Here is a 56,635-nt window from a genome sequence, read left to right as displayed (position 1 = left end):
TCGACGCGGCGCTTGACGAGCTTGGCCAACGTCAGGACCGCCTGGTCCTTGTGACCGCCATGGACGATGGTCGCGCCGATCGGGGACTGACACGCGCACTGGCCGACGCCCTGGTTGCGGAAGGTCTATCCGTTGCCATCATCGATGCGGGTGGTATGGACGCTGCCGATCGCCGCCTGGGACTGAGCGACCTGGCAGCCGATACCGTCGAGTTTGGCGATATCGTGCACAACGACGCGGGTTTTGAACTCGCGGAAATCCCGTGGGGTCGTACACCGCGCCTTAACGCCGATTCACCGCGCATTCCGATGCTGGTTGACGCTCTGGGCGAACTCTACGATGTGAGTATTGTCATGTGCGGACCGGTTGGAACGGCACACGGTCTCGGCCTGTTTGCCCGTTCCGGGGCAGCGCTGGTTCTGACCGGGCGCAACGAAATCGCCCGCGACGAGTTTGACGGGGTGAAGGCAGATGCACGCGCCAGCGGACTTGGCAACGTGCTGTTTGTCAGCCGCAAGCCGGGACAGGATCTTGACCGCGACACGCGGGAAAACGAGGGGAGGCGGGCGCTTTAGCGCGGCCCGCCCGGGCGACGCGCCGGAGCGAACGGAGTAGTAGGTTTTGCGGTATCTGGTCTATCGGGCGGCGTTCGAACTGCTTTCGCTCACCGGACTGTCGGCCCTGATCCGCGCGATTTCCCCCTCCAAGGGCGTCATCTTCACGCTGCACCGGGTCATGCCGCAAAATCCGCGCGCCTTTTCACCCAATGCCATCTTGCAGGTGAAGCCGGCCTTCCTCGAACACATGATCGTCAAGGCGAGGAAGCTCGGCTACGACATCGTCGACCTTGATGAGGCGGTCAGGCGCATCAACACTGCCGGCAAGACCCGCAAATTCGTGGTCTTCACCTTCGACGACGCCTATCGCGACAATCTCGTCAACGCCTTGCCGATCCTGAAAAAGCACGACTGTCCTTTCACCATCTTTGTCCCCACGGCTTTCGTCGATGGTTTGGGGGAAGTCTGGTGGCAAGCGCTCGAAGACGTGATCTCGGCTCAGAAGGCGATTGCAGTCGATCTTGGCGAGGGCCTCGAATATCTCGACTGTGCGAGCCTCGCGCAGAAGAATGAGGTCTACTACCGGCTCTATTGGCATATGCGCGACGTGTCCGAGCCCGACCGGGTCGCTTTCATCAAGGACCTGGCGGCGAAGTACGGCCTCGACCTCAAGGCGCACTGCAAGTCGCTGGTGATGAACTGGCAGGAACTGCAGGAAATCGCGGCCGAGCCGCTTTGCACCATCGGTGCGCATACGGTAAATCACTACGAACTGTCCAAACTGCCGCCCGACCAGATGCGCGAGGAGATCGCCCAGTCGGTCTCGGTGCTGGAGGCGCAGTTCGGCGAGCGCCCGCGTCATTTTTCCTATCCGATCGGAGCATCGCGTTCCGCAGCGGCGCGAGAGTTCGCCACGGTCAAAAGCCTTGGCCTGACTTCTGCGGTGACGACGCGGCCGGGAGGGCTCTACCACGATCACACCGATCATCTCGAAGCGCTGCCACGCGTTTCGCTGAACGGCAATTTCCAGGCGAAGCGTTTTGCAGGCACCTATCTGACGGGTGCGCTGTTCACGATCATCGCTGGCGGGGAACGGGTTTCCGCAAAGTAATCAGGAGCTTGGGTGGGGCGCCGGATTCATTTTGTGGGGAACTCACTCCGGATCGGGCCGGGACATCCACCAGATCGCTGCTGCTGCCGGAAAAAACCAGAACGTGCCGGCAATGGCGAAATAGATCACGATCACCCAGTTTGGCAGCCCGTCGATCAACACCTCGTAGATCATGCTGGCGCCAAGCGACCAACAGATAATGATCAGCAGCATCAAGGGGATGCCGAGCAGCTTGCGGGTTCGTTGGGTCATCTTGGTGTCGTGAAGCCTTGTTGAACGGGCAGGGGGCTGCGGCAAGCTGTGCCTTGCAGCCGCTGCGCGCCCGCTTTACCAGTTTTGCCCATGAACGCAAATGGCGCCTCACTCTCCTCCACCCCGTCCGCTACTTCCAGCTCCGCCGCCGCGGATCGGCTGAAGCCGGTGCGCATATGGCTCTATGTCATTGCGGCGCTGGTTCTGCTGATGGTTCTTGTCGGCGGTGCGACCCGGCTCACGGAATCGGGCCTTTCGATCACCACGTGGAAGCCGGTGACCGGCATGATCCCACCCCTGAGCCAGGCCGATTGGCTCGCGGAGTTCGAGGCCTACAAGCTGATCCCTGAGTATCAGGAAATCAATTTCGGCATGAGCCTGGCGGCCTTCAAGACCATCTTCTGGTGGGAATGGGGACACCGGTTCCTCGGCCGGGTGATCGGTATCGCCTTTTTTGTGCCCTTCGTCGTCTTTCTGTTTCAGCGCCGCCTGACCTGGCGCCTTGCGCCGGGCCTTTTCGTGCTGTTCCTGCTGGGCGGCCTACAGGGCGCCATTGGCTGGTGGATGGTGTCCTCCGGCCTCGTCGAGCGCACCGACGTTTCGCAATACCGGCTGGCGACCCATCTGGGCGCTGCGTGCTTGCTGTTTGTCGCGCTGATTGTCTTCGCACGCCGACTGATGCCGCGCATTGCGGGAGGGGCGTCCGCGCGCACCCCGCTATGGCCGGTAATCGGTGCCGCCACGCTGGTCTATCTGCAGATCATCGCTGGTGCGTTCGTCGCCGGCATCGATGCGGGACTGGCTTACAACACCTGGCCGCTGATGGATGGTGGCCTCGTGCCCAACGGTCTCTGGGTCATGGACCCGTGGTGGATCAACTTCTTCGAGAACCACGCGCTCGTTCAGTTCACACACCGCAACCTTGGCTATCTGGCAGCGTTGGGCGTGATTGCACTCGCTTTTTGGGCCTGGCGCCGCGGCGAATTCAAGGGCGTCCACGGCTGGGCGCCCCTGATTGCCCTCATCGTGCTTTTACAGGTGGGGCTCGGGGTTGCGACGCTGTTATCCATGGTGCCCATCTCGCTCGCGCTCATGCATCAGGGGACCGCCTTCGTGCTGATCGGCTGCCTGGCGGCCTATGCCGCTGATTTGTCGAGAGAAAGTGCGCGGTAACATAATACCGTTCAGTTAAGTTATTGAAATAGAAGACTAATAAAATAGTGATTGACGCGAACCTGCTTCGCGACTATCACGCACGCCAATTCGCTGTTGGATGGCGGTTCGTTTCGATCTGCCTTCCCGTTCAATACAGGATGAACCCGATGAAAACCTACTCGGCAAAACCGGGCGAGATCGAGAAGAAGTGGGTGCTGATTGACGCCGACGGTCTCGTTGTCGGCCGCCTCGCCGCGCTCATTGCGACCCGCCTGCGCGGCAAGCACAAGCCCGGCTTCACCCCGCATGTCGATTGCGGCGATAATGTCGTCGTCATCAATGCAGACAAGGTCCGCTACACCGGCAAGAAGCTCGACGACAAGCGCTTCTACTGGCACACCGGCTATCCCGGCGGCATCAAGGACCGGACCATGCGTCAGATCCTCGGCGGTGCACACCCCGAGCGCGTTCTGGAAAAGGCCGTGCAGCGCATGATGCCCGGCGGCCCGCTGACCCGCGCGCAGCTCAAGAACCTGCGTGTCTATGGCGGAACCGAGCATCCCCATGCCGCCCAGCAGCCCGAGGCGCTGGACGTTGCATCCCTTAACCCCAAGAACAAGCGGGTGAAGTAACATGGCCGAAACCGAAACCGTGAATTCCCTCGAGGAACTCGGCGCCGCCGCCAATGTGGCCGTGGAAGACGAGGCCCCCGTTTACGAACAGAAGCTCGACGAGTACGGCCGCGCCTATGCCACCGGCAAGCGCAAGGACGCCGTCGCCCGCGTCTGGATCAAGCCCGGCTCCGGCCGCATCACCGTCAACGGCAAGGAATACGAGGCCTATTTCGCTCGTCCCGTGCTGCAGATGATCCTCAAGCAGCCGATCGTGGCTGCTGAGCGCGCCAACCAGTACGACATCATGGCCACCGTCTCCGGCGGCGGCCTGTCTGGCCAGGCCGGTGCCGTTCGTCACGGCATCTCCAAGGCACTCACCCATTATGAGCCGGCCCTGCGCTCGGTTCTCAAAAAGGGTGGCTTCCTGACCCGCGACAGCCGCGTGGTGGAACGCAAGAAGTACGGCAAGGCCAAGGCCCGCCGGTCCTTCCAGTTCTCCAAGCGCTAAGTCAGTCGCAACACAGATCTTTCGAAAGGGCCGGCATTGCCGGCCCTTTTGCTATTCGGACGCGGCCAGTGCGGCCAATGCGTCGGCGAGGGCTGCTGCCCGCTCCGGACCGATACGGTCAGACATCCGGTCATCGATGGCCTGCTTCTCGGCCTTGATCGCTTCGAGCAGCTCACGTCCTTTCGCGCTCAACACAACCTTGAGCGCCCGCCGGTCGGCCGGATCGGTTTCGGTCTCCACAAATCCCAGTTCGCTTAGCTTGGCGACCTCGCGTGCGCAGAACTGCTTGGTGACGCCCAACCGTTCCGCCAGCGTTTTCACCGGGTGAGGGCCGTCGTGACAGGCATGGCACAACCGGATGTCAGGCATGGTGAGGCCGTCATAGCCGCGCGCCGCCATGCCCGCGAGCAACTCGCTCTGCGCTGCCTTGGCATGGTGTTGCAGGATCTCGAAAAACGTCATGTCGCCAAAGCTTGACAATGGACACCTCAGTTGTCTAATTAGACACCAAAGTTGACTAAAACGGAAACTCAGGTGTCAAATTGGAGAGAAGGTGCCATGACCGCTAGCAGTGAACAAGCCGAACGTCAGTCAATTCCACCATGGGCCTGGGCCGTTGCCGTTCTCGGCATAGCAGGCCTCGTCAATGGCATTCCCCACACCATCGCTGGATATCTGGTTCTCAGATTTCCAACACCCTTTTCCGGGGGTCCGGGGACCCTTTCCGGTCCGGTGGTCAATATGGCCTGGGGCCTATTCAATCTGGGGGCAGGGCTGGCCTTGTTGGGGCTGGTCCGGCAGCGCCTGAGCGACGGCCGCTTCCGCCTCGTCCTCATCGTGCTGGCATTCGTTCTTGCCTTCGTGACCGCCTGGGCATTGGGCTCGCAACCCCTGCCAGACCGCTTCGCCTGATCATCAAAACGACCGAAATCCGGGCCGGCTTCGCGCCAAACTGCAAATTAGTCTATTGACTAATTAGATTATTCGCAAATATACGAATGATCGAGTTTGGAATGGAACCGGCCCGATGAGTGTGAACACCGTCTTTGAAGCCCTCGCGCACCCTGCGCGCCGCAAGATTCTGCGGCTCCTGCGCAAGGGGCCGTTGTCTGCGGGCGAACTCGCAGGCCATTTCGATCTCGCCAAACCGACCCTGTCTGTTCACTTCGCCAAGCTGCGTAATGCCGGGCTGGTGAGTGTCGAGCGGCAGGGGACGAGCCTCATTTATCACCTCAACGCCAGCGTTCTTGAAGAGGCCATGGCCGACATGTTTGACCTGATTGGAAAAGAGCAATGATTTCGCGTTTGTTTGCCGGTCCCGTCCACCTGGCCCTGTCGGTCATGCTGCTGGCGCTCACCATCGTCGCCTATCTCGGCGTGCCGCTGGCCATGCCACTGCCGATCCACTGGACCATTACAGGGGAGGTGGATGGCTATCTCCCTGCGCTCTGGGCTTTCCTGCCAGCCCTGTTATTGGGCATCGCGTCAATGGCGCTGTGGGCGCTGGGACCGGGCCTTGGCGGCGGAGAGCATTTCGAACGCGGGAAGTCATTGATTGCGGTTGCGGCTTGCATCGTGACCGGCGCAGCGCTGGTTCTGCAAAGCGCTTTGCTGGCCATCGGCTTCGGCGTTGCCGTCGACATGGTGCGCATCGCCACTATCGGCATAGCCATCGCAGCGATCGTTCTCGGCAACTATCTGCCCAAGACGCAGCCCAATGCCCTTGCGGGACTGAGGCTGCCGCCGACCCTCTCGGACGCCCAGAACTGGACGCGGACCCATAGGCTGACCGGACGCCTGATGATGCTGGGCGGAACGGTCTCGCTGATCCTGGCGGTTGGCCTGGCCAACCAGCCTTATATTCTCATCATCGTGCTGGCCGTTGCTCTGCTGCTGCCCACCATCGCCGGCACCATCTACAGCTATCGCATCCGCAAATCGGCCTGATCATGACCCATTTCCAGCCTGTCGACCCGATGGCGCGCGCCACCGGCTTCTCCCGTCCTGCACTTTTGACCTTCGCCGGTTTGATTGCGCTTCTCGCCCTTCTCAGCGCCACGAATGTCTTTCTGCCCGCTGCGATCCCGGTGGCGCAGCCCGCCGAGTTGCCGTTCCCGCTCCCGGTGATGGCGCTGATCGCGGGCATTTCGGTCGTCGTCATCTATGGCGGGCTTGGCGCACTCGGTCTCTTCCTCGCCTACCGCAACCAGTTGCCCGGTGTTTGGGTCGGCCAGTTGCAGACGGGAAAGGATCTGGTTCAACCGCTCCTGATCGGTATCGGGATCGGTATCGCCTTCATCGCCGTCGACCTTGCCTTTGCGCCGTTTAACGGTATCGGCCGCGCGCCGCACCCCCCGTTTGCCACGGCAATAGTCGCTTCAGTGGCCGCTGGCATCGGTGAGGAAACCATCTTTCGGCTCCTGCTCATTCCGCTGGTTTTCGGGGCGCTGTGGCTGATCCTGCGTGACAGGGTCTCCGAAACCCACCGGTTTTGGATCGCTGCTGCCATTGCCGCCTTGGTGTTCGCGCTCGGCCATCTGCCCGCCGTCATGTTGCAGTTCGGCTGGGCCTCGCCGGCGGAAGTGCCACCCCTCCTGATCGTTGAGATAATCCTTCTCGATGGCACGCTGTCTCTTGTGGCGGCATGGCTCTACCGGCGATACGGCATCCTCGCTGCCATGGGCGTGCATTTGTGGACGGACATCGTCTGGCACGTCATCTGGGGCAGCATTCCCCTGGCTGCGTAACCCGGGCCGCGCTTCCCGGTTGCAGCCCACCGCCGGCCTCCATAGACTTGGCTTGCGGTGGGCCGAACGGGAGTGTGGGAATGCGCTTGAGATTTCTGAAGATCGCCGCCGCTTTGGTGTGCACCCTGGTTCTGGCCGCCTGTGCGGCGGATGAACTCCAGATCGATATCAGCCAGACACAGATCGAGGACGCCATCGCGCTCGAACGCCCGATGCTCGACTTCGTCGCCGAGTTTTCCGGCTCTGGCGAGCTGTCGGAGAGCGAACGAGCCGACTTCAAGAAGATCGAAGCCGTGCTGCGCGAGTATATGACGATCACCGATTTCGTGCTCGATATCGGGGTCGAGGACTACACCCTCACGGTCGAGGGCAGAATGCCGCTGACGTCACAGGCCGAAGATAAGAGCCCCTGGTTCGTCTCGGTGCGCCCTTATCCGAACTTCGAAGGGGCCTATCTCGTCCAACTCGAGACATCGGAGATGTTTGGCGAGCTTGAAGACGATATCCAGGACATCAGCTTCTCGCTCTCGCCGGATCGTATCCACCCCACCAAATTCCGCCTGAGCGGAGAGGGGATGCGCGTGGTGGCGCCAGCTGCTGCGGTGGGTGGAGATTATGCCTTGTTCCAGGACAGGATCGTCACTGACAGGCTCAATCTGCAGTTCACCGGCGGGGCCTATTCGAGCATCGGCGCAGGTTTCCTCGTCTTCCTGCCCTAAAAGGCGTTTGAGGCGTCAAGGGCTGTCAGCACGCGGATTGCCAGACCTTGGGATTATCAGGCGGAGCCGCTAGGCTTCGCCCGACTTTGTTCGGGCTTGCTGTATGAACGTATCGCCACCATTTGCGAGTGCTGATGTGGAAGCCGCCTTTGCCGCCATGCCTGTTGAGGTGAAGGAAGGGCTGCTGGCGCTACGGCGCCTGATCTTCGAGACTGCCGCGCAAACGCCCGGCGTCGGTGCGCTCAAGGAAACGCTCAAATGGGGGCAACCGGCCTATCTGACGCCAGAGACAAGATCAGGGTCAACCATCCGCCTCGGCGTACCGAAACAGGGCGGTTTTGCGCTTTACGCCCACTGCCAGACAACGATCATCTCGGATTTCCGAACCACCTTCCCCGATGATTTCGAGTTTGAAGGCAATCGGGCGGTGCACTTCACCCCAGGCAAGGCGCTGCCGCTTGACCAACTCGGTTTGCTGGTCACCAATGCACTGACCTATCACATGAAAGCCGATAAACATGCCCGGCGCGCCTAGAAGCGGGCGTGCCCGAGGCTGAAGCCGCCCGTATTGCGCCGCCGCTCCGCAGCCTGCGCCTTGTGCTCTTTCATCACGTCTTCGATGACTTCGATGGCGCGCGCCGTGCCATCCTCGGCGTTGAGCTTGTCGGCAACGATCTTGGCATTGCGGGCGAACTCGGGATTGGTGTCGAGCTCGTTGAGGGCCTCAGCCAGAAGGTCCGGCGTGAGCTTGCGAAGCCTGACGGGGCGGGGGCCGCAGCCGAGTTGGTGCACGCGCTTGCCCCAATAGGGCTGGTCGACCGTTTGAGGCACCACGAATGTCGGCCGGCCCGCATGCAAGCCCGCCGAAGTGGTGCCCGCACCGCCATGATGCACGACCGCCTTCATCAAGGGGAACAGCTTGTCATGCGGCGCGCGCCTAATGGCGTAGATATTGTCGGGCAGATCCTCGGGATCGATACCGCCCCAGCCACGGGCCACAACCACGCGGCCACCCCATTTCCCCACCGCTTCCTTGAGAATTTCGGTGTTGCGCTTGGCGCCGAAGGGCATGGAGCCGAAACCGACATAGATCGGTGTGTCGCCGCTGGCGAGGAACTCCTTGAACCGGTCGCTGGGTTCCCAGCTCCGGTTGTCCTCAAGCTGCCAATACCCGGTCACAATAGACTTTTTCGGCCAGTCCTTGGGGCGCGGGGAGACGAGGTCGGAATAGGCGTAGAGCGTTGTCAGGCGGTTCCCGTCATTGTCGCGGAAGAGGCCGCCGATGCGGCGCGTTTTCAGCCCCATCACTTCCCGGCGCAGGCGATTGCGCGGCAGGTTGTAGTAAATCTGGCTCACACCCATCGCGGTGTAACTGAGCTTGTTGAACGCCTTGCCGAAGCTCGGCCCGTAATAGGCGCAGAAGGGAAACTCGCTCGTCGAGTTGAGCGGCTGCAGCGCGGCCATGATCGGGGGAATGTCGAGCGCTTCGGCAATATCGATACCGAAGCTCGTATTCATGTTGAGAATGATCGCATCCGCACCCTGGCTCATTTGCCAGGCCTGACGCGCTGCGCGGTCGACGATCCTCTGACCCTGCCGCAAAAGCGCCGGCGCGTTTACCAGCATGTTTTGCGACATCGCGTTTTCGAACCGCGACTCTTTCAGGAATTCCTGGATGTTGGAGCCCAGCGGGCAAAATTCGAGACCGTAATTCGCCGCCATCTCGGCGAAGTCGTCGGGCGCGCCGAGGACCACCTCGTAACCCTTTTTGATGAGGGCTACGCCAAGCGATACATAAGGCTGAACATCGCCCTGCGTACCGATGGTGGCGATCGCTATGCGTTTCGGCATCCGCACCTCTCATATCCCCGATTGTCGCGCGCCTCGCGGGGTCTCCGCGAGTGCCATTTACTTTGTCTGGACGCGCAAGTAGAACGGCTCCGCGCAATCAAATTTCATCGCACAATCAACCATAGAGGGCAAGCGAGATGGCCGCTACGCACAGGGCCGCACTGCTGGGTGCATCAGGATACACAGGCGCGGATCTGCTTCGTTTGGGCGTCCCTCATCCTTCCCTCGACTTTGTTGCGCTCACGGCCAACAGTCAGGCCGGTCAGCCTCTGGGTGCCGTCTATCCGCACCTTGCAAGTGCGGGACTGCCGGACCTTGTGACCGCCGAATCCGTCGACTGGACCGGGCTTGACGTGGTTTTTTGCGGTCTTCCGCATGCCACCAGCCAAGCCATTATCGCTGAGATTGTGTCTGCGAACCCCAAGGTCAAGGTCATCGACATGTCGGCGGACTATCGGCTGCGCGATCCCGAGACCTACAAGCTATGGTATGGGCACGATCATGTCGCGGTCGATTTGCAGAAAGAAGCGGCTTACGGCCTGACCGAACACAATCGGGAAGCGATTCGGAATGCGCGCATCATTGCGTGCCCGGGCTGCTACCCCACCGCCATTCTGTTGGCGCTGCTGCCTTTGATGAAGGCCGGCGCAATCAGTGCAGATGATCTGATCATCGATGCCAAATCCGGCGTTTCGGGGGCGGGCAGGGGCCTCAAGCAGAATACCCTGTTCTGCGAGGCCGGTGAAAGCCTCACACCCTATGCAATCGGTTCGCACCGCCACTCGCCCGAAATCGAGCAGGAGCTTTCGCTCGTGGCGGGCAATCCGGTGACGGTCAACTTCACCCCGCACCTCATCCCGATGAGCCGGGGCGAACTGATCACCGCCCATGTGCGCCTCGATAAAGCCAGCAATGCCAATGATTTGCGGGCAGAGCTTGAATCCGCCTATGCGGATGAGCCCTTCATCCGGGTCAACGCGCCGGGCGAGATCCCCTCGACGGGCCATGTGCGCGGCTCGAACAATGCCGTCATCAACGTCTTTGAAGACCGCATTCCGGGTCGCGCCATCGTCATTGCCGCCATCGACAATCTCGTAAAAGGCAGTGCCGGCCAGGCGATCCAGAACTACAACCTGGCGTTTGGGTTGCCCGAAACGACCGGGCTCGGCCAGCTCGCCATGTTCCCCTGATGGGGCCTGTGCAAAAGGCGGATTAAGCCTTTGCCAACCATGTCGGCGCACACTGCGCCTTGCGACAAATTTGCATTTTGCCCGAATTGCGCGCCAATTCGGGCGCACAACCGGCTCGCAAATGAGCCGAATGCAGCACCGGGTCTCTCTGACACAGTCAAATCCCGGTCCTGCGGCCACTGGTCTTCATGAGGAAAAAATGACCGACGAGTTCCATCGCATCCGCCGCCTTCCGCCCTATGTGTTCGAGCACATCAATCCGATCAAGGCGAAGGCGCGAGCGGCGGGCGTCGACATCATCGACCTTGGCATGGGCAATCCTGACCTCGCCACCCCGCAGCATATCGTCGACAAGCTCAAGGAAACCGTCGAGAATCCGCGCACCCATCGCTATTCGGCCTCCAAGGGCATCAAGGGCCTGCGCAAGGCCCAGGCCTCCTATTATGGCCGTCGCTTCGGCGTGAAGCTCGATCCGGAAACACAGGTCGTGGCGACGCTGGGTTCGAAAGAAGGCTTTGCCAACATGGCCCAGGCGATCACCGCGCCGGGCGATGTGGTTCTGGTGCCCAACCCGACCTATCCGATCCATTCCTTCGGCTTCATCATGTCGGGCGGCACGGTCCGCTCGATGCCGGCCGAGCCCGGCGAGGAATTCATGCGCGTGCTTGACCGTGCGGTGCGCCATTCGATCCCCAAGCCGATCGCGCTGATCCTGAATTACCCCTCGAACCCGACGGCCTATGTCGCCGATCTCGATTTCTACCGCGAGGTCGTCAAATATTGCCGCGAGAACGAGATCTTCATCCTTTCCGATCTCGCCTATGCCGAGATCTATTTCGACGGCAACCCGCCCCCCTCGATCCTCGAGATCCCCGAGGCAATGGACGTGGCGGTCGAGTTCACCTCGCTGTCCAAGACCTATTCCATGCCCGGCTGGCGCATGGGCTTCGCCGTGGGCAATGAGAAGCTGATTTCGGCGTTGGCACGGGTCAAGTCATATCTCGACTATGGCGCCTTCACCCCGATCCAGGTGGCCGCCGCCGCGGCGCTCAACGGGGCGGACGACTGCATTGCTGATGTGCGCGAGATCTATCGCAGCCGTCGCGATGTGCTGGTCGAAAGCTTCACAAGGGCAGGGTGGGACGTCCCGTCGCCCCCCGCGACCATGTTTGCCTGGGCGCCGATCCCCGAACCCTTCGCCCATCTCGGTTCGCTCGAATTCGCCAAATTGCTGGTCGCCGAGGCCGGTGTTGCCGTCGCCCCGGGTGTGGGCTTTGGCGAGTATGGCGACAATTATGTCCGCCTCGCGCTGGTCGAAAACGAACAGCGCATCCGCCAGGCCGCGCGGGCGGTGAAAAAGTTCTTCGCCACCCACGCCAAGGACAGCAATGTGGTGCCACTCAACGGCAATACGCGCTAGACGCCAAACACCGCAGTATTCGAAAGGCCCGCCGGTTATGCCGGCGGGCTTTCTTCTTCGCGTTCTTCGATCCCGAAAAATCCGCCCGACTGCCGCGCCCAGAGGCGGGCATAGAGCCCGTTGGCAGCGAGGAGCTCGCCATGGCTGCCCTGTTCGACGATCCGGCCCTGATCGAGCACCACGATCCGGTCCATGCGGGCAATGGTTGAAAGCCGGTGCGCAATGGCGATCACCGTCTTGCCTTCCATCAGCGTGGCCAGTGCGGCCTGAACCGCCGCCTCGGATTCGGAATCAAGGGCTGAGGTCGCTTCATCGAGAATGAGGATCGGCGCATCCTTGAGAACGGCCCGGGCGAGGGCAATGCGCTGTCGCTGGCCGCCGGACAGCTTGACCCCGCGTTCCCCGACATGGGCCGAATAGCCAGTCCGCCCCTCCCGGTCCGCAAGGTCGGGGATGAAATCGGCCGCTTGTGCCTTGGCTGCCGCAGCCTCGATTTCGGCGAGACTGGCATCCCGATTGCCGAAGGCGATATTGGCCCGCACCGAGCGGTGCAGCAGCGCAGCGTCCTGGGTAACCATGGCAATCTGGCGGCGCAGGCTGTCCTGCGTGACCTCGCGGATATTCTGCCCGTCGATCTCGATGGTTCCGTTCTCTGCCTCGTAGAAGCGCAGGATCAGGTTCACCAGGGTCGATTTGCCAGCGCCGGAAGGGCCCACCAGGCCGATCTTCTCGCCCGCGGCAATGTCGAGATCGATGCCGTCGAGCGCGGCGATCGACTTGCCATAGCCATGGGACAGCCTGCGGATGGTCACTGCACCGCCGGCAACGGTGAGTGGTTTGGCGTCCGGTGTATCGGCGATCTCATGGGGTTGTCCGACGGAGCTCAGCGCATCCTTGAGCGCACCCATGGAAACGAACAGGCCTGTGACGGCATCGAGTAGCCATTCGGCCATCGGCGTGAACCGGAAGCTCAGTGCCAGGGCGGTGGCAATGAGGCCGAGCGGGGCTTCGCCTGCCTCCCAGAGATAGATCGCGGTACCCACCAGCCCCACGATCAAGAGGCTCGACAGTACGATCATCGAGGCATTGATCGTCACCTCGAGGCGTTGATGCAGGAACATGCCACGGCGGAAACGGTCGAGGGCCCGGCGCGTGGCCCGCTCTTCTTGCCGTGAGTTGGCATAGAGCTTGATGCTGTCGATATTGCCATAAGTATCGTTGAGCACGCCGATCAACCCGGCATGGGCCGCCTGGAAGCGCTCGGAGCGCTTCTCTGCGCGGGGCACGGCATAGACCATTAGCGCCCCATAGACCACGATCCACACCAGCAATGGGACCGTGAGCCGGGCATCGTAGGACGAGAGCAGCCACAGTGAGCCGATGGTGTAAAAGCCAACCGAGATCACGGTGTGCACCAGCATATAGGCGATATGGACCGAGATCAGTCCCGCCTGCATCACCCGCTGCACGATGCGGCCGGTCATGTCCTCGCGGAACCAGCCGACCGACTGACCCACCACATGGCGATGGGTCAGCCACCGTGCGCTGGTCACGGCATTGGGCAGAAAGCCGATATCGTCGAGCGCTTCTTTCAAGAAGCCGGGCAGGGGACGGATCACGAGCACCAGCACGGCTGCGGCGATGAGCTGCCAGCCATGGGTTTGCCAGACCGCTTCCGGCGATGTTTCCGCCAGCATGGAGACCAGCCGCCCGCCGAAATCGATGAGCCACAATTCAATCGCTGTGCTGATCGCCGTCAGGACCGCACTTGCCAGCAGAATCGGCCAGAAGGGCCTGAGCGCCTGCCAGACGAAACGGGTTCGGTTCTGCGTCGGGGTAAAGGGCCGTTCGTCGTCGAACGGCTTGATGAGGTTTTCGAAAAAACGGAACACGGGACCTCCGAAGGGGTGTCCAGAATCAATTCAATTGATGGAGCCGTCCTGCCGGCCGGCAGAACGAAGGCAAGGTGCCTAGGCGGGCATGCTCTTGGTCGTCATGCGAAAACCCTCTGTGTTCCGTTCGTCATGCATAGCCGGGTCGGCGTGGCCTGTCATCGGTGCTGTCCGCAAAACTGAGGCAGTTCGGGCACACTCCTGCCATTTCGCTGGCCCGTAATTGACTTGGTGCCCGAACGGGAGCACTTGACCGGCGCGCACTGAATTTTAAGCGCAACTTCTATTTTCAACGCTTTTATCCAAGGCCTTTACATGTCTTCTCCCGAACATACCGCAGCCGCCGGTTTGGCGGATGCTGCGGCGACTCCCGACCATACCGCCCGAAACCGCATCGTGATCGCGTTGCTGCTGGTCTCCACATTCGTGGTAATCCTGAACGAAACCATCATGAGCGTGGCCCTGCCGCGTCTGATGGCGGCGCTTGATGCGTCAGCAGGCGCGGCGCAATGGCTGACAACCGCATTCCTTTTGACCATGGCCGTGGTGATCCCGGTCACCGGCTTCCTGATCCAGCGCATCAACACCCGCCCGATCTTCTTTCTAGCCATGAGTCTGTTCAGCACCGGCACGCTGATCTCGGCGTTGGCGCCGGGACTTGAGGTGCTGGTGTTCGGCCGCGTTATCCAGGCCGTCGGCACTGCCATCATGCTGCCGCTGCTGATGACCACCGTGATGATGCTTGTGCCCGAAAATGCCCGCGGCAAGACCATGGGCAACATCTCGATCGTGATCTCGGTCGCCCCGGCACTCGGACCAACGATCTCCGGCTTCATCCTGACCTATCTCGAATGGCGCTGGATGTTCATCCTCGTGCTGCCCATCGCCTTGGCGTCGCTCGCCATCGGCTGGCGGTTCATCCAGAACGTCTCAGAACCGCGCTACGCGCCGCTCGACTATCTGTCGGTCGTGCTGTCGGCGGTCGGTTTTGGCGGTCTCGTCTATGGGCTTTCGAGCCTGGGCGAGATGAGCAATGGTGCAGCCGAAGGTCCGCTGCCGGGCTGGCTGCCCGTGGTTGTGGGCGCCGTCGTCATGGTAATTTTCATCTGGCGGCAGGTCATCCTGCAACGTGAAGACAAGGCGCTTCTCGATCTGCACACCTTCCAGTCGCGCATCTTCGCGGTCTGCGTCTTCATGATGGCAATCGCGATGATGGCGCTATTCGGCACCATGATCCTTTTGCCCATCTATACCCAGAACGTCCTGGGTCTCGACGCGCTGCAGACCGGCCTGATGCTGATGCCCGGTGGCCTCATCATGGGGTTGATGGCGCCTTTTGTCGGTCGTCTCTACGACAAGCACGGTGCCCGAAAGCTCGTGATCCCCGGCACCGCCATTGTCTCCGCCGTATTGTGGGCGCTGACCATGGTCGACCAGAACACCAGCTTCTATGCCGTTCTCGTCGGACACATGGTGATGAGTGTCGGTCTCGCGCTGGTCTTCACCCCGCTGTTCACCTCGGCGCTGAGTGCCGTGCCGGCGATGCTCTATTCACATGGCAGCGCAGTGCTGGGCAGCACCCAGCAGGTGGCAGGCGCAGCGGGGGTTGCCCTCCTGGTGGCGCTCATGTCCGTGCGCAGCGGTCAGCTCCTGGCGGGCGGCGAGACCGAAATCGTGGCTCTGGCCGGCGGAATACGCACAGCTTTCTTCGCCAGTGCGTTGATCTTCAGCCTCGGGCTCATCGCCTCGTTCTTCGTGCGTCGGCCGAAACATGTCGAGGCACCGGTCCACTGACCGGAAATTACTCTAAGTGAAATCAACGGCCGGCGGTCACTCGCCGGCCGTTCATGTTCGCATTGACTGAGGACCTTCCGCACTATTGTTGGCGAACCCGTTCAGATACAACAGATCGGCCGCTCAATTCCGGGACGGCTTAAATGGATATGGTTCGTAACCGCGTGTCTCTTCAAAAAGACCATAAGAATCTTTCGGGTATTGCTTGGGCGGGTGTTGACAAGTCTTCGGCCGAGCATGAGACGATCTGGGCGCGTCAGGGCGGCATGGGACCGATGATCCTGAACCATGACTGGGCCTCGACGGCCCTGGGGCCGATCAGCAGCTGGGGGCCGGCATTGCGCAGCCAGGTCACAACCATGCTGTCGACCGGTCAGCCCATGGCTTTGTGGCTTGGGCCGGAGCTTGTCGGCCTGTTCAACAACAGTTTCGTTCCCGTCCTGGGTGCACGCCGCGATGCGGCGCTCGGCATACCGCTCAGCGAAGTCTGGCCTGATGTCTGGGAGGACGTGTTGCCACTTGTGCGCCGGGCCCTGTCCGGTGAAACCTTCTGGCTGGAAGACCTGCCGCTGGTGATGACCCGCAATGGCTATGACGAGCAGACTTACTGGACTTTCTCCTATGGCCCCGCCTTTGATGATGAGGGCTGCGTGATCGGTTTTCAGGCCATGGTCTATGAGACCACCGCAACAGTGCGGACCACCGAGGCCATCGAGCGCGTGAATGTCGCGCTGGAACAAGAAGTCGAGAAGTCCCGCAAGGCACTGCAGGCCCAAAAGGCTGCCGAGCGGCGGCGGGATGCATTACAGCGCGAACTCGTCCATCGCATGAAAAACATGTCCGCCATCGTCCAGTCTCTGGCGGTGCAGAGCCTGCGGCACGCCGATGACCTTGAAAGCGCGGAACATTCGCTGACGGGCCGGCTGGCCTCTTTTGCCCGGATCCAGGACCTGTTCAGCGCACACCAGTGGCATGGCATGGACATCAAGGCGCTGATCGAGGCTGTGATCGCTCCCTATCAGCTTGGCGAAGACGGGTTCGTGCTCGATGGTCCTGCGGCACCGCTCGGCAATCAGCACGCGATGGGCATTGCGTTGGCATTCCATGAACTGGCGACCAACGCGACCAAATATGGCAGCCTTTCGGTGGAGACGGGCAGGGTGGTCGTCGAATGGCAACTCGGTGAAGACAACGGATTTACCCTGACATGGCGCGAAGAGGGCGGCCCCGAAGTGACGCCTCCAGCGCGCAAAGGCTTCGGAAGTACGCTCACCCAGCGCATCGTCGCCGATTATTTCGCCGGCAAGGCCGAGACGCGATATCATCCCGAAGGCGTCGTCTATCAGCTCACAGGTGCCCTGCAGCAGCACGTACCCGACAAGATCTGATATTCCGAGTGGTCAGGAGCAGGAGGGCACCGGACGGGCCCGCTGTTGACCTATAGGATAATTCCTATACACATCGCCGCGAACGACAGGCGGTGACGATGAGCGACATCGACAAATTCAAGGCTCAGGTTGAGGCGTTTCTGCGCGACCATGCGTGGAGCCCCACCCGTTTCGGCCGTGAGATCGCCGGAGATCCCCTGTTCGTGTTCGATCTGCGTGAGGGGCGCGAGCCCCGGCGCGACACGCGCGAGCGGATCGTCTCCCTTATGGAAAGAACAAGAAAACAGGAGCGCAACATGTCTCAGCCGCTACGCATTGGCCTTGCCGGAGTCGGTACGGTGGGCGCGGCGCTCATGCGCATCCTCGAAGATGACCGAGAAGACATCACCCGCAAGCTGGGCCGCGAGATCAGGGTGGTGGCCGTGTGCGCCCGCTCACGCTCGCGCGACCGCGGCGTCGATCTCTCCGATGTCGAATGGTACGACGATTCCGTGGCGCTCGCCCGGTCGCCGGATGTCGATCTTTATGTCGAGCTCATGGGCGGTGAAGACGGACCAGCATACGCCTCGGTCACTGCCGCGCTGGAAGCCGGCAAGCCGGTCGTCACCGCCAACAAGGCCATGCTTGCCAAGCACGGGCTTTCTCTGGCCGCCATGGCCGAGGAGGCAGGTGCCCAACTCGGTCTTGAGGCAGCGGTCGCCGGCGGAGTGCCGGTCATCAAGACCGTGCGCGAAGGACTGGGCAGCGCCCGGATCGAGCGCGTTTACGGCATCATGAACGGCACCTGCAATTACATCCTCTCCCGCATGGCGAACGAAGGCATCAGCTTCGAGGATTGCCTGCGAGACGCCCAAGAACTCGGTTATGCCGAGGCTAACCCTACTTTCGATGTTGAAGGCCAGGACACCGCGCACAAGCTTGCTGTTCTGACGGCCCTGTGTTTCGAGTGCGAGATTTCTGCCAAGGACATCTTCATCGAAGGCATTACCAGCATCGACAAGGCCGATATCGAGGTCGCAGGCGATCTTGGCTATGTCATCAAGCATCTCGGCATTGCCCAGCGCAGCGGGGACGGCATCGAACAGCGTGTGCACCCCACGCTCGTGCCGAAAACTTCAACCATTGCCTCCATTGGCGGTGTGCTGAACGCCGTCGCGCTCGAGACCAACCATGTCCGCGAGGTGCTGCTGGCCGGGCCCGGTGCCGGCGGAGAGGCAACTGCGGCCTCGGTACTCGCCGACATCTTCGATATCGCCCGCGGCAATCACGTGCCGCCCCTTGGCGTGCCGGTGAAAGAACTCGCCCCATACAAGCGCGGCAAGATGCGCGCCCATGAAGGCGGCTATTTCATCCGTCTGATCGCCAAGGACGTGCCCGGCGCGCTGGCCGCCATCGCCAGCCGCATGGGAGAAGAGGGCATTTCGCTCGAAAGTGTCATCCAGCGGCCCGATCTTGAGATCACGGTGGAAGGCGCCTCGACCGAAAACGCCCGAACAGTGGTGCTGATCACCCATGAAACCGTTGAGCAGACCGTCCGGGACGCCCTCGCCAAGATCGCGGCGGACGGCTACATTCTCGGGACCCCGCAGCTTATCCGCATCGAACAGATCTAAGAGGCTGATCCTATGGACAAAGAGCATTTCCACCCCAAGGGCCCGGCGGTCGTCGACCGTAGTCTGACCCTTGAAATGGTGCGGGTGACCGAACGGGCCGCGATTGCCGCTGCAGGCTGGCGCGGCAAGGGCGACGAAAAGGCCGCCGACCGGGCCGCCGTCGACGCCATGCGCGCCGAGATGAACCAGATGGACATCGCGGGCCGCATCGTCATCGGCGAAGGCGAGCGCGACGAAGCCCCGATGCTGTTCATCGGCGAGGAAGTCGGCAACGGCAACGGCCCTCAGGTCGATATCGCCGTCGACCCGCTCGAAGGCACAACGCTCTGTGCCAAGAACCAGGCAGACTCGCTGGCAGTTTTGGCATTGGCCGAGCGCGGCGGGCTGCTGCACGCGCCTGACGTCTACATGCAGAAGATTGCGATTGGTCCGGGCTATCCCGAAGGCGTCATCGACATCGATGAACCGGCGAGTGACAGCGCGCTCAAGCTGGCAAAGGCCAAGGGCGTCGACGTGTCCGAAATTACCGTGTGTATTCTCGACCGGCCGCGCCACGCTCAAATCGTTGAGGAAATGCGCAAGGTCGGCGCGTCCGTGAAGCTGATTTATGATGGCGATATCGCGGGTGTCATCCACGCTGCCATGACCGACGACACCGGCATTGACATGTATATGGGCACTGGCGGTGCGCCCGAAGGGGTGCTCGGCGCCGCGGCGCTGCGCTGCCTGGGCGGCCAGATGCAGGGCCGGCTGGTGCTCGACACCGCGGAAAAGCGCGAGCGCTCCGAACGCCTGGGCATCTCCGACCCTGACAAGATCTATGGGGTGAAGGAACTCGCCTCCGGCGATGTGCTGTTCGCCGCGACCGGCGTGACCAATGGTTCGATGCTCAGGGGCGTGCAGATCCGGCCCCATTCGGTGCGCACATCGACCATCGTCATGCGCTCCTGGTCCAAGACCTTGCGTTGGGTCGACGCACGCCACCAGCGCGACGACTGAGCCTCTTGGCCTCCACCAAACGGCCCTCATGGTGAGCATGTCGAACCACGAGGGCCGGCCATCGGGCCGTGCCCACGATGCCGGCTGCCAGGCCCCGGATCAGGTCCGGGGCGGCCAGGTTGAATAGCAGGCGGCGCCCCTCACATTTCCGGGATGGGCGGGCACTCCATGACCTCAACGCTGTCGCCGGGGAAGATGGCGAAGTGCGGGTGATTCCGGAACATTTCGGCGGCTTCTTCGTGGCTGTTCGCCCACACGATCACATAGCCGGTATTGTCGTTGACGATGGTGCTGATGCCGTCCGGGCCGACCTTCCTGGTCTTGCCCAAGGGGCCGCCGATATCGGCGATGGCGTCCATATGGTCTTCCATCCAACGACCCCAGGCTTCCATTCCCGCCCTGTTACGAGCCTCGATATCAGCGGCGGATCCGGTCTCGGCTGCGGCCTTTGCGGTTGCCTCGGCGGTGCCGATGTAGAGGGCGAGGAACTTCTTCTTGGCCATTGATGCGACTCCATTCTTGGCTCAAAAGCAGGCGACGTTGAAGGTGCTCGCCAAAATGCGCTGCGCTGATAGTATCTTGAGCCATGGCGGGGAGCGAGCGTCTGTTTCTCAATGTTGAAAAATCGGTGTCCGGCCGGCCTTGGGTCGACAGGCTGAGCGAGGAAGGTGCGCGCATTGCCGCCGCCATGTCGCAGCAATTCGGTATCTCCGAGATTGTCACGCGGGTGCTCGCGGCGCGAGGAGTGGCGCTTGAAGAGACCGAGGACTTCCTCAATCCCACCATCCGTCACCTGATGCCGGACCCGGCGACCTTGACCGCGATGGATGCGCTGACAGAGCGTCTGGCCGACGCTATCGCCCGTGGGGAGCGGATTGCGCTGTTCGGCGACTATGACGTTGATGGCGCTGCGTCCTGCGCGCTAATGACCCGTTTCCTGCGCGCCTTTGGCATCGAGCCGGACGTTCATATCCCGGACCGGATCTATGAGGGATACGGCCCGAATGTGGGCGCCATGGACAAGCTGATCGACGGTGGAGCGAGCCTGATCATTACCCTCGATTGCGGCACGACCAGCGAAGAGCCCATTGCCCATGCCAAATCGCGCGGCGTCGATGTTCTGGTGATCGACCATCACCTGACCGACGCCGACCTGCCTGTAGCCGATGCCATCGTCAATCCCAACCGGCCCGACGATATCTCGGGGCTCGGACACCTCTGCGCAGCCGGAGTCACCTTCATGGTGCTCGTCTCGGTCAACCGGGCCCTTCGCGGGAAGGGGCTGGCGGCGAACGCGCCCAATCTGATGAACCTTGTCGATCTGGTTGCGCTGGCGACGGTGTGCGACGTGGTGCCGCTCACCGGGCTCAATCGCGCCTTTGTTGTGCGCGGCATCGAGATCATGCGAAAAGGCGCGAACCGGGGTATTGCTGCGTTGGCGCTCGCCGCGCGCCTCTCGGGGCCAGTCGAACCTTATCATCTGGGCTACCTCATCGGCCCGCGCATTAATGCCGGTGGGCGCATCGGCGACGCGGCGCTGGGTGCACGGTTGCTCTCCAGCGACGATGAACACGAATGCCTGCACATTGCCGGCCAGCTCAACGAGCTCAATGTCGAGCGTCAACGGATCGAGAAGCAGGCCGTGGACGAGGCCGCGGCAACCGCCGATGCAGAAATTGGCGAAGGCAAGGGGCCACCCTTGATCGTGGTCGCGTCGCCTGAATGGCACCAGGGCGTCGTCGGGCTGGTCGCAGCGCGGCTCAAGGAACGCTTTGGAAGGCCGGCTTTCGCGATTGCCCAGGGGGCGAATGGCGGTGGCACAGGGTCAGGCCGCTCGGTGCCGGGAGTGGATCTTGGCCGGGCCGTGCTCGCTGCCGTCGAGGCCGGCATTATCGCCAAGGGCGGTGGTCACGCCATGGCAGCGGGCATAACCCTGTCGCCAGGCCAATTGGGTGAGTTCCGCAGTTTCATGACCGAAGCGCTGGCCGAGGACATCGCCGAAGCGCGCCGGGCGGACAAGGTGAAGATCGATGCCGCGCTGACCGCGCGCGGGGCGACCACGGATTTCATTCACGAAGTCGATCGGGCAGGGCCGTTCGGTTCGGGCAATCCCTCTCCGGTCTTCGCCTTGCCGCACCATCGGATCACCTTTGCGGACATTGTCGGAGAGGGCGGGCATGTCCGCGTGACACTGGCGGCGGGTGACGGCGCCAGGCTGAATGCGATTGCGTTTCGGGCCGCCGGCACGCCGCTCGGCGATGCCTTGATGGAAGGGCGGGATGCCGGTCCCATTCATTTGTGTGGCGGGCTCTCAATCAATCATTGGCAGGGCCAGGCTTCCGCCCAGCTCCGGATTATCGACGCGGCCCATCCCGGCTGATAGACGCCGGAATTGATCCGGCAGTCTCCCTGATGCGTTCAAAGCCTAACACCCCCCATAACGGGCGGGACCACCAGCGAGGCGAAATGAAACGTAAGTCGATAGCCGTCATCGGATCGGGAATTTCGGGCATGAGCGCCGCATGGCTGCTCACCCGTGCTCATGACGTGACTCTCTTTGAGTGTGCCGGGCGGCTGGGCGGTCATACCAACACCATATCGGTCGACACCGATACCGGCCCGATCGGAATCGACACCGGTTTCATCGTCTACAATGAGGTAAACTACCCTAACCTGACCGCGCTGTTCGCTCATCTCGAGGTTGAAACCGCGGCTTCGGATATGTCCTTCGCCGTCTCGCTCGACCGCGGACGTTTCGAATATTCCGGCGCTCACCTCGACGGGTTGTTCGGTCAACGCCGCAACATTCTCAACCCCGGCCATTGGCTGATGGTCCGCGATATCCTGCGCTTCTTCGAACAGGCCGCCCGCGATGCCCGGCACCTGCCGCCCAATCTGACCATCTCGGATTATCTGACCGGCAACGGCTATTCCCGCGGATTTATCGAGAATCATATCCTCCCGCTCTCGGCGGCAATCTGGTCGACGCCCTCGCGGCACATGCTCGATTTTCCCGCCAAGAGCTTTATCGCGTTCTTCGAAAACCACGGCCTTTTAAAGGTCAAGGACCGGCCGCAATGGCGAACGGTCAAGTCTGGCTCCACGCGCTACATCGACAAGCTGATTGCAGATGCACCGGGTCTCGACGTTCGGCTCGATGCGCCGGTGCGAGAGATCAGGCGCCATCCCGGGCATGTTGAACTGCTGGGCGATGATGGTGAATGGCAACGCTTCGATGAGGTTGTGATCGCAACGCACGCTCCCCAGGCGCTAGCCATGCTTGGCGATGCCGATCCTGCCGAGCGCGCTCTGCTTTCGGCGTGCCGCACCACCTCGAACCATGCGGTTCTGCACACGGACCGGTCAGTGATGCCAAAGCGCCGCAATCTGTGGTCGTCCTGGAACTATCTGCGTTTGCCGCACGAAGAGGGCGACAGACTGAGTGTCTCCTATTGGATGAACAGGCTGCAGCCATTGCCGACCGACACCCAGTTCTTTGTAACGCTGAACGCGGGCGAGGCTGTCGACGAGCGCCACAAGCTTTTCGAATGCCATTACGAACACCCGCTGTTCGACAATGCCGCGATTGCTGCCCAGTCGGATATGCATTTTATTCAGGGCCACAATCACACTTGGTTTGCCGGCGCATGGCTGGGTCATGGCTTCCATGAGGATGGCATTCAGTCAGGCCTTGCGGTGGCGGAGCGGCTCGGCGAGGTGACCCGGCCCTGGTACGTATCGGGCGCCAATGATCGCGTGGCTCATAACTGGGCGGGCGAGAGCGAGCATCTGGAGGCTGCCGAGTGAGCGAAGCCGCCGTCATTTATCGCGGGGAGGTGGTGCATCGCCGGACGCGGCCGAAGCAGCACAAACTGCGTTACCGCGTGTTCTCGATGCTGGTCGATGTCGACCGGCTTGAAGAACTCGGCAGGACCCTGCGGCTGTTCTCGTTCGGGCGTTTCAACCTGTTCTCGATCAAGCCCGAAGATCATGGCCACCGTGACGGACGCTCGATCTCGGGTTTTGCCTGGGACAGGGTGCGTGCCGCCGGTCTCGAGGACGTGGTCAAGCGTATCGACATGCTCGCCTATCCCCGCATGTTCGGCTACGCCTTCAATCCGATCACCGTCTTTTATGCCCGCGACGCAGAAGAGCGCGTGCGGCTGATCATCTATGAAGTCTCCAACACTTTCGGCGAACACCACATTTATCAACCGCCGGCGCCCGACCCTGAAACGGGAACTGAACCCATCGCCCAGCGGACGCAAAAGCGATTCTTCGTCTCGCCGTTCAACACCCTTGATGGCGAGTATCGCTTTTCGGTCACACCGCCGGGCGAGAATGTGCATGTGGGGATCGTCCTCGATGACGGCGAGGGCCCGATGCTGACTGCCCATTTTAGCGGGGTTCGCCAGCCTGTTAGCGATTTTGCGCTCGTCCGTCTCGCTCTTGCATATCCCTTTATGACAGCTAAAGTGCTCGCCGGTATTTATTGGGAGGCCTTCAGGCTGTGGCTAAAGGGTGTGCCCCCAACGCTGCATTTGCGGCGCAAACGGCACAGAAAGAACCCCGCGCCGCACCGTCTGGGGTAGTATTTTATGAGTGACACAGCGTCACGGATCAGGACGCGCCCGTCGAGCCTTTCGACGCGTCTGGTTTCCTATTTTCTCGACATGATCGGTGCGACCTGGGTCGGCCACCCGCGCCATGGTGCGGTGACCTTTGTGCTGCCTTCCGGGCGCACCCGGACGATCGGCAACCCGTCCACCGGGCCGCATTCGACAATCAAGCTCAACAATTTCAAGCTTTTGAACAAGGGTCTTCAACGCGGAACTGTCGGTTTCGCAGAGGCCTATATCAAGGGCGATATCGAGTGCGATGACCTGACGGCCCTGTTCCGGTTCTTCCTCAAGAATCGCTCGCACTTGACCAAGGCCAATCCGGGCCTGTTCCGGCGCGCTGCGCAGGATGTCGCCTTTCACCTGTCGCGGCGCAACACCAAGGAACAGGCCAAGCAGAACATCGCCGAGCATTACGATCTCGGCAACGACTTCTATTCGCTCTGGCTCGACCCGACGATGACCTACTCCTCGGCTTATTTCGAATCCGGGGATCAGTCGCTCGAAGATGCGCAGCGCGCCAAATACCGCCGCGTGGCGGAAATGGCCGGAATGACCGAAGGGGCTTCGGTGCTCGAGATCGGCTGTGGTTGGGGCGGCTTCGCCGAGGAGACGGCAGCCAATATCGGCGCCAGCGTGCGCGGCATCACCCTGTCGAACGCGCAGCTCAAATTTGCCCGCGACCGGATCGAGAAGAAGGGGCTCGGCAACCGGGCGACCTTCGCTTTCGAGGACTATCGCGACACAAAGGGTGAATACGATCACATCGCATCCATCGAAATGATCGAGGCCGTGGGCGAAGAGCACTGGCCGCAATATTTCGGTGCCCTGCATGACCGGCTGAAGCCCGGCGGCACCGCCTCGATCCAGGCCATCACCATCAAGGAAGCCGATTTCGAGCATTATCGGCGCAATGTCGATTTCATCCAGCGCTACATTTTCCCCGGCGGCATGCTGCTGACCAAGGAAGCCATGAAGGAGCAGGGCGACAGGGCAGGGCTGGTGCTCGAACAGGTCGACTGCTTCGGCCAGTCCTATGCCAATACGCTTCGGCTCTGGTACGACCGTTTCCTCGAAGTCTGGAATGCCATCGCCAAGCTTGGCTTCGACGAAGAATTCAAGCGCAAATGGGTCTACTACCTCAATTATTGCGAAGCGGGATTCGCTGAGGGTTCGATCGACGTCGGCATCTACCAGTACCGCCGCCCGGCCTGATCCTCAGTCCTTCGTATCGAGGTGCGGGTTGGCCAATCCGGCTACCAGACGCACCAGTTCGCTCTGGCGGGAGACCTCGGTCTTGAGGAAAACCGCCTTGATCTGGTTGCGCACCGTGTGGATGCTGACCCCACGCTGTTCGGCTATCTCGTTGAGCGTCATTCCCTGGAACAGGGCCCAGGCCAGGTCCGCCTCGGTTCGGGTCAGCCGGTAACGGCTGGCCAGCAGCTTTCGAGCAATTTCGTCGGGTGTGTCGGCCAGTTCGAGGCACATGATGGCTGCCGGCCGCAGCTGGAGGTTGAACTCCGGAAATTCGTCTTCCAGTTGCTCCCGTCCGGAAAAGGGAACCACCGTCACCTCATAGCTCAGAAGATGCCGGACGTCGGTTGCGCTCAGCGAATGGGGGATCTCCGCAGGCGATGAAGCCGCGATCGCCTCACGGACCTTGTCCATCTGTGCGTCGGCAACGGGATCGAGAAAGCCCGGCTCGCCGGCCTTGGAAAGACTCAATAGTGTGCCACGTTCGATCAGTTCCGCCGCCTTGGGATTGATGTGACAGGCCTGGCCCTTGCTATCAAGCACGATCACGGCACTTGAGAGGACATTGAGGAACTGCTCGTAGTCGGAGCGCACAATGCTGTCGCCGAAGGAACGCATCAGCGAAAACGAGCGCTTGAGGTGCGGCGCGACCTCGGACAACAGCCTTGTGAGAGGCAATCCGAGGCGTTCGTCGTCTCGCGGATTGAAATTTCCAGCGAGCGCGAAAAAACGCGGCCCGTCATTGAACAGGTTAACCCCGCGGCCGGCCTGGATGTCATCCTGAGGCGCCACCCAGTCATTGTAGAACTCGGTACGCAGAAACGCGTGGCGCTCAATCAGGTCGTCACCGGCATAGACCCGCCCGGGGCTCTGGCCGGCCAGCCCTGGGGCCAGCGGATTGATCGCCGAATAATGGGCAAGGAAGCTTGAAATGCAGTCAGGATCGAAGCCGGAGAATCTTAAGCCGATGTCGCGGCGACGGCGCAGATCGTGACCCCACATACTGAGCCGGATTCCGGGAATCTGCCGGTCGATTTCATCAAGAACTCGCTGCCAGGACCATCGTCCCAGCGCGGCACCATATCCCGCCTGCACGACAGCGGAATGCCCTGCTGAATCTCCAAAATACACGCTGCGTCCTCAACCCCTGATTGCTCTCTCGACGCGGTGCCCGTTCCCCCCCGGAACACAGGCGACCACAGAGCCGTCGGCAAACATAACCGGGTGCAAACTGCGATAAATGACCAAAATGGACCATAGAAGAACCTGCGGCATCTACAGCTTACGTCTGTACAGCCAGTTCAATTGCGAGATCAATGAATTAAGCGCTAATGAAAATAACGAAAACTGTGAAAGTTCCGCGCATTCAGGGGCAGTAAACGCATCCGTCCACGCAGGATCTGTTCAACAACATACGTGTTTTCCGCAGATCAAGGCCGATATCAGGGACGCATTTCTAGCGTGACTGCGCTATTGCGCCGCGGCACCTGTACGCGCTTATTGGGTCGGCGGAATACCCGCAGGGCCCTCCGGTTTCACTGATCGCCGGCGTGGTTTGGCGTCCGAAAGGTGATTCGGCTCAATTGTCGTTTCGGCTCGCCAGAAAAAGGTTCGGGGTGTTTCAGTCATCTGCCAGCAGATGGCATTTGGGCGGCGAGGACGGGTGGATGGTCTACCGCCCGTCTTCGCCCTTTTCCTTTTGCCCTTCTTTCGACTTGCCGTCGCTGCTTGGCAAAACCCGGCGCATGCCGGCAAAAAACAGCGGATAGGGCAGCAGCTTAACCAGTTTCAGAAGCCACACGAAGCGTCTCGGGAACGCGACCTCGAACTTATCCGTGTCGAGGAGACCGCGGACCAGCCGGTCGACAGCATCGTCCAGTTCGAGAATGAACGGCATCGGGAAATCGTTTTTCGCCGTGAGATCGGTTTTGACGAAGCCCGGGTTCACCAGCCGGACGCGAATCCCATAGGGCTCCAACTCGGTATGTGCTGTCTCGGCAAAGTGGATCAGCGAGGCCTTGGCGGCGCCATAGGCCCCACTCGCGGGGATGCCGAAATAGCCGGCCACCGAGGCGATGAGTGCAATCTCACCGCTCCGCCGAGCCTTCATCGATGGCAGAACGGCGGCGACGGTGTTGACCGCGCCCAGGAAATTGACGGTGAAGACGTTGCGGAAGGCCTCAGGATCATATTCGGCAACCGTGTTGGGCTGCCAGTTCGCCGCGCCAAAGACGACGAGATCGACCGGTCCCAATTCTTTTTCGACGGCCTCGAAAACGGCCTTGGTGCCCGCTGCATCCGACACGTCGAGGGCGAAGGCATGCAGGCGATTATTGTTGTGCGCGATTTCTTCGAGACGTTCCTGGCGGCGGGCCGAGATGGCGACTTCATAACCCCGCTTGGCCAGGCGGTTGGCCAGCCCCGCACCAATGCCGGAGCTGGCCCCGATGACCCAAGCGACTTTGTTGCTATTGGACAAGGTCAAAGACCTGTCAGCGGCTGCAGAACCCGCATCAACCGGCTCTTGAACGCCAAAGGCGCATCGAGAGCGACCAGGCAGATGCAGTCTTCACCTTCCTCGGCAATCGGTTGATGATCGACATCATCGTCATGGTCGGCGAGATCGCCGGCGGCAAATCGGCCAAACCGGTCATTATAGGCACCCGAGAGGATGAGCGTCAGCTCATGTCCGCCATGTCCGTGCTCGGGCATGGCCGCACCGGCACCGACCTTCAGCAGCACAAGGCGCGAATGACTGTTGGCCGGCACTTCCAGTTCGGCGAGCCAGGCCTTGGGCCCCTTGCGTTTCCACTCGATGCTCTCGAGGCCGCCCTTCAGATACGGCGCGAGCGGGGAGGGCACGCCCTCATGCCGCTTGATGGGGGCCGGACGAGGTTCCTCTTCGGGCGAGCCGTCGAGCGCCGAAAGCAGCCGGTCGAGCGCATCGGCGCCAATCTTGGCCTCGGCTTCCTTTTCCAGGATAGCGCCGCCGACATCCTCGAGATGCGCGACTTCGCCCCGGCAGGCACCACACATCGCCAGATGTGTCGCGATCACGACGGTATAGGCCTGATCAAGCGTGCCCGCGGCGTATGCCATCAAGGTTTCGGGCTGAGGGTGATGCGCAACGGTCATTGCAGATCTCCCAAAACTGGTCGCAGTTTCTCATAGGCAAGCCGCATGCGCGACTTGACCGTTCCCAGCGGCAGGCCGAGCTTCTCGGCGATCTCGGTCTGGGAGAGGTCGTGTTCGTAGGACAGGCTGAGTATTTCCATCTGCTCCTTGGGCAAAATTGCCAGTGCCGCCTTGACGCGGCTCACGGTTTCATTGGTTTCAATGATCTGCTGGCTCGAAGGCGCATCGCTTTCGATTTCAATCGCCTCGACATCCGCATAGGGACGTGAAGACAGACGCCGGACGTGATCGATCCGCAGATTACGGGCGATCGTGTATATCCAGGTGCTCGCGGCGCCTTTGCGGCGAGCATAGAGATGCGATTTTCTCCACACGGTCAGCATGGTTTCCTGCACCAGATCATCAGCCAGCGCCTCGTTAGCCCCGAGCCGCAGCATCATTGATTTCAGTTTCGGTGCGAACAACGTGAACAGGGCGGAAAGCGCCTGTTTGTCCCGATGCTCGGCGACACGGAGCAGGAGCGCCGAGGCATCAGCCTGTGGCGCCTGAACGGGCGTCGAGCCCCGATCTGGAGCTTCATTCATAGAAGCCGCGTACATGACCTGTCTCCGCTTCGCAACGAGATTTACGCGTCGCCGAACGGAACGGATCACAGGAAATGCAGTTGATAGGAGGAATGTATGGCCGGTTGGTCACCGGCTTCTGTCCGCGCATGTATTTCGAGCCTCAAGAGACGACCTTCGCAGCTTCCAGCATAGCACCCGGGAGCAGACCATTATGTGGAAAACCGCCACTTCAGCGCCGTCATGCACATGCGGGCTGGTTCTGGGCCGGGAAAACTGCAAGGGCTTGTCATAAAGCCGTCACAGACCGCCGGTCGCCGACAGACCCACTGCACCAAGACAGTCGCCGATGAACAAGACCGCGCTCGACAAGGACCTCAAAAAGGTCGCCAGTCTCGAAACCGCCACCCACGATATTTCGCGGCAGCTCGCCGCGCCGGGCCTTGCGGCGTTGTTCATTCTCGCTGCGCTGATTTACGCGCTGTTCTCTTTTGCCGGCGGCCCGTTCTCCTACCTGGTAATCACCGGCGCGGTGATATCCGCATATATGGCTCTCAATGTCGGCGCCAACGATGTGGCCAACAATATGGGTCCGGCGGTCGGGGGCAGGGCATTGACCATGGTCGGGGCGCTGGCCATCGCGGCCGTCTGCGAAGCGGCCGGGGCGCTGCTGGCCGGCGGGGACGTGGTGACGACGGTCTCAAGCAAACTGCTGACCAACGAACTGAACCTGTCGGCGCGCGACTTCATTCTGGTGATGAGCGCGGCCTCGCTCGCTTCGGCCATGTGGATCCACATCGCGACCTTCCTGAATGCGCCGGTCTCGACAACCCATTCCGTGGTCGGCGGCGTGGTTGGTGCCGGCATTGCCGCCGCCGGCTTTTCGGTCGTCGCCTGGCCAGTCATCGGCACGATTGTTCTGTCCTGGATCATCTCGCCGGTTTTTGGCGGCCTGCTGGCCTCCGCACTGCTGGCGGTCGCGCATATCACAATTCTCGACAAATCCGACAAGCTGAGCGCCGCCAAGCGCTGGGTGCCGGTCTTCGTCGGGCTGATGACGGGCGTGTTCGCCATGTATCTGGCGACCAAGGGCCTCAAGCGCATCTGGGCCCCGGGCTTGCCGCTCGTGCTGGTGCTCGGGCTGGTTGCCGGGCTGGCCGCCTATGCCGTCTCGGTGCCCTGGATCGGGAACCGGGTGCCAGGCCTTGAAAACCGAACCAAACATGTCAGCGGGTTATTCCGCCTTCCACTGATCATGGCGACGGGTCTTTTGTCTTTCGCCCACGGGGCCAACGATGTCGCCAATGCCGTGGGGCCGCTGGCTGCGATCGTCGCGGCGGCGGAAACGGGTCTCGCCAGCCCCGAGAAAGTCGCCTTGCCCCTCTGGGTTTTGGGGATCGGTGCCATAGGCATCGCGGTCGGCTTGGCCCTGTTTGGCCCCCGCCTCATCCGAATGGTCGGTGAAAAGATCACCAAGATGAACGAGGTCCGCGCCTTCTGTGTCGCGCTGGCTGCTGCCGTGACGGTGCTGATTGCGTCGGCGCTCGGCCTGCCTGTCTCATCGACCCACGTGGCGGTGGGCGCCATCTTCGGTGTCGGTTTCCTGCGGGAATGGGCTTCCAATGAAAGCATTCGCAATCCGCCATTGAAGGTGAATGTGCCTGAGGCGCGCTCGGACCAGTTCAACCAGACCGCCGAAGAAGCCGTGAAACAGCTTCAGGGCCGCGACAAGCGCCGGCTCGTCAGGCGTCAGCACGCACTCGGGATTGCGGCAGCGTGGATCATCACGGTGCCCGCCTCGGCGCTGGTGTCCGGCCTGCTCTATGCGGTGATGCGGCTGTTGCCCGGCACCTGATTGCTGCGCAAGAGCGATTTGTTGAACTCCGCAGCGACCCTGGCTGCGGCCTTGCTGGCCATCAGTCGCCGCACCTGAGGCAGGAGCGCCCAGTGGCGGAACCGTTGGTCCTCCTCAGGCCAGTCATCGACCTGTTCGGTGACCAGCATCGGAAACAGGTGGACGCGCACGAGGCTTTCGGCCTTGTTGTTCTTGGTGTGCACATAGTTGCCGACCGCCTCTGAGGCGATCTGACCGCGAATGCCGGCTTCTTCCCATGCTTCCTGGGCTACGGTTTCCTGAGCAGTCAGCCCCTCGATCGGCGATCCCTTGGGGAAAACCCAATTGGCGCTGCGCCGCGAGGTGATCATCAGGAATGCCACCTGGTCATCGATCACCCGATAGGGGATCGCGCCGAACTGGCTGCCCTCCGGTTCTCCTGAGTTGGACATGAAGATCGATTTGGCAATTCTGACCAAAGGCATTGATGGCGGTCCGTTGAGTTGCGGGGCGAATCGTAGGGCGTCTATTGCAGCCTGCTCTGCGCGATTTTCCAAGCCCGCATTACGGCGAGCATTGATCCGGAGGAAACTGACACTGTTGCCCGCTCGGCGTCGTGCCGGGCGAAATAAATCGTGGCACGTATCGAAGGCAGGATTTTGAAGGCCCAGCCGAGCGTAAAGCGGGCCGACCGCTCTGGCCATCCTTGCGGAGGCATTGAGCGGAGCGAAATCGCCGGGGGGAAAGGTGGCGCGCCCAAGGGGAATCGAACCCCTGTTTCCGCCGTGAGAGGGCGGCGTCCTGACCGCTAGACGATGGGCGCGGAAGCTGCAGCGTATACGCCTCCTCGGTGTCAGGTTCAAGGGGCATGCAAAGGGCCTTCAAAAAGGCTCTGGCCTTACGTGAACGCCAAGCATCGCCGCCGACACCTTCGGGCACAGGATGCTCGACAAGCAAAGCCTTGAAAGGCTTGATTTCCATGGGGGAAAGAAGTGGCGCGCCCTACGGGACTCGAACCCGTGTTTCCGCCGTGAAAGGGCGGCGTCCTAGACCGCTAGACGAAGGGCGCGGCGACGTGGGCATCCGTATATTGGGCAGCCGCTCATCGCGCAAGGGCCAAAATCGCTTTTTTTCAGATCAATTCGGGTTGCCCGCAAATTGACGTTAGCAGCCGCTGCAAATTGCCATTAGCAACCACTGAATGTGACCGGTCCGCGATAGCCAGAAGGACGGTCGCGCACATCCACATGGATGAATTTGCGGCCCGGATAACAGCCGAGGCCACCCACACCTCTATCGTTTTTCATGAAGGCGATGAGGCGCGATTTCGGAACCCCGGGAATGAAGATATCCGCGGCCATGCACTTCATGTGATAGGAGGAGCTGGCGCCGTTGACCTTGGCGTTGTGCCAGGGCGTACGATAGCCCGAAGTGACCACCACCGGCTTGCGGAAATGGCGTTCGGCACGGCCAAGCGTCATGCGCAGGCGGGGACCGAGACAGAAGGTTTCGACCCCGTCATGTTCGACATAGAGCCCGGCTTTCTTCTTGTAGGCGAGATGGCCGAAAGAGGCGCACCCGGCCACGAGAACAGCGATCATGAAGAATGAAATGACGTGCCGCATGGTTCGATCCCTGCCGCGTGGTTTCGAAACAATGAACGCGGCAGGGACAAACCTAGTTATTCAAGGCTAACGGGGGCTCAAGAAGAGCGGTTAATTTCCCGTAAAATCGATTACCACTCGCCGGTATTGGGCATGGAGGCCCAGGGTTCCTGCGGCTCCTTGGCCTCGCCTTTTTGCAGCAGCTCGACAGAAATGCCGTCTGGCGACCGCACAAAGGCCATATGCCCGTCGCGCGGTGGGCGGTTGATGGTAACGCCCATGTCCTGAAGGTGCTGGCACAGGGCGTAGATATCGTCGACCTCATAGGCAAGGTGACCGAAGTTCCGGCCGCCCGAATATTCTTCGGGGTCCCAGTTATGGGTGAGTTCGACATCGGAATGGTCGCCCGGCGCCCTCAGGAAGATGAGGGTGAACCGGCCTTTTTCGTGATCCATGCGCCGGCGTTCCTCGAGCCCGAGGCCCTCGCAATAGAAACGCAGGCTCTCCTCGACATTGCTCACGCGCACCATGGTGTGGAGGTATTTCAAGGCAATTCTCCTGACTCAAATCTGATTTGATGAGACTGAAACGGGCATGATCGGGTGAGACATGACAGCCCCGGACGGGCCGCGCAAGGGACCGAATGGTGGACGGTTCGGGCAGGGATTCACAATTCCTTGCAAAACGCTTAACTTCATGGACTGAATCGGCCAAACTGGTTTTGGTTAAGTGGCGGCCGGACGAGTTGACGGCGTACCGAGTATGAAGAGGCGTGAACACGATGGGGGCGAAATTCACGACCGAAGTCGAGGAGGCGGAAAACGATTCCGTCGAACTCGGACGCGACCGTGGCAATAGCGGCGCGGATCTGCATGCCGGCGCGCAAGGCACGGTCGATGTCGTTGAGGTCACCGGGTCGATCAAGTGGTTCGATGTGGCCAAGGGCTTCGGCTTTATCGTGCCCGACAATGATCTTCCGGATGTTCTTGTTCATGTGACGTGCCTGCGGCGCGACGGCTACCAGACGGCCTATGAGGGCGCACGTGTGGTCTGCGAGGCACTGGCTCGCCCTGGTGGATTGCAGGCCTTCAGAATCCTGTCGATGGATGAATCGACAGGCAAGCATCCTTCCCAGCTTCCCGATGCCCGCACTCATGTCTCGGTAGAACCGTCATCGAGCCTCGAGCGGCTGGAGGTGAAATGGTTCAACCGTGTGCGCGGCTTCGGTTTCCTCACCGCGGGTGAGGGGCATCCCGACATCTTCGTGCACATGGAAACCCTGCGCCGCTATGGCATGACCGAGTTGCGCCCCGGCCAGTTCGTGCTTGCGCGCTATGGCGAAGGCCCCAAAGGCCTCATGGTTGCCGAAATCCGGCCCGATGGTTGGGGTGAGGGACCGTCCTCTCACTAAGCTGCGGCGAGGCGGCATGCTCCGCCGCCGTTTCATTTTGGTTGCATCATATCGGACGAAGCCCTGACGGCTGTTCGTTCGCGCGATGCTCGACCCGGAGTACTCCGCGTGGCAACTTCCTGGCTTCACAAGGCAGCGATGATTGCGTCTGTGCTGGCGCCGCTGGCGCTTGCCGGTTGCATGGGCGGTGCGGATGAAGGCACGGTTATTGCTCGCACGGCGGATGGTAGCGAACACCGGTTTGCCGTTCAGATTGCGGACACCCAAGACAGCCGCCGCCAGGGCCTGATGTTTGTCACCGAGCTCGGGGCAAACGAGGGCATGTTGTTCGACTTCAAGGAAGAGCGGCAGGTTGCCTTTTGGATGCAGAACACACTCATTCCGCTCGATATGATATTTGCGCGCAGCGATGGCACCATTGCCAATGTGCACGCCAATGCCCGGCCGCGCGATACCACTTCGATCCCTTCGGACGGCGCAGTGCAGTTTGTTCTTGAAATTCCGGGCGGCCGGTCCGCCGAGATCGGGCTCAAGGCGGGTGACACGCTTGTGCACCCTCGCATGAACGCGGGCGAATAATCCGAATTATTTCAGAATGTTACGTCTTGGGCTGGAATCAGTCTCTCAGGCGCCAATGGCCGTCATCGCCAGCCGGTCGATGACCATGCAGTGCAACATCGCTGTCAGATGAAGGCTTGCGCCGGCGACAACGAAGCCGTGCCAGACCGCGTTCTGGAACCGCAATCGGCTCCAAAGATGAAACACCAGCCCCAGCGAATAAACCACGCCTCCGGCAACGATCAGCCAAAGCGTTGCGGTGGGAAGGGTGTCGGCCAGCAGTTGGATGGCGATGACCCCCGACCACCCGATGGCAAGATAGAGCGGGATGGCAATGCGCCCGAAGCGCTGTGGAATGGTGAGTTTGAGCGCCATGCCCACGATTGCCCCGCCCCAGACGAGTGCTGACAGGATCACCCCGATCGAGGAATCGCGGATCAGCACAAGGAAGGGGGCATAGGTGGCGGCGATAAACAGGAAGATCGCAGCCTGATCAAACCGCGCCAGCACATCTTTCGCCCGGGATTCCGGCCAAAGATTGTAGGCCAGCGAGACGCCGAGAAGCGTGAGAAGTGAAACCACGTAAAGGATGAGAGCCGGGGCCTCTTCGCGCGCCGTGTAGGCGACGGCGAACGCGATCAGGACGGAGCCGAGCGCCAGGGTGAGGGCAAACCCTATGGTGTGAATGACGCCGTCTGCAATCAGCTCCCCGCGCGAGAAGCTGAGGTGCTGCTTCCGCCACCATGATTTGAGCTGATCGAGTTCGTGTTGTGCGTTCATTCGGTTGGTCTCGTACCTATTCTATCGGGTGGGTATGAACAAAGCCTGATCCTAGGTCATTGCACCGGGACGGCAATTTCAAGGCCGCACGACTGCAATGATGACGGCAGAGGCGCTGGTGTGGCCAATCTGCGGCGCCCAAACAACGGTCGAGGCGTGCAACGGGCGAGGTCGGCAACGGTCGAGGCGGGCATTGGGGGCGGGAATGGAGTGAGGCGGGGAAGGGGACTGACAGCCGTCTCAATTCGGTCTAGAAGGACCGCCGACGGCCCCGTAGCTCAGCTGGATAGAGCAGTAGCCTTCTAAGCTATTGGTCGCAGGTTCGAATCCTGCCGGGGTCGCCACTCCCCGCGGTGGCAGAACCACTGGCAAAGCCCGCCTTTTCGTGCACACTGACCCGGTCATTTATCAGCCGAGGCTCAACCGCGTGTCCTATCGCGACGATCTTCTCAAATCGATCCAACAGCAGATCGAACAGAAGCTGCGCGAATATGACGGGCAATTGCCTGCCGATACCCGCGATCAGATCGAGAATTTCCTTGCGATCGGTCGAAAACGCGGCGAGACCGCGCGGGCCGGCCGGGTGCCGGACAGCTCAAGCACACCCGAATTCGTCAGCGATCGCCCGGATACGCACCCCGCGCCGATCGTTGCAAAGCCTGTGCCCCGGCCAAAGGCACCAGAGACGCAACCCGAGCCGGATCGCTCTACCGGGGTTGCCCGCATTGTCGGGCTCGAAACCGGGGCACTCAGCTGGCTGATCGGCGGTGCGGCGCTTGGCGGCATCGCAGCGCTCACCATTGGCCGGCTCGGCAAGATCAGGCGGCAATCCGAATTGCTCGCGGCTCTCACCATCACGCAGGAGCGCCTTGGCGCGCAGACATATGAAGGGTTTCTCGACTGGCTTTGTGACACCGATCAGGAATGGGATGCGGCTGGCGGATTGCTGGACACGCTCATCGATGCGGGAATTGTCGAGGAGCGCGAGGCCGAAGGGCAGACTTATCTCTGGGTCGATGGCAACAATCCGGCGCTCAAGGCGCACTGGGATCGCGTTGAACGTCTTCAGGAAAAGGTGGAAGCGCTCTGATGCCTGCGGCCTCAGGTCTTGAGCGCCGTCGTACCGCGAACGACCAGCTCGGCATCGAGAAAATGGCTGCGCGGCGGCGTCGCGTCCGGATCGGTCAGGACCTGAATGAGTGCCTCAGCGGCCAGTGACCCGATTCGCGCCCGGTCCTGGTGCATGGTGGTCAGGCCCGGCCAGATCTTCTCGGCGACCATGATGTCGTCGAACCCGCCCACCGAAACGTCCCGCGGCACCTTGAGGCCGGCAGTCCGGATTTCGGAGATAAACCCGACCGCCATCATGTCGTTCGAACAGAATACCGCAGAAGGGCGATCGGAAAGGGCCAGGAATTGCTGGGCTGCCGCCGCGCCGGATTCAAGGCTGAAATCGCCTTCGATGATCAGCTCGTCCTCGACCGGTATGCCGTGGGCAATCAGTTCCTCGCGATAACCCTTCAGCCGCGCCGCGCGCACGATACTGTCGGGATCACCTGTGATGTGAGCGATGCGCTGGTGGCCAAGTTCGATCAGGTGACGCACCATCTTGCGCGACGCGCCGACATTGTCCGACTTGATGACCGGCAATTGCGAGGCGAGCCCGGGTCTTTCCTCGCAGGCGAGGATGATCGGGGGCACTTCGTCGGGATCGTGCAGTGCCAACAGGCCATCAAGCGCGATGGAGCCGTCCAGCACCAGAACGCCGTCGACACGATGGGACTGCAGATGCTCGGCAAGTTTGGAGCCGGCCTCACCGGCCTGCTTGCGGCTCGCGATCAGCGTGGCAAATCCTGCCTCGCTCGCTGTGCGCTCAATGGCGTCGAGCATGACCGAGAAGAACGGATTGCCGATATCCGGCAGGGCGACCAGAAGCGTGTTGGAGTTCTGCTTGCGCAGGCTGCGGGCGGCCTGGTTGACCGTGTAGCCGGTTTCCCGCACGGCAAGGGTTACCCGTTGACGTGTCGCGTCTGACACGCGCGTGGGATCGGTCAGCGCACGGCTGACGGTCGCCGTCGACACACCAGCCGACCGGGCAACATCCTGAATGGTGGGCAGCCTTTTGTGCACGCCTCCCTCACTTGCGAGAGAATCCCGCAACGGCGCCGGTCCCGCCCCCGGCGGCCGGTTTTGTTCTTGACGGTCGTAGCCGCGCTGTCAATTCCACTGTTGCACAAACGGCACGCGAATAACATCGCGCATGCCGAATGAAGGGCGCGCGCAAAGCCAGATAATTGAATAATATCAGAAACTTGTCACAAAATGACGGTATCGCGATGCGGCGCAAGATGATTTACCAATGCGGCAAACTGTCCGCATACAAGCGTACCGCTTTGCGTCAGTGCGTCCAGGGCAAGCGGCGGTCGGCGCGGAAATTGTCCGAATAGGCGACCTTCTTTTCGGTCGGCTTGTGCGGCTTTTGCACCTGGTAGTCCACCCCGACGCGCTTGGCATAGGCTTCGGCCTGCTCGAGGGTATCGAAGGTCAGTTTGACCTGGCTGTTCATGTCACCCGAGGAGGTGTAGCCCATCAGCGGATCGATATCGCGCGCGCTCGCCGGTTCGAACACCAGCACCCAGTGCTTGGTCTTGCCACGGCCGGACTGCATGGCGTTGCGGGCGGGCTGATAGATGCGAGCGGTCATGATCCATCCTCATCGTCATAACAGGCAGGCGGCGGTGCTGGTCGGAGTAGCAAGATTCGAACTTGCGACCCCTGGTTCCCAAAACCAGTGCTCTACCAGGCTGAGCTATACTCCGGGCAACCGCGCATGCGCGGCTCCCGATTACACATTCTTGTCGGCCTCGGCAAGCCATGATACCCGGCCTCCTGGCCCATCGTCGAGGGCCGAGCACCTGCGTGAGAGAAACCAGGATATCCTGCCCCGTCGACAGGGCGGCAAATGCCGTGAGAGGTGAAGCGTGCCAATGAGTGAAACTGGCCCGGAATCCGGCGCCTCACGGGGCACACGCCGTTACCTGACGATCGCAGCACTTGGCCTGTTGGTGCTTGTTTTCACCATCGTCGTGGCCAGTTTCGCCGATGAAGCGCTCACCCGGACACTCGTCGCCTGGCCCGCCCCTGAGCGCGCGTTTTTTGCCTGGCTGACCCAGTGGGGCGAATCCCAGTGGGTGCTGGTGCCGGCTCTTGTATTGGCCCTTGTCGGCCTCGCCGCGCGGTTCATCCCCATGGCTATGACACCGAAGGCGATGATCCGCGCCACCGGTGCTGCAGGGGCGCTGATGTTTTTCGGCGTTGGCCTGCCTGGACTTGCGGCCTCGCTCCTCAAGCGCCTGATCGGGCGCGCGCGTCCGATTCATCTCGATGATGCGGGCGTCCTCGGGTTTTCCCCGGCTTCGTTTGGAGACTGGACGTTTCAGGGTTTCCCCTCGGGGCACGCAACGACGGCCTTTGCAACGGCAGTAATCGTCGGCGTGCTGTTCGGTAAACGCCAGACCTGGTGGATCTGGATTGTCGCCGTTCTGATGGCACTGTCACGAATCGTGACCGGTGCACATTACCTGACCGATGTGCTCGCGGGTGCCACGTTAGGGACTTTCGGGGCCATGTGGGTCGCCACAGTCTGGGCGCGGCGATGGCGCATACCGGACCGCGATGGGAAGGGGCCGGGCCGGCTGGCCGCCCCCTTCCGTCGGTTCTTGCGGCGGCTCCGCCGTCAAGCGCTGAGATAACGCTCCAAGGCGCCTTTCAGATCGGATTTGAGGTCTTCGGGGTCTTCGAATCCGATATGAATCCGCACGCACGGACCGTTCTCGGTCCAAGGTACGGCTGTCCGGGTCGGACGTGGATCGAAGGGCAGCACAAGGCTTTCGAATCCACCCCAGGAATACCCCAGCCCGAACAGTTCGAGCCCGTCGATCATCGCCGCCAACGCATCAGGTGACCGCTCCTCCAGAATTATCGAGAACAGGCTGCCGGACCCTTCAAAATCGCGTTTGAAAATCGAATGCCCGGGACATTCGGGCAGGGCAGGGTGAAGCACCCGCTTCACCCCTGGCTGCTCGCCGAGCCAGCGGGCCATTTCCAGCGCGCGTTCCTGATGCGCGGCCATGCGGACGGCCAAAGTGCGCAAGCCACGGCTCACCAGCGCGGCGTCATCCGGCGAAACCGAAAGCCCTAAGGATCGGTAATCCTCGAGCATCGGATTGGCCCAGCGCTCATTGGTGGTGATGGTCCCGAACAGGACATCGGAGTGCCCGCCAAACATTTTTGAGCCTGAATGGACCACGATATCCGCGCCCAATTCCAGCGGGCGGTAGAACAGAGGTGTTGCCCAGGTGTTGTCAGCTATGATCGCGACGTCGGGACCGACCGCAGCCCGGATCGCAGGAATATCCTGTATTTCAAAGGTTAGGGACCCAGGGCTCTCAACAAATATTGCCTTAGTCTTGGCAGTGATCAATTCTGACAATTCAAAACTTGCCAATGGGTTGAAAAAACGGGCCGTGATTCCGAAGCGATTCAAGTGTTTTTCAGCAAAGTTGCGGGTCGGTTCATAAGCGCTGTCGCTGATCAGAATTTCATCACCTGCACCGACGCAAATCGACAATGCGAGAGAGATTGCGGACATCCCTGAAGGGGTGCAACGCGTTACCGCACCACCCTCAAGCGTGTTTACGATCTCCTCGGCTCCGCGGCTGGTCGGCGTGCCGTGTCGACCGTATTTGTAGGGCCGGTCGCCGGATTTGAGCTGTGCAAGGTTGTCAAACAGGACCGTTGAGCCCCGGACCACCGGGGTGTTGACAAATCCTGCCTGGCTTGCGGGGTCACGGCCTGAGTGGGTGAGGACCGTTTGATGTGAAAACCGTACGCCTTTTGGCGTCATGCTTGAATTTCCCTCAATAGAACACAGTATTTCGTTGCGGTTTGTTGAGGCACCCGCCGGCCGACGTGGGCAAAGCCCGCAAACCACTTGACCCCCGCCGAAAAGTGTCATTCCATGACCGCGGTCCCGCAGGGAGAATATGTATCCGGGGCTGCCACTTAGACAGCAACACATACACGTTGCCGTCGCCATATTACAAACAGGGTTAGGAAGAAGGCTACGTTATGAGCAAACGGATCGTAACAATCGCCGTTGGCGCAGCATTGGCATTCACGGTGCAAGCCGCGCAGGCCGATACGCTCGAAGACGTCAAGGAAAAGGGATACGTTCAGTGCGGTGTCACTGAGGGTGTGCCCGGATTCTCGAATCCGGACGAAAACAACGAATGGTCCGGCATCGAAGCCGATTACTGCATGGCGCTTGCCGCTGCAATTTTTGATGACACCAGCGCGGTTCGCTATCGCCCGTTGACGTCCACCGAGCGCTTTACCGCGCTGTCTTCGGGGGAAGTCGACGTTCTGGCACGCACGACCACCTGGACCATGTCGCGCGACACGCAGCTCGGCATCAACTTCACCGGCACCTACTATTATGACGGCCAGGGCTTCATGGTCCGCGCCGCCGACGGTATCACCTCGGCTCTCGAGCTTTCGGGCGCTGCCGTGTGTATCGAGTCCGGTACCACCACCGAGCTGAACGCTGCCGACTATTTCGAAACCAACGGGATGGACTACAATCCCGTCGTGTTCGTGCAGCAGGACGAAGTCGTGAAGGCCTATCAGGACGGTCGCTGCGACGTGTACACCACGGACTCCTCGGCCATTGCAGCCGAGCGTTCGAAGTTCGCCGATCCTTCCGAGCACATCATTCTGCCGGAAATCATCTCGAAAGAGCCGCTCGGCCCGTCCGTTCGTCAGGGTGACGATACCTGGCTGAACATCAACCGCTGGACGCTGTTCGCGATGATCAACGCTGAAGAACTCGGTGTGACCTCGGAAAACGTCGACGAGATGCTGGGTTCCGACAACCCCTCGATCAAGCGCCTGCTGGGCGTTGAGGGCGACTTCGGCACCCCGATGGGCCTGGACAAGGATTGGGCCTATCGCATCATCAAGGCTGTCGGCAACTATGGCGAAAGCTATGACCGCCACATCGGCCCGGACACCGCGATCGGGCTGGAACGCGGCCTGAATGCGCTGTGGACGAAGGGTGGCATTCTCTACGCCCCGCCGATCCGCTAATCACGAAACTCGAACCCGGCGCCCTTGTGGCGCCGGGTTTGCTTTCGGCACACCGCCACTAAGAGCGGTACCGGAAGCCATGTGCGTTCAGCGCATACAGGTGGGGAGTTATGGCAACACAAGACGTTGCACCGCGCCGGGAGTCGCCGAAGACATCGTTCTTCAACGACCCCAAGGTCCGCGGGCTTCTATATCAGGTCATCGTAATCGCGGCGCTAGTCGTATTCGTGGCCTTCATTTGGCAAAACACGCTGGCGAACCTCGCCAAGCAGAACAAGACCACCGGCTTTGATTTCCTTTGGGACACGTCCGGGTTCGACGTCCTTTTCTCGCTCATTCCATATGACCGCAGCTCGTATTATTACCAGGCGCTTCTCGTAGGCCTTCTCAATACCGGGCTCGTGGCCGTCATCGGCATCGTCCTGGCGACCATGCTGGGGTTCTTTGTGGGCGTGGCGCGATTGTCCAACAACTGGCTCGTGGCGCGACTGGCGACCATCTATATCGAGTTGTTCCGGAACATCCCGCTGCTTTTGCAGCTGTTTTTCTGGTACTTCGCGGTGCTCAAATCAATGCCGGGAGTGAAACAGAGCTATGCGTTCTTCGAGGCTGCGTTTCTCAATCAACGCGGTTTCTACGTTCCGGCACCGCTGCCAAGCGAGAATTTCTGGATCGTCGTACTCTCGGTCGTGATCGCCATCGGCGCAGTCTTCTATCTGCGGCGCAGGGCGCGGATTCACCTTGAGGCGACGGGCAACCGCATGCCTGTGGTTCTGCCCGCGATCGGCATTCTCATCGTGCTGCCGGCGCTGGCCTGGCTGCTGTCGGGTGCGACCCTCGACTGGGATCTCCCGCAGCTCAAGGGCTTCAACTATCAAGGTGGGCTGACACTACCGCCTGAGTTCCTGGCGCTGGTGTTCGGGTTGACCATCTACACCTCGGCCTTCATCGCGGAGGTCGTCCGCGCAGGCATCAATTCGGTCAGCCACGGCCAGACCGAAGCGGCGCAATCGTTGGGCCTCAAGGATGGCGACCGGCTCCGCCTGGTGATCATTCCCCAGGCCATGCGGGTGATCATTCCGCCGCTCACCAGCCAATATCTCAACCTGACCAAGAACTCCTCGCTGGCGGCCTTCATCGGCTTCCCCGAACTTGTGAGCGTGTTCATGGGCACAACCCTCAACCAGACCGGGCGCGCGATCGAAGTGGTGGCCATCACCATGTTGATCTATCTCACCCTTTCGCTCGGCACGTCTGCGTTCATGAATTGGTACAATGAACGCGTTCGTCTGGTGGAACGGTAAGGGGGCGGATATGGCCAAGATGCAACAATCATATGTCCGCCAGGAAATGGTTCAGGACCTGCCGCCACCACCGGCGAGTTCCGGTTTTGTCGGCTGGGCGAGGAGAAGTCTGTTCTCCTCGATTTCAAACTCCATTCTGACCATTGTGGCGGCGCTTTTCGTCGTCTGGGCAGGTTATCACCTGTTCCACTTCTTCATTCTCGACGCGGTTTTCGTGGCCGAGGACGGGTCGGCTTGCAAGCTCAAGCCCGGCGCCTGCTGGGCTTTCATCTGGGATCGGATGGACTTCTTCATTTATGGGTTCTTCCCCAAGGATCCCTATTGGGCCTCGACGGATATCTTCTTCGTCTCCGCCTTCATGGAGTACTGGCGCATCAATGTGCTCTTCGTGATCGGCCTGGCATTGCTGGTTCCGTTGCTCATTCCCAGTGTGCCGGGCAAGCTGATCAACGCGCTTCTGTTCTTCATCCCGTTCCCGATCCTGGTGATCGTGCTTCTCAATGGGGGCTGGTTCGGTCTCGAACTTGTTCCCACGGAGAAGTGGGGCGGGCTGACGGTCACGCTGATCATCGGGCTCGTGGGGATCGTCGCTTCGCTTCCGATCGGCATCGTGCTGGCCCTTGGGCGACAGTCCAAGCTGCCTGCGATCAAGACGCTTTGTGTGGTGTTCATCGAAATCTGGCGCGCAGTGCCGCTGATCACGGTCCTGTTCATGGCCTCGGTCATGCTGCCGCTGTTCGTGCCCGAGAACATGACCATCGACAAACTCTTGCGGGCCCTGATCGGGGTGGCGCTGTTCAACTCGGCCTATATGGCCGAGGTGGTCCGTGGCGGGCTTCAGGCCTTGCCGCGCGGCCAGTATGAAGCGGCGTCGGCGCTTGGGCTGAATTACTGGAAGTCCATGGGCTTCATCATTCTGCCCCAGGCCCTCAAGCATGTGATCCCGGGGATCGTGAACACCTTCATCGCCTTGTTCAAGGACACTTCGCTCGTCGCCATTGTGGGGATCTTCGATCTTCTCAGAACGGTGCAAAACGCTGCGGGGAACGACTTGAACTGGGGTGCGCCCACCACGTCGGTGACCGGCTATATCTTCGCCGCCGCCATGTTCTGGGTCTTCTGTTTCTCCATGTCGCGGTATTCCATGTTCATGGAACGCCGGCTGGAAACCGGACATAAGAGGTAACCAAATGAGTGACCAAACCGCAGCAGCGAAAGAAGAAGAACTGCAGGCCAACCGCTCGAAGATGACGGTGTCTGAGACCGATGTCGCTGTCGAGATTGTCGACATGCACAAATGGTACGGCGATTTCCACGTCCTCAAGGACATCAACCTGACGGTCATGGGAGGCGAACGCATCGTCATCGCCGGGCCTTCGGGTTCGGGGAAGTCGACGCTCATCCGCTGCATCAACCGGCTCGAAGAGCATCAGCAGGGCCAGATCATCGTGGACGGGATCGAGTTGACCAACGACCTCAAGCGCATCGATGAGGTGCGCCGCGAAGTTGGTATGGTGTTCCAGCACTTCAACCTGTTCCCGCACCTGACCATCCTCGAGAACTGCACGCTCGCCCCGATCTGGGTGCGCGGCATCCCCAAGGCCGAGGCCGAGGAGACCGCCATGCATTATCTCGAGCGGGTGAAGATCCCCGAGCAGGCCAACAAATATCCCGGTCAGCTTTCTGGTGGTCAGCAGCAGCGTGTGGCGATTGCACGTTCTCTGTGCATGAACCCCAAGATCATGCTGTTCGATGAGCCGACCTCGGCCCTCGATCCGGAAATGATCAAGGAAGTGCTCGAGGTGATGGTGTCCCTTGCCGAGGACGGCATGACCATGCTGTGCGTGACCCACGAGATGGGCTTTGCCCGTCAGGTCGCCAACCGGGTCATCTTCATGGACCAGGGGCAGATCATCGAGCAGAACGAGCCTGGCGCGTTCTTCGATAATCCGCAGCACGAACGCACCAAGCTGTTCCTGAGCCAGATCCTGCATTAGGGGTTCGGCCGGCCCAGGTCGGCCGCCACCCACTGTTTCACGCCCCGCCGGTGTTGCCGCGCGGGGCGTTTCCTTGAGGGCAGGCGCAAAATCGGGCACTGCCTAAAATTCGCTGAAAAACAGGTCGATAACCGCATTGGCGGCGGCGAACGTCTTGACCGGCCAGTGAGAATGTCGAGAATTGACCGCCAATCAGCGACAGGATCGCGCGGCGCGGGGGCGGCGCGGTGCATAGGCTCGGAAAAGCGCGTGCGATTTGTTCTCGCCTTCATACTGGCAATGTTGCCGGCCCTCGCATTCGGGCAGACACTGGATGCGGTCAAGACCCGGGGGTTTCTCCGTTGCGGGTCGACTGAAGCGCTGGCCGGCTTCTCTCAGGTTTCCCCCGAAGGACTGTGGTCCGGCTTCGACGTGGATATGTGCCGCGCGGTTGCCGCGGCAATCTTTGGCGACCCGAACAGGGTCGAATTCATCTCGCTCGCCGGCAAGAGCCGCTTCGCGCCCCTGCAGAATGGCGAGGTCGATATCATGGCCCGCAACGCTCCCTGGACCATGGGGCGCGATACCGGGCTCGAAGTGCGCTATGTCGGCACGACCTTCTATGACGGCCAGGCCTTCCTGATCCGCAACCATGGCGGCGTGATTTCGGCACTCGATCTCAAGGATGTTTCAATCTGTGCGATCAGGGGATCGAACCACCTCGCCAACATGCGCAACTTCTTCTTCCTGGGGCAGGTGGACTACACCGAGGTCCTGTATGAAGACGACAATGATCTGATCACCGCCTACCGAACCGGGCTGTGCGACGTGGTGACAGACGACGCCACGCGGCTTTATGCCATCCGCGACGCGCTGGGCGACCCCACGGGACACCGTATCCTGCCTGAGCGCTTGTCCAAGGAACCGCTCGGACCCGTGATCCGAACCGGTGACGACCAGTGGCGCAATGTAGTGACCTGGGTGATCTACGCCATGATCAATGCTGAGGAACTTGGCGTTTCTTCCCACAATATCGACACGATGGCTGCCGCTGACAATCCCGCCATTCGCCGCCTTTTGGGCCTCGATGGTGATTTCGGCGCCTCCATCGGGCTGAGCCCGACTTGGGCCCGCAACATCATCTCGACAGTTGGCAATTATGGCGAGATTTTTGACCGGAATCTCGGCAGTTCCTCGACGCTCAAGATCACTCGCGGGCGCAATGCCCTTTGGAACAAGGGCGGTTTGATCTTCGCGCCGCCCATCCGCTAGCGCTTCGCCGCCGCGCGTTTCACGACCATCAGACGTCACCGAGGAGGAAACCATGTCGCGGCTGAGATGGGGTGTGCTCTCGACTGCCCGTATTGCAACCGAAAAGGTCATTCCCGGCATCCAGAAATCCGAACTGAATGTGGTGACGGCAATCGCCTCCCGTGATGGCGCCAGGGCCCAGGCCGCTGCCGCGCAATTGGGAATCGCCCGCGCACTCGACAGCTATGAGGATTTGCTGGCCGACCCCGATATCGATGTCATCTACAATCCTCTGCCCAACCATTTGCACGTGCCGTTGACACTAAGCGCCCTCGAAGCCGGCAAGCATGTGCTGTGCGAGAAACCGATTGCACTCGACGCCGACGAGGCGCGCGAGCTGCTCGATCGCCCTGGACCGCCCTATGTCATGGAAGCCTTCATGGTGCGCTTCCATCCGCAATGGCTCCGCGCCCGCGAGATCGTGCGATCCGGAGAGCTCGGTGCAATCCAGCGTATCGCGGCCGATTTCTCCTACAGCCTGACCGATCCGGCCAACATCCGGCAGGACCCGAAAATGGGTGGCGGCGGTCTGCTCGATATCGGTGGCTATTGCATGCTGGCGGGACGGTTCCTGTTCGAGGCCGAACCCCGGCGTGTTTTTGGCCTGTTTGACCGCGATCCCGGCTTCGGCATCGACCGGCATGTCACCGGGCTCGCCGATTTCGGGGCCGGGCGTCAGCTCGGCTTCACGATCTCGACCCAGTCGGTTCGGCACCAGAGAGTGTCGGTCTTCGGCGCCGACGGCTATCTCGAGATCATCTGTCCGTTCAACGCGGCGCCCGATAGCGACGTGGAACTGCGCATCGGCCGGGGAGAACTCGACGGCAGCGATGTGCGCATCGAGACCATTCCCGCAGCCGATCAATACGCGCTGCAGGCGGACGGGTTCGCGCGTGCCATCATGAACCGCACACCACCTCCCTACGGACCGGACGATGCGGTGAAGAACATGCAGATTCTCACCGCGCTATTCCGCTCTGAACAGTCGGGTCAATGGGAGACGGTTACCGACGCCTGACTACAATTTCTCGGGCGGCAGCGCAGCAGCCTGTTTGATCCAGTCGGTAAACTGGTCTTCGTCGAACGGCTTGTCCTCGTAGATGTGGAAATAGCGGGTATCCGGCGTTTTCGACGCGACCGGTGGAACGGGATCGAGCGAGGTGCCTCTGAAGAAGGTCACCTTGATATACTTGTCGAAGCAGTGATAGCTCACGATCCACAGATCGCCTTCAAACCCGTAGAACGGCGAGTTCCACTTGATCGCCTTGTGTACGCCTGGCACCGCCTTCTCGATCAGCGTGTCGATGCGGCGACCCATATCGCTTTTCCAGCCTGGCATCGCCTTGATATAGGCCTGCACCGGTTCATTCCCGTATCCCTTGGGGATTTGCGGATTGCCGCCTGACAGCAGCACCACGCCATCGGCATTCGGCTTCAGCGGCGGCCTTTTCGTGGGCTTTCCCGGTTTACCTGGCAAGGTTGCGCCTCCCTGATCAGACCTCGATCACGCTGGCCCACGCTCAAGCGGCAGGGCGTCATTGGCGCCCCATTCGGCCCATGATCCGTCATAAAGGCTCATCGCGTCGATACCCATCTGCGCCAGCGCCAGCAAAAGAATAGGGGCGGTGACCCCGGATCCGCAACTGGCGATGACCGGCTGCTGTGCATCCACACCTGCCGAAGCGATCCGCGCGGCCAGTTCGTCTTTGGATCGCAGGCGACCGGCCTTGACGAGGTCACCGAACGGCACATTCAGCGAGCCGGGAATATGCCCCGATCGAAGGCCGGCGCGCGGCTCCGGTGCATCTCCGGTGAACCGGTCCGCGGGGCGCATATCCACGACCTGCACATATTCGCGGCGGCGCTGCACCTGTTCGGCGCTGACCAGGGCATCTTCACGCGGGTGGGGCGCGAAGGGCACCGGGTCGGCCACGCCGGTCCCGAATTCGACCTGGCGGCCTTCGGCAAGCCATTTGGGCAACCCGCCATCGAGCACATAGGTCCGCGCTGCACCCATCGCCCTGAAATTCCACCAGGCACGGGCCGCGGAAAACAGGCCGGCCCCGTCATACACAACGATTGTGTCGTCGGCCGAAATGCCCAACGCCCCCACCATCTCGGCAAAGCGCTGCGGATCCGCGGCCATATGCGGCAAGTCCGTATCCGGCTGGGCTATGCCGTCGATATCGAAAAACACCGCGCCAGGAATGTGCTTGTTTTCGAACTCGCGATAGGCGTCGCGCCCCATGCCCGGCAGATACCAAGAGGCATCGAGGATTTTGACATGCGGCTCAGCCCGGTAGGTGTCGAGCCAGCCCGTCGATTTGAGTGGCGATTCTACGGCCATGATTTCCCCCAACCGATAGCGGCCATCGCGCGAATTGCGTGCGCGCCCTCAGCTATAGATGATTTTGGCGATTCCCGGAAAAGCCGAAAGCGATCACTCCTCGGCAAAGTGCAGGGAAACGCGGCGGTTCTGACGGCCTTTCTTCTCGATCTTGCCGATCCGGACGGGACCGATTTCGCCCGTGGAGGCGACATGCGTGCCCCCGCAAGGCTGCAGATCGACAGGCTCAGGCCCCGACCCGATTCGGATGAGGCGCACACGGCCCTGGCCGCGTGGCGGCTTGACCTGCATCGTTTTGACCATGTCGGGATTGGCGTCGAGTTCTTCCTCGGTAATCCATTCCGAGGTGACCGGGTGGTCGGCGGCGATCATCTCGTTGAGACGCGCCTCGAGCGCATCCTTGTCGTCGGGCACCTCCGGCATGTCAAAATCGAGCCGGCCCTTATCCTCTCCGATCGACCCGCCCGTGACCGGGAAGGGGAACACGACCGAAAGCAGATGAAGCGCTGTGTGCATGCGCATCAGTCGATGGCGTCGGTCCCAGTCGAGGTTGGCAACGACAGTGTCGCCTGCGGCCGGCAGCTCCTGGCCTTCGGCAGGGACATGCACAATCTCGGTCTTGTCTCCGGGATGGATGGTCGTGGCAATCTCGATCCGGCTGCCGCCTGGCACCTCGAAAACGCCGGTATCGCCCGGCTGTCCGCCGGAATTGGCATAGAAGATCGTCCGGTCGAGGACGATCCCGCCGCGGTCGTTCACCTCGACGACCTGCGCTTCGATCGATTTGGCGTAGGGCTCTTCGCGAAAAACGAATTCGGTCATGACATCCTCACGATTCGACCCGCCTCACAGGACCGGTGAAAACAGCTTGGCGGTCTGGCAGGCAAGGCGGAAGAAGAAGTTGCGCTCTTGCAATTCATCCTGGGTGGTCAGGAGCGACTTGGCAAAGTCGCGTTCAAGCATGTCTTTGACATTATCGACCATTTCGCGGCCCGTGAACCACAGCGTGATCTCGAAATTGATGTTGAACGAGCGATAGTCGAAATTGACGGTCCCGACCCCGGCCAGTTCGTCATCGCACAGGATCACCTTCTGGTGCAAAAAGCCTTCCCGGTAGCGGAAGACCTCGATGTTGTGCGCCGCCATTATGTCCGCATGCGCCATGCTGGCCAGCCACACGAGCATGTGGTCGGGCTTCTCGGGCAACAGAATCTTCACATCCACCCCGCGCATGGACGCGGCGTAGAGTGCCGTCTGGATGTCGCGGGCCGGCACGAAATAGGGACTGACGATCCATAACCGTTTGCGCGCCCGCGCGATCACCTCGGCAAAGGCGATTGCGCAGTCTTCAAGCGGATCTGCGGGGCCGGTCGGCATCACCAGCACGGATTGATCGCCAACTTCGCCAAGGTCTTCGGGCACGGCGGCGGGCAGTTCCTCACCGGTCGACCACGCCCAGTCCTCCCGGAAAACGAGGCCGCAGGCCTGCGCAGCCGGACCCCTGACATGGACATGGGTGTCCCGCCAGGGTCCGATCTTCGGATCGAGGCCAAGATATTCGTCCCCCACATTCAGCCCGCCGACCCAGGCCTCCAGTCCGTCCGCGACAAGGATTTTGCGGTGATTGCGATAGTTGATCCGGGTCGGCCCGTAGATGCGCAGGAACCGGTGGCGATGATTGAACGACACCAGGGCGACGCCGGCCTCTCGCAGCCGCCTTTTGTATGATCGCGACAGCCAGAAACTGCCCGCATCGTCATAGAGGAAATAGACCTTCACCCCGGCCCTGGCGCGCTCGATCAGGGCATCGGCAAAGCGATTACCGAGATCATCGTCACGGACGATGTAGAACTGGACGAGGATGTAGCTCCTGGCCCGTGCAATGCCATCGAGCATCGAAGCAAAGGCCGCATCGCCGTCGATCAGCAATTCGGTCTTATTGCCGCGCAGGAACGGCACTTCCGCCACGCGATGCAGAACGGGCCAGTTCCGTTGAGCCTCATTATCGATCAGCTCGAGTTCGGCGGCGCGTTTTTCGCGCTGATCCCGGCCCGAATGGGTCTGGATCTCGGCGTAGCTGTCGAAATGCTTCCAGCCGATGACGAGATAGACGAAGGTGGTGGGGAAGGGCAGCAGCCCCAGCGACAACAGCCAGGCGATCGAAGCCTGCGCCGTGCGCGAGTTCATCACCTCGCGAATGGCGCAAAGACCGGCAAGCACATAGTTCGCCGCGTAAAGCGTCGCGATGAGCGTGAAGTTTTCGAGGAAAACCTCAAGCCAGTTCACGGCAGAAGTCTCGGGCTACGCATCCGGTTCCGGCTCGAACACGTCGCTCATGTCGATGTCCATCTGCGCCTCGAGGAAACCGGGGACTGGCAGGGATTTCGAACGCAGGAAGTCCGGGTTGAAAATCTTCGACTGATAGCGGTTGCCGTAGTCGCACAGAATGGTGACGATGGTTTTGCCTGGTCCCATCTCTTTCGCCATGCGGACCGCGCCGGCAATGTTGATCGCCGTCGAGCCGCCCATGCATAGCCCTTCGTCTTCCAGCAGGTCGAAGATATAGGGGAGGGCCTCTGCATCCGGGATCTGGTACGGCATGTCGACCTCCAGCCCTTCGAGATTGGCGGTGATGCGGCCCTGGCCGATACCTTCGGTGACCGAGCTGCCGTTCGATTTCAGCTCGCCGGTCGCATAATAGCTGTAAAGCGCAGCACCTTCGGGATCGGCGATGCCGATCTTGATCTTCGGGTCGCGCGCCTTGAGCGCCGTGGCGACGCCGGCCAGCGTGCCCCCGGACCCGACCGCGCAGATGAATCCGTCGATCCTTCCGCCGGTCTGTTCATAGATCTCGGGGCCGGTCGTCTCGATATGAGCCTGCCGGTTCGCCACATTGTCGAACTGCTGCGCCCAGATGGCGCCATTCGGCAGTTCGCGATTGAGTTTCTCGGCGAGCCTGCCCGATACCTTCACATAATTGTTGGGGTTCCGGTAAGGCTTGGCGGGCACCTCCACAAGCGTCGCACCGGCGAGCCGGATCATGTCTTTCTTCTCCTGGCTCTGGGTCTCGGGAATGACGATCACCGAATTGTATCCGAGGGCATCGGCTACCAGCGACAGGCCGATGCCGGTATTGCCCGCCGTGCCCTCCACGATCGTGCCGCCCGGTTTCAGTGAGCCATTCTTTTCAGCCTGCCGGATGATCGACAATGCCGCCCTGTCCTTGACCGACTGGCCGGGATTGAGGAACTCGGCTTTGCCCAGGATCTCGCAGCCTGTGAGCTCGGAGACCTTGTTGAGGCGGAAAAGCGGCGTGTTGCCGATAGCGGAAAGAACGTTGGGATGAATCGTCATGGGATGTCCGGCGTTATCGTTGCCAAAAGGGTAGTGAGCGCACCGGCCAATCTCAAGCCCACCGTCTTGAAATAGAAAGGTCATTCCAGTTTTCCGCTCACGCGGAGAGAGGTGTACCCCGTTCAGGCCGAATTGCGAAACCCAGCCACCTAGTCGAGTGCCTTGAAGGCATTGAGCGCCCGTTCGCGGGTCGCTTTGAGATCGGCGATAGGCAGTGGATAGGTTTCGCCTGGCGTCACGTCCGCTTCGTCTAGCACCGATTTGGGTGCGCCTGCGGGATCGTGGACGTGCTTGGCCGGCAGGGCCGCGATTTCGGGCACCCAGCGTCTAACATAGTCGCCATTGGGGTCGAACCGCGCTCCCTGCGTCACCGGATTGAAAATCCGGAAATAGGGCGCGGCATCGGCGCCGCACCCTGCAACCCATTGCCAGTTGGCCGGATTATTGGCGATGTCGGCATCGACCAGCGTATCCCAGAACCATTCTTCGCCCTTTCGCCAGTCGATCATCAGGTTCTTCGCCAGAAACGAAGCGACGATCATACGCACCCGGTTATGCATGGTCCCCGTCGCCCATAACTCGCGCATGCCCGCATCAACCATGGGAATGCCGGTCTCGCCCTTCTGCCAGGCAGCGAGGGCTGCCGGATCGTCGCGCCACTCCATCCCCGCGAACTTTTCCTGCATCGGGTGGATGGTGATGTCCTTGTTATGGAACAAGAGGTTATGGGCGAACTCGCGCCAGGCGATCTCTGAGAGATACTTGTCCGCGGCGTCACCGATCTCCTCGGCATCGGCGGCGAAGCGCACCGCATGCCAGATCTGGCGCGGGCTGATTTCACCAAACCGCAGATGCGGCGACATCAGCGAGGTTGCTGGTCGATCCGGCCGGTCGCGCCCATCCTTGTAGTCGGCCAGGGCCTGATCGACAAAACGGTCGAGCGCGGCTCGCGCACCTGTCTCCCCGGGCGTCCATATGTCGTCGAACTTGTTGGCCCAGTGAGGGACGCTGTAGTCCGCATCGACGTCGGGTGTGTCGATCGGGGTGTCGCGCCGTTCGACCGCTTGCGGCCGCTCGAAATCGATTTGCCGAAGAGCCTTCCAGAACGGCGTGAAGACTTTGTAGTGCCCGCCTGACCCTGTCTTGAGCTCGAACGGTTCGACAAGCAGCCGCGTATTGTAGCTTTGGACCGCGATCCCGCTATCCTTGAGCGACGCCTTGATCCTGGTGTCGCGATCGCGGTCCGCAGGGCCATAGCGGCGGCCCCAATAGACAGCGCCGGCATCGGTCTCTGAAATTGTGCGCTCCAGCACCTTTGCCGCTTTGCCGGTCTTGACCGCAAGCGGCACTCCGATCCTCGCAAGGTTGGCCGCCAAAGCCTTGAGTGAGTGGTGAAGCCACCACCGGGCCGCGCCGCCGGGCTGCCGTGCATCGGCGTCCGTTTCATGGATATAGAGTGCGAGGACGCGCTTGTGAACGCGCAGCGCGGCGTTGAGCGCCGCATGATCGCTCACCCGCAGATCTTCACGCATCCACACGATGCCGGTTCTGGATTTACCGATCTCGGACATGAAATAGTTTTCTCCGCTTTCCGGCCAACGCCAACCGGTGTTTTCGGATCGTGCAGGGGCGGCGAAAATCGTGGCCGGGCAATTGCTTGAACGCGAAAACCACGCATTTGGATCATGAAAAACCGGGGTTCTGCGGCTTGCGGGGGGCAGGGACGCGGCGTATTTCAACACCACGCGACACAAACGGGGTAACCCATGACACTTGAGGCCGGCCTGCCCACGCACCTCGATGCGTTAGAAGCAGAAAGCATTGAAATCCTGCGCGAAACCGCCGCGTCCTTCGAGCGGCCGGTGATGATGTATTCCATCGGCAAGGATTCAAGCGTGTTGCTGCATCTGGCACGCAAGGCCTTCTATCCCTCGAAGATCCCGTTCCCGCTCCTGCATGTGGACACCACCTACAAGTTCCGCGAGATGATCGCGTTCCGGGACAAGACGGCCGAGGATTACGGCTTCGAGCTGATCCGGCACACCAACATTGAAGGGGTGCGCGACGGCATCAATCCATTCGATCATGGATCCGCCTACACCGACATCATGAAGACCCAGGCGCTACGTCAGGCGCTCACGGAGGGTCAGTACGATGCCGCGATCGGCGGTGCGCGCCGCGACGAGGAGAAGTCCCGCGCCAAGGAGCGGGTCTTTTCGCACCGCAATGCGCAGTACGCCTGGGACCCCAAGAACCAGCGGCCCGAACTCTGGCGGACCTACAATACGCGTATCGCCAAGGGCGAGAGCATGCGGGTCTTCCCTTTGTCCAACTGGACCGAACTGGACATCTGGACCTACATCTACGCCGAAGAAATTCCGATCGTGCCGCTCTATTTCGCAGCGAAGCGCCCGGTTGTCGAACGCTCGGGTACCCTCATTATGGTCGATGACGACCGCATCCCGCTCGAGCCCGGCGAAACCCCGCGCGAAGAAATGGTGCGGTTCCGCACGCTCGGCTGTTACCCGCTGACCGGCGCGATCAAGTCGAATGCTGAAACGCTGCCCCAGATCATCATGGAGATGAACCTCGCCCGCACGTCCGAGCGCGAGGGCCGGCTGATCGACAGCGATCAGGCCGCCTCCATGGAGAAGAAGAAGCAGGAAGGCTATTTCTGATGGATATGCTCGCCGATTTTCCGCGCACCGACGCAGAAATCGCCACCTGGCTCGAACAACAGACCCACAAATCGATCCTCAGGTTCCTGACCTGCGGGTCGGTGGACGATGGCAAGTCGACCCTGATCGGCCGGCTGCTCTACGATAGCCAGCTTATCCTCGACGATCAGCTTGCCGCTCTCAAGAATGAGAGCCGCAATCGCACGACCGGCGAGGAGGGGCTCGACTTCTCGCTTCTGGTTGATGGTCTGGCCGCCGAGCGCGAGCAGGGCATCACCATCGATGTGGCCTATCGCTTCTTCACCACCGACAAGCGCAAGTTCATCGTCGCCGACACCCCCGGTCACGAGCAGTACACCCGCAACATGGCCACCGGCGCCTCGACCGCCGATCTCGGGCTGGTGCTGATCGATGCGCGCAAGGGCGTCCTCACCCAGACCAGGCGCCACACCTTCATCCTTTCGCTACTGGGCGTCCGGCATGTGGTGCTGGTCGTCAACAAGATCGACCTTGTCGATTATTCCGAGGAACGCTTCCGCGAGATCGAGGCCGAGTATCGCGCCTTTGCCGACACGCTGGGCTTCGAGACGCTCGAGGCGCTGCCGGTTTCCGCGCTCAAGGGCGACAACATTGTGCTGCCGAGCGAGAACACGCCGTGGCACAAGGGCCCGCAGCTCGTGCCTTACCTTGAAGATATCGAGGTGGCCTCCGATCAGGCCGCGTTGCCCTTCCGCTTCGCGGTGCAATGGGTCAACCGCGCCAGCCTCGATTTCCGGGGTTTCTCGGGCACCATCGCATCGGGCTCGATCGCCGTGGGCGATGAAGTCCTCGTCGCGGCTTCGCGCATCCCGGCCAAAATCAAGCGCATCGTCACCATGGATGGCGATCACGAGACCGCCTCTGCCGGCGCGGCGGTGACGCTGGTTCTTGATCGCGAGATCGACATTTCGCGCGGCGACGTGCTGACAAAGCCCGGCGAAACGCCTGAATTCTCCAATCAGTTCCAGGCCCGTGTGGTGTGGATGAATGAATCCCCGGCCATCCCCGGCCGCACCTATCTGTTGAAGGTTGGTAGCCAGACGGTTCCGGCGACGCTGACCAATCTCAAGCACCGCATCAATGTGAACACGCTTGAACAAAGCGCGGCCCGTCACCTCGAACTCAATGAGGTGGGGACGGTCACCATTGCGACCGACAAGCCGGTCACTTTCGATTCTTATGCGGACAATCCGCTGACTGGCGGATTTATCCTGATCGACAGGATCTCGAATGCCACATTGGGGGCAGGGACCATCGATTTCGGCCTGCGTCGCGCGCAGAACCTGACCTATCAGTCCTTTGACGTCACCCGCGATGTCCGGGCGGAGCAAAAAGGCCAGAATCCCAAGATCGTCTGGTTCACCGGCCTTTCCGGCTCGGGCAAGTCGACCGTGGCCAATCTCGTCGAAAAGCGTATTACCGCCGAGGGCAAGCATACTTATGTGCTCGACGGTGACAATGTGCGCCACGGCCTCAACAAGGATCTCGGCTTCACCGATGACGATCGTGTCGAGAATATCCGCCGCGTCGCCGAGGTTGCCAAACTGATGGCCGATGCCGGTTTGATCGTGCTGGTTTCGTTCATCTCGCCCTTCCGCAACGAGCGGCGCATGGCGCGCGAGATCGCCGGCGATATCGAGTTTGTCGAGGTTTTTGTCGACACCCCGCTCGAGGTCTGCGAGGCACGTGACCCCAAGGGGCTCTATGCCCGGGCACGCAAAGGCGAGATCAAGAATTTCACCGGTATCGACAGCCCGTTCGAGCCGCCCGAACGCGCCGATCTGGTGTTGCCCGGCGCCGAAGCCGAACCCGAGGAACTGGCCGACCAGCTCTATCACCGGCTGTTTGGCTAAGCCGCACGTCTATCCCTCAACCCTCATCCTGAGCCTGTCGAAGGACGAAGGGCGAGGG

General features: G+C 61.2%; 56 protein-coding genes and 4 tRNA genes (1 of these 60 running past the window's edge). 35 read left to right on the top strand and 25 right to left on the bottom strand.

The window, feature by feature from the left end; all coding sequences use genetic code 11:
- Both G489_RS0102635 and G489_RS18785 read left to right on the top strand, forming a co-directional pair.
- Positions 1-575, top strand: partial view of an exopolysaccharide transport family protein gene (locus G489_RS0102635; RefSeq protein ID WP_029040208.1) — the end only. 1,831 nt of this gene lie to the left of the window's left edge; only the last 575 of its 2,406 coding nucleotides appear in the window; its start codon lies off the left edge, out of view; its stop codon occupies positions 573-575.
- A gap of 46 nt (positions 576-621) precedes the next feature.
- Positions 622-1,668, top strand: a complete 1,047-nt coding sequence (locus G489_RS18785) for a polysaccharide deacetylase family protein (protein ID WP_035871204.1) — start codon at positions 622-624, stop codon at positions 1,666-1,668.
- A 42-nt stretch (positions 1,669-1,710) separates the two neighbouring features.
- Here G489_RS18785 and G489_RS0102625 read toward each other — a convergent pair whose 3' ends face one another.
- Positions 1,711-1,920: a DUF2842 domain-containing protein gene (locus tag G489_RS0102625; protein ID WP_029040207.1), complete on the bottom strand. Its 210-nt coding sequence runs from the start codon at positions 1,918-1,920 to the stop codon at positions 1,711-1,713.
- A gap of 168 nt (positions 1,921-2,088) precedes the next feature.
- Here G489_RS0102625 and G489_RS18780 point away from each other — a divergent pair, with 168 nt between their 5' ends.
- From G489_RS18780 to rpsI, 3 genes are all read left to right on the top strand, one after another.
- Entirely contained in the window at positions 2,089-3,093 is a 1,005-nt protein-coding gene (locus G489_RS18780) for a COX15/CtaA family protein (RefSeq protein WP_245578795.1), read from the top strand.
- Between the two features lie 149 nt (positions 3,094-3,242).
- Positions 3,243-3,707 carry a 50S ribosomal protein L13 gene (rplM, locus tag G489_RS0102615; protein WP_029040206.1) on the top strand — a complete coding sequence of 155 codons (465 nt, stop codon included), beginning with the start codon at positions 3,243-3,245 and terminating at the stop codon, positions 3,705-3,707.
- A 1-nt stretch (position 3,708) separates the two neighbouring features.
- Entirely contained in the window at positions 3,709-4,197 is a 489-nt protein-coding gene (gene rpsI / locus G489_RS0102610) for a 30S ribosomal protein S9 (RefSeq protein WP_029040205.1), read from the top strand.
- Positions 4,198-4,248: 51 nt separating this feature from the next.
- Here rpsI and G489_RS21545 read toward each other — a convergent pair whose 3' ends face one another.
- The gene (locus G489_RS21545) at positions 4,249-4,677 is read right to left on the bottom strand and encodes a MarR family winged helix-turn-helix transcriptional regulator (protein ID WP_051332226.1); all 429 of its coding nucleotides are present in this window, start codon (positions 4,675-4,677) and stop codon (positions 4,249-4,251) included.
- A 78-nt stretch (positions 4,678-4,755) separates the two neighbouring features.
- Between G489_RS21545 and G489_RS22370 the strand changes: the two genes are divergently transcribed.
- The 6 genes from G489_RS22370 to G489_RS0102575 all read left to right on the top strand — a co-directional run bounded on the left by G489_RS22370 (position 4,756) and on the right by G489_RS0102575 (position 8,198).
- Positions 4,756-5,109 carry a hypothetical protein gene (locus G489_RS22370; RefSeq protein ID WP_155889290.1) on the top strand — a complete coding sequence of 118 codons (354 nt, stop codon included), beginning with the start codon at positions 4,756-4,758 and terminating at the stop codon, positions 5,107-5,109.
- A gap of 115 nt (positions 5,110-5,224) precedes the next feature.
- Positions 5,225-5,494, top strand: coding sequence for a metalloregulator ArsR/SmtB family transcription factor (locus G489_RS0102595; RefSeq protein WP_245578794.1), 270 nt, complete (start codon positions 5,225-5,227; stop codon positions 5,492-5,494).
- Positions 5,491-6,144, top strand: a complete 654-nt coding sequence (locus G489_RS0102590) for an SdpI family protein (RefSeq protein WP_029040203.1) — start codon at positions 5,491-5,493, stop codon at positions 6,142-6,144. The genes G489_RS0102595 and G489_RS0102590 overlap by 4 nt, the downstream gene beginning before the upstream one ends.
- A 2-nt stretch (positions 6,145-6,146) precedes the next feature.
- A complete protein-coding gene (locus tag G489_RS21540) occupies positions 6,147-6,944 on the top strand; it encodes a CPBP family glutamic-type intramembrane protease (RefSeq protein WP_051332225.1) in 798 nt (265 codons plus the stop codon).
- 80 nt (positions 6,945-7,024) lie between these two features.
- On the top strand, positions 7,025-7,663 hold the full coding sequence (locus G489_RS0102580) for a hypothetical protein (RefSeq protein ID WP_029040202.1): 639 nt from the start codon (positions 7,025-7,027) through the stop codon (positions 7,661-7,663).
- 103 nt (positions 7,664-7,766) lie between these two features.
- Positions 7,767-8,198, top strand: coding sequence for a DUF1801 domain-containing protein (locus G489_RS0102575; protein ID WP_035871200.1), 432 nt, complete (start codon positions 7,767-7,769; stop codon positions 8,196-8,198).
- Here the strand turns inward: G489_RS0102575 and G489_RS0102570 are convergent.
- Complete coding sequence (locus tag G489_RS0102570) at positions 8,195-9,514, bottom strand: glycosyltransferase (protein ID WP_029040200.1); 1,320 nt, start codon at positions 9,512-9,514, stop codon at positions 8,195-8,197. The two genes, G489_RS0102575 and G489_RS0102570, sit on opposite strands and share 4 nt — an antisense overlap.
- 137 nt (positions 9,515-9,651) lie before the next feature.
- Between G489_RS0102570 and argC the strand changes: the two genes are divergently transcribed.
- Together argC and G489_RS0102560 are read left to right on the top strand one after the other, a co-directional pair.
- Complete coding sequence (argC, locus tag G489_RS0102565; RefSeq protein WP_029040199.1) at positions 9,652-10,704, top strand: N-acetyl-gamma-glutamyl-phosphate reductase; 1,053 nt, start codon at positions 9,652-9,654, stop codon at positions 10,702-10,704.
- Positions 10,705-10,903: 199 nt separating this feature from the next.
- Positions 10,904-12,124 carry an LL-diaminopimelate aminotransferase gene (locus G489_RS0102560; RefSeq protein ID WP_029040198.1) on the top strand — a complete coding sequence of 407 codons (1,221 nt, stop codon included), beginning with the start codon at positions 10,904-10,906 and terminating at the stop codon, positions 12,122-12,124.
- A gap of 35 nt (positions 12,125-12,159) precedes the next feature.
- Here the strand turns inward: G489_RS0102560 and G489_RS0102555 are convergent, their stop codons facing one another.
- Positions 12,160-14,016, bottom strand: coding sequence for an ABC transporter ATP-binding protein (locus tag G489_RS0102555; RefSeq protein WP_029040197.1), 1,857 nt, complete (start codon positions 14,014-14,016; stop codon positions 12,160-12,162).
- Positions 14,017-14,331: 315 nt separating this feature from the next.
- Between G489_RS0102555 and G489_RS0102550 the strand changes: the two genes are divergently transcribed.
- The 4 genes from G489_RS0102550 (at position 14,332) to glpX (ending at position 19,810) form a co-directional block, all read left to right on the top strand.
- Positions 14,332-15,810: an MDR family MFS transporter gene (locus tag G489_RS0102550; protein WP_051332224.1), complete on the top strand. Its 1,479-nt coding sequence runs from the start codon at positions 14,332-14,334 to the stop codon at positions 15,808-15,810.
- Positions 15,811-15,953: 143 nt separating this feature from the next.
- Positions 15,954-17,198 (top strand): PAS domain-containing sensor histidine kinase, encoded by a 1,245-nt coding sequence (locus G489_RS0102545; protein WP_051332223.1) that lies wholly within the window; start codon positions 15,954-15,956, stop codon positions 17,196-17,198.
- Positions 17,199-17,494: 296 nt separating this feature from the next.
- Positions 17,495-18,811 (top strand): homoserine dehydrogenase, encoded by a 1,317-nt coding sequence (locus G489_RS0102540; RefSeq protein WP_029040194.1) that lies wholly within the window; start codon positions 17,495-17,497, stop codon positions 18,809-18,811.
- Between the two features lie 12 nt (positions 18,812-18,823).
- A complete protein-coding gene (glpX, locus tag G489_RS0102535; RefSeq protein WP_029040193.1) occupies positions 18,824-19,810 on the top strand; it encodes a class II fructose-bisphosphatase in 987 nt (328 codons plus the stop codon).
- A 140-nt stretch (positions 19,811-19,950) separates the two neighbouring features.
- Here the strand turns inward: glpX and G489_RS0102530 are convergent, their stop codons facing one another.
- Positions 19,951-20,313, bottom strand: a complete 363-nt coding sequence (locus G489_RS0102530) for a hypothetical protein (protein WP_029040192.1) — start codon at positions 20,311-20,313, stop codon at positions 19,951-19,953.
- Positions 20,314-20,438: 125 nt separating this feature from the next.
- Between G489_RS0102530 and recJ the strand changes: the two genes are divergently transcribed.
- From recJ to G489_RS0102510, 4 genes are all read left to right on the top strand, one after another.
- Positions 20,439-22,190: a single-stranded-DNA-specific exonuclease RecJ gene (gene recJ / locus G489_RS0102525; RefSeq protein WP_342667628.1), complete on the top strand. Its 1,752-nt coding sequence runs from the start codon at positions 20,439-20,441 to the stop codon at positions 22,188-22,190.
- A gap of 86 nt (positions 22,191-22,276) precedes the next feature.
- A complete protein-coding gene (locus G489_RS0102520) occupies positions 22,277-23,617 on the top strand; it encodes an NAD(P)/FAD-dependent oxidoreductase (RefSeq protein WP_029040190.1) in 1,341 nt (446 codons plus the stop codon).
- On the top strand, positions 23,614-24,402 hold the full coding sequence (locus tag G489_RS18765; protein ID WP_051332221.1) for a DUF1365 domain-containing protein: 789 nt from the start codon (positions 23,614-23,616) through the stop codon (positions 24,400-24,402). The genes G489_RS0102520 and G489_RS18765 overlap by 4 nt, the downstream gene beginning before the upstream one ends.
- 6 nt (positions 24,403-24,408) lie before the next feature.
- Positions 24,409-25,644, top strand: coding sequence for an SAM-dependent methyltransferase (locus G489_RS0102510; RefSeq protein WP_029040189.1), 1,236 nt, complete (start codon positions 24,409-24,411; stop codon positions 25,642-25,644).
- A 3-nt stretch (positions 25,645-25,647) separates the two neighbouring features.
- Here G489_RS0102510 and G489_RS0102505 read toward each other — a convergent pair whose 3' ends face one another.
- The 4 genes from G489_RS0102505 to G489_RS18755 all read right to left on the bottom strand — a co-directional run bounded on the left by G489_RS0102505 (position 25,648) and on the right by G489_RS18755 (position 29,417).
- Entirely contained in the window at positions 25,648-26,685 is a 1,038-nt protein-coding gene (locus tag G489_RS0102505) for a helix-turn-helix transcriptional regulator (protein WP_029040188.1), read from the bottom strand.
- Positions 26,686-27,355: 670 nt separating this feature from the next.
- Entirely contained in the window at positions 27,356-28,162 is an 807-nt protein-coding gene (locus G489_RS18760; RefSeq protein WP_162142395.1) for an SDR family NAD(P)-dependent oxidoreductase, read from the bottom strand.
- A 2-nt stretch (positions 28,163-28,164) separates the two neighbouring features.
- On the bottom strand, positions 28,165-28,818 hold the full coding sequence (locus G489_RS0102495) for a ChrR family anti-sigma-E factor (protein ID WP_029040187.1): 654 nt from the start codon (positions 28,816-28,818) through the stop codon (positions 28,165-28,167).
- A complete protein-coding gene (locus tag G489_RS18755; RefSeq protein ID WP_081691359.1) occupies positions 28,815-29,417 on the bottom strand; it encodes a sigma-70 family RNA polymerase sigma factor in 603 nt (200 codons plus the stop codon). Before G489_RS18755 ends, G489_RS0102495 begins: the two co-directional genes overlap by 4 nt.
- A 313-nt stretch (positions 29,418-29,730) precedes the next feature.
- On the opposite strand from G489_RS18755, the gene G489_RS0102485 reads away from it, so the two are divergent.
- The gene (locus tag G489_RS0102485) at positions 29,731-31,236 is read left to right on the top strand and encodes an inorganic phosphate transporter (protein WP_029040186.1); all 1,506 of its coding nucleotides are present in this window, start codon (positions 29,731-29,733) and stop codon (positions 31,234-31,236) included.
- Here the strand turns inward: G489_RS0102485 and G489_RS18750 are convergent.
- From G489_RS18750 to G489_RS0102460, 5 genes are all read right to left on the bottom strand, one after another.
- Positions 31,203-31,700 (bottom strand): NUDIX hydrolase, encoded by a 498-nt coding sequence (locus G489_RS18750; protein ID WP_051332218.1) that lies wholly within the window; start codon positions 31,698-31,700, stop codon positions 31,203-31,205. The two genes, G489_RS0102485 and G489_RS18750, sit on opposite strands and share 34 nt — an antisense overlap.
- Before the next feature lie 263 nt (positions 31,701-31,963).
- Positions 31,964-32,038: transfer RNA gene (locus tag G489_RS0102475), tRNA-Glu, on the bottom strand.
- A 170-nt stretch (positions 32,039-32,208) separates the two neighbouring features.
- Positions 32,209-32,284 (bottom strand) — tRNA-Glu (locus G489_RS0102470).
- Positions 32,285-32,402: 118 nt separating this feature from the next.
- The gene (locus G489_RS0102465; protein ID WP_029040185.1) at positions 32,403-32,840 is read right to left on the bottom strand and encodes a YcbK family protein; all 438 of its coding nucleotides are present in this window, start codon (positions 32,838-32,840) and stop codon (positions 32,403-32,405) included.
- A gap of 110 nt (positions 32,841-32,950) precedes the next feature.
- Positions 32,951-33,367, bottom strand: coding sequence for a VOC family protein (locus tag G489_RS0102460; protein ID WP_029040184.1), 417 nt, complete (start codon positions 33,365-33,367; stop codon positions 32,951-32,953).
- Between the two features lie 233 nt (positions 33,368-33,600).
- Between G489_RS0102460 and G489_RS0102455 the strand changes: the two genes are divergently transcribed.
- Together G489_RS0102455 and G489_RS0102450 are read left to right on the top strand one after the other, a co-directional pair.
- Positions 33,601-34,230 carry a cold-shock protein gene (locus G489_RS0102455; protein ID WP_029040183.1) on the top strand — a complete coding sequence of 210 codons (630 nt, stop codon included), beginning with the start codon at positions 33,601-33,603 and terminating at the stop codon, positions 34,228-34,230.
- Positions 34,231-34,338: 108 nt separating this feature from the next.
- Positions 34,339-34,809, top strand: coding sequence for a DUF192 domain-containing protein (locus tag G489_RS0102450; protein WP_245578793.1), 471 nt, complete (start codon positions 34,339-34,341; stop codon positions 34,807-34,809).
- A gap of 45 nt (positions 34,810-34,854) precedes the next feature.
- Here G489_RS0102450 and trhA read toward each other — a convergent pair whose 3' ends face one another.
- Positions 34,855-35,568, bottom strand: coding sequence for a PAQR family membrane homeostasis protein TrhA (gene trhA / locus G489_RS0102445; protein ID WP_029040181.1), 714 nt, complete (start codon positions 35,566-35,568; stop codon positions 34,855-34,857).
- Positions 35,569-35,835: 267 nt separating this feature from the next.
- On the opposite strand from trhA, the gene G489_RS0102440 reads away from it, so the two are divergent.
- Both G489_RS0102440 and G489_RS22175 read left to right on the top strand, forming a co-directional pair.
- Positions 35,836-35,912 (top strand) — tRNA-Arg (locus G489_RS0102440).
- A gap of 83 nt (positions 35,913-35,995) precedes the next feature.
- Positions 35,996-36,658: a hypothetical protein gene (locus G489_RS22175; RefSeq protein ID WP_155889288.1), complete on the top strand. Its 663-nt coding sequence runs from the start codon at positions 35,996-35,998 to the stop codon at positions 36,656-36,658.
- Between the two features lie 11 nt (positions 36,659-36,669).
- Here the strand turns inward: G489_RS22175 and G489_RS0102430 are convergent, their stop codons facing one another.
- The 3 genes from G489_RS0102430 to G489_RS0102420 all read right to left on the bottom strand — a co-directional run bounded on the left by G489_RS0102430 (position 36,670) and on the right by G489_RS0102420 (position 38,387).
- Positions 36,670-37,698 carry a LacI family DNA-binding transcriptional regulator gene (locus G489_RS0102430; RefSeq protein WP_029040179.1) on the bottom strand — a complete coding sequence of 343 codons (1,029 nt, stop codon included), beginning with the start codon at positions 37,696-37,698 and terminating at the stop codon, positions 36,670-36,672.
- A 268-nt stretch (positions 37,699-37,966) separates the two neighbouring features.
- A complete protein-coding gene (locus tag G489_RS0102425) occupies positions 37,967-38,272 on the bottom strand; it encodes an ETC complex I subunit (protein ID WP_029040178.1) in 306 nt (101 codons plus the stop codon).
- Positions 38,273-38,310: 38 nt separating this feature from the next.
- A tRNA-Pro gene (locus tag G489_RS0102420) sits at positions 38,311-38,387 on the bottom strand.
- 168 nt (positions 38,388-38,555) lie between these two features.
- Between G489_RS0102420 and G489_RS0102415 the strand changes: the two genes are divergently transcribed.
- Complete coding sequence (locus G489_RS0102415; protein WP_029040177.1) at positions 38,556-39,320, top strand: phosphatase PAP2 family protein; 765 nt, start codon at positions 38,556-38,558, stop codon at positions 39,318-39,320.
- Here the strand turns inward: G489_RS0102415 and metC are convergent.
- Positions 39,305-40,474 (bottom strand): cystathionine beta-lyase, encoded by a 1,170-nt coding sequence (gene metC, locus G489_RS0102410; RefSeq protein WP_029040176.1) that lies wholly within the window; start codon positions 40,472-40,474, stop codon positions 39,305-39,307. The genes G489_RS0102415 and metC overlap by 16 nt on opposite strands.
- A gap of 224 nt (positions 40,475-40,698) precedes the next feature.
- Here metC and G489_RS0102405 point away from each other — a divergent pair, with 224 nt between their 5' ends.
- From G489_RS0102405 to G489_RS0102380, 6 genes are all read left to right on the top strand, one after another.
- A complete protein-coding gene (locus G489_RS0102405; protein WP_029040175.1) occupies positions 40,699-41,715 on the top strand; it encodes an amino acid ABC transporter substrate-binding protein in 1,017 nt (338 codons plus the stop codon).
- A 110-nt stretch (positions 41,716-41,825) separates the two neighbouring features.
- Positions 41,826-43,019 carry an amino acid ABC transporter permease gene (locus tag G489_RS0102400; protein ID WP_029040174.1) on the top strand — a complete coding sequence of 398 codons (1,194 nt, stop codon included), beginning with the start codon at positions 41,826-41,828 and terminating at the stop codon, positions 43,017-43,019.
- 10 nt (positions 43,020-43,029) lie between these two features.
- Positions 43,030-44,205 (top strand): amino acid ABC transporter permease, encoded by a 1,176-nt coding sequence (locus tag G489_RS0102395; protein WP_035871192.1) that lies wholly within the window; start codon positions 43,030-43,032, stop codon positions 44,203-44,205.
- Positions 44,206-44,209: 4 nt separating this feature from the next.
- Complete coding sequence (locus tag G489_RS0102390; protein ID WP_029040172.1) at positions 44,210-45,016, top strand: amino acid ABC transporter ATP-binding protein; 807 nt, start codon at positions 44,210-44,212, stop codon at positions 45,014-45,016.
- Positions 45,017-45,265: 249 nt separating this feature from the next.
- Positions 45,266-46,267: an amino acid ABC transporter substrate-binding protein gene (locus G489_RS0102385; RefSeq protein ID WP_245578792.1), complete on the top strand. Its 1,002-nt coding sequence runs from the start codon at positions 45,266-45,268 to the stop codon at positions 46,265-46,267.
- A gap of 52 nt (positions 46,268-46,319) precedes the next feature.
- On the top strand, positions 46,320-47,324 hold the full coding sequence (locus G489_RS0102380; RefSeq protein ID WP_029040170.1) for a Gfo/Idh/MocA family protein: 1,005 nt from the start codon (positions 46,320-46,322) through the stop codon (positions 47,322-47,324).
- Here the strand turns inward: G489_RS0102380 and G489_RS0102375 are convergent, their stop codons facing one another.
- The 6 genes from G489_RS0102375 to G489_RS0102350 form a co-directional block, all read right to left on the bottom strand.
- On the bottom strand, positions 47,325-47,744 hold the full coding sequence (locus G489_RS0102375; RefSeq protein WP_029040169.1) for a DUF1801 domain-containing protein: 420 nt from the start codon (positions 47,742-47,744) through the stop codon (positions 47,325-47,327).
- A 66-nt stretch (positions 47,745-47,810) separates the two neighbouring features.
- Entirely contained in the window at positions 47,811-48,653 is an 843-nt protein-coding gene (gene sseA / locus G489_RS0102370) for a 3-mercaptopyruvate sulfurtransferase (protein ID WP_029040168.1), read from the bottom strand.
- 93 nt (positions 48,654-48,746) lie between these two features.
- Entirely contained in the window at positions 48,747-49,475 is a 729-nt protein-coding gene (locus G489_RS0102365; RefSeq protein ID WP_029040167.1) for an alanyl-tRNA editing protein, read from the bottom strand.
- Positions 49,476-49,499: 24 nt separating this feature from the next.
- The gene (gene cls / locus G489_RS0102360) at positions 49,500-50,939 is read right to left on the bottom strand and encodes a cardiolipin synthase (protein ID WP_029040166.1); all 1,440 of its coding nucleotides are present in this window, start codon (positions 50,937-50,939) and stop codon (positions 49,500-49,502) included.
- A 15-nt stretch (positions 50,940-50,954) separates the two neighbouring features.
- Entirely contained in the window at positions 50,955-52,007 is a 1,053-nt protein-coding gene (locus G489_RS0102355) for a cysteine synthase A (RefSeq protein ID WP_029040165.1), read from the bottom strand.
- A gap of 149 nt (positions 52,008-52,156) precedes the next feature.
- Entirely contained in the window at positions 52,157-53,578 is a 1,422-nt protein-coding gene (locus G489_RS0102350) for a cryptochrome/photolyase family protein (protein WP_029040164.1), read from the bottom strand.
- Between the two features lie 195 nt (positions 53,579-53,773).
- Between G489_RS0102350 and cysD the strand changes: the two genes are divergently transcribed.
- Together cysD and cysN are read left to right on the top strand one after the other, a co-directional pair.
- On the top strand, positions 53,774-54,685 hold the full coding sequence (gene cysD / locus G489_RS0102345) for a sulfate adenylyltransferase subunit CysD (protein ID WP_035871188.1): 912 nt from the start codon (positions 53,774-53,776) through the stop codon (positions 54,683-54,685).
- The gene (gene cysN, locus G489_RS0102340) at positions 54,685-56,577 is read left to right on the top strand and encodes a sulfate adenylyltransferase subunit CysN (protein ID WP_035871186.1); all 1,893 of its coding nucleotides are present in this window, start codon (positions 54,685-54,687) and stop codon (positions 56,575-56,577) included. Before cysD ends, cysN begins: the two co-directional genes overlap by 1 nt.
- Positions 56,578-56,635 lie beyond the last annotated feature (58 nt).

It is taken from the genome of Cucumibacter marinus DSM 18995 (genome assembly GCF_000429865.1).
Classification (GTDB): domain Bacteria; phylum Pseudomonadota; class Alphaproteobacteria; order Rhizobiales; family Devosiaceae; genus Cucumibacter; species Cucumibacter marinus.
Note: the sequence above shows the minus strand (reverse complement) of the source record. Positions and strands in the feature narration are given on the sequence as shown.

What these genes read in the sequence shown, in the direction of transcription:
- G489_RS0102625 (WP_029040207.1), bottom strand. Translation starts at nt 1,920, where the DNA reads ATGACCCAACGAACCCGCAAGCTGCTCGGCATCCCCTTGATGCTGCTG.
- rplM (WP_029040206.1), top strand. Translation starts at nt 3,243, where the DNA reads ATGAAAACCTACTCGGCAAAACCGGGCGAGATCGAGAAGAAGTGGGTG.
- rpsI (WP_029040205.1), top strand. Translation starts at nt 3,709, where the DNA reads ATGGCCGAAACCGAAACCGTGAATTCCCTCGAGGAACTCGGCGCCGCC.
- G489_RS22370 (WP_155889290.1), top strand. Translation starts at nt 4,756, where the DNA reads ATGACCGCTAGCAGTGAACAAGCCGAACGTCAGTCAATTCCACCATGG.
- G489_RS0102595 (WP_245578794.1), top strand. Translation starts at nt 5,225, where the DNA reads ATGAGTGTGAACACCGTCTTTGAAGCCCTCGCGCACCCTGCGCGCCGC.
- G489_RS0102590 (WP_029040203.1), top strand. Translation starts at nt 5,491, where the DNA reads ATGATTTCGCGTTTGTTTGCCGGTCCCGTCCACCTGGCCCTGTCGGTC.
- G489_RS21540 (WP_051332225.1), top strand. Translation starts at nt 6,147, where the DNA reads ATGACCCATTTCCAGCCTGTCGACCCGATGGCGCGCGCCACCGGCTTC.
- G489_RS0102580 (WP_029040202.1), top strand. Translation starts at nt 7,025, where the DNA reads ATGCGCTTGAGATTTCTGAAGATCGCCGCCGCTTTGGTGTGCACCCTG.
- G489_RS0102575 (WP_035871200.1), top strand. Translation starts at nt 7,767, where the DNA reads ATGAACGTATCGCCACCATTTGCGAGTGCTGATGTGGAAGCCGCCTTT.
- G489_RS0102570 (WP_029040200.1), bottom strand. Translation starts at nt 9,514, where the DNA reads ATGCCGAAACGCATAGCGATCGCCACCATCGGTACGCAGGGCGATGTT.
- argC (WP_029040199.1), top strand. Translation starts at nt 9,652, where the DNA reads ATGGCCGCTACGCACAGGGCCGCACTGCTGGGTGCATCAGGATACACA.
- G489_RS0102560 (WP_029040198.1), top strand. Translation starts at nt 10,904, where the DNA reads ATGACCGACGAGTTCCATCGCATCCGCCGCCTTCCGCCCTATGTGTTC.
- G489_RS0102550 (WP_051332224.1), top strand. Translation starts at nt 14,332, where the DNA reads ATGTCTTCTCCCGAACATACCGCAGCCGCCGGTTTGGCGGATGCTGCG.
- G489_RS0102545 (WP_051332223.1), top strand. Translation starts at nt 15,954, where the DNA reads ATGGATATGGTTCGTAACCGCGTGTCTCTTCAAAAAGACCATAAGAAT.
- G489_RS0102540 (WP_029040194.1), top strand. Translation starts at nt 17,495, where the DNA reads ATGTCTCAGCCGCTACGCATTGGCCTTGCCGGAGTCGGTACGGTGGGC.
- glpX (WP_029040193.1), top strand. Translation starts at nt 18,824, where the DNA reads ATGGACAAAGAGCATTTCCACCCCAAGGGCCCGGCGGTCGTCGACCGT.
- G489_RS0102530 (WP_029040192.1), bottom strand. Translation starts at nt 20,313, where the DNA reads ATGGCCAAGAAGAAGTTCCTCGCCCTCTACATCGGCACCGCCGAGGCA.
- G489_RS0102520 (WP_029040190.1), top strand. Translation starts at nt 22,277, where the DNA reads ATGAAACGTAAGTCGATAGCCGTCATCGGATCGGGAATTTCGGGCATG.
- G489_RS0102510 (WP_029040189.1), top strand. Translation starts at nt 24,409, where the DNA reads ATGAGTGACACAGCGTCACGGATCAGGACGCGCCCGTCGAGCCTTTCG.
- G489_RS0102505 (WP_029040188.1), bottom strand. Translation starts at nt 26,685, where the DNA reads ATGTGGGGTCACGATCTGCGCCGTCGCCGCGACATCGGCTTAAGATTC.
- G489_RS0102495 (WP_029040187.1), bottom strand. Translation starts at nt 28,818, where the DNA reads ATGACCGTTGCGCATCACCCTCAGCCCGAAACCTTGATGGCATACGCC.
- G489_RS18755 (WP_081691359.1), bottom strand. Translation starts at nt 29,417, where the DNA reads ATGTACGCGGCTTCTATGAATGAAGCTCCAGATCGGGGCTCGACGCCC.
- G489_RS0102485 (WP_029040186.1), top strand. Translation starts at nt 29,731, where the DNA reads ATGAACAAGACCGCGCTCGACAAGGACCTCAAAAAGGTCGCCAGTCTC.
- G489_RS18750 (WP_051332218.1), bottom strand. Translation starts at nt 31,700, where the DNA reads ATGCCTTTGGTCAGAATTGCCAAATCGATCTTCATGTCCAACTCAGGA.
- G489_RS0102465 (WP_029040185.1), bottom strand. Translation starts at nt 32,840, where the DNA reads ATGCGGCACGTCATTTCATTCTTCATGATCGCTGTTCTCGTGGCCGGG.
- G489_RS0102455 (WP_029040183.1), top strand. Translation starts at nt 33,601, where the DNA reads ATGGGGGCGAAATTCACGACCGAAGTCGAGGAGGCGGAAAACGATTCC.
- trhA (WP_029040181.1), bottom strand. Translation starts at nt 35,568, where the DNA reads ATGAACGCACAACACGAACTCGATCAGCTCAAATCATGGTGGCGGAAG.
- G489_RS0102425 (WP_029040178.1), bottom strand. Translation starts at nt 38,272, where the DNA reads ATGACCGCTCGCATCTATCAGCCCGCCCGCAACGCCATGCAGTCCGGC.
- G489_RS0102415 (WP_029040177.1), top strand. Translation starts at nt 38,556, where the DNA reads ATGAGTGAAACTGGCCCGGAATCCGGCGCCTCACGGGGCACACGCCGT.
- metC (WP_029040176.1), bottom strand. Translation starts at nt 40,474, where the DNA reads ATGACGCCAAAAGGCGTACGGTTTTCACATCAAACGGTCCTCACCCAC.
- G489_RS0102405 (WP_029040175.1), top strand. Translation starts at nt 40,699, where the DNA reads ATGAGCAAACGGATCGTAACAATCGCCGTTGGCGCAGCATTGGCATTC.
- G489_RS0102400 (WP_029040174.1), top strand. Translation starts at nt 41,826, where the DNA reads ATGGCAACACAAGACGTTGCACCGCGCCGGGAGTCGCCGAAGACATCG.
- G489_RS0102395 (WP_035871192.1), top strand. Translation starts at nt 43,030, where the DNA reads ATGGCCAAGATGCAACAATCATATGTCCGCCAGGAAATGGTTCAGGAC.
- G489_RS0102390 (WP_029040172.1), top strand. Translation starts at nt 44,210, where the DNA reads ATGAGTGACCAAACCGCAGCAGCGAAAGAAGAAGAACTGCAGGCCAAC.
- G489_RS0102380 (WP_029040170.1), top strand. Translation starts at nt 46,320, where the DNA reads ATGTCGCGGCTGAGATGGGGTGTGCTCTCGACTGCCCGTATTGCAACC.
- sseA (WP_029040168.1), bottom strand. Translation starts at nt 48,653, where the DNA reads ATGGCCGTAGAATCGCCACTCAAATCGACGGGCTGGCTCGACACCTAC.
- G489_RS0102365 (WP_029040167.1), bottom strand. Translation starts at nt 49,475, where the DNA reads ATGACCGAATTCGTTTTTCGCGAAGAGCCCTACGCCAAATCGATCGAA.
- G489_RS0102355 (WP_029040165.1), bottom strand. Translation starts at nt 52,007, where the DNA reads ATGACGATTCATCCCAACGTTCTTTCCGCTATCGGCAACACGCCGCTT.
- G489_RS0102350 (WP_029040164.1), bottom strand. Translation starts at nt 53,578, where the DNA reads ATGTCCGAGATCGGTAAATCCAGAACCGGCATCGTGTGGATGCGTGAA.
- cysD (WP_035871188.1), top strand. Translation starts at nt 53,774, where the DNA reads ATGACACTTGAGGCCGGCCTGCCCACGCACCTCGATGCGTTAGAAGCA.
- cysN (WP_035871186.1), top strand. Translation starts at nt 54,685, where the DNA reads ATGGATATGCTCGCCGATTTTCCGCGCACCGACGCAGAAATCGCCACC.